We start from the raw sequence: 57,671 nt of genomic DNA on the forward strand, positions 1-57,671 counted from the left end.
AACAGATGAGCGTTTTGCAGTAATCTGAGGCCTTGAGCCGTAAGGATTTTCGGACATAAAAAAGGGACTTCACCCCAACTTGGAGAAGTTTTCAAGTGACCAAACCCAAAAACCTCAAGGATGGAGGAAGTCACTTTGTATATTCTCCAAGAATGTCTGTTTTCCTTCGAAGAACTTTTAAAAATTCAACCCAAGGAGAGATTGCCGATCTTCTTCAGCTCTCTCGATCTGAGACCGTATGCCAAGGAACTGAGAAGCCGTTCACCCCGAGGCGCTGAGGGATACTGCAGACAAGGTATTCTACGAGCACTCTTGGCTGCGCCGCTTGAAGGAATAAGTACCTTTTCAGGGTTGCATAAGCGTTTGGATACGGATCTCCGGTTTCGTTATCAGTGTGGTCTTCCGCTGGATCGAGAAGCTCCTTCCATATCCACATTAAGCCGAGTTTTCTCAGAACTGACGAGAAAGGACTTGGCAAAACGGCTTTTTGAGGATTTGGTCACACGCTGTCAGCAGGAAGGTATCATAGAAGGCAGTAACGTCGCCATAGACAGCGCCGCTCTCCGCGCTTACGAGAAAAAGCAGCCCAAACGCAAAAGCGAGCAAACGGGTAATGCGAACTGGGGCGCAAAAATTGATTCCTTCGGCAATAAAATCACATGGTTTGGTTACAAAATTCATCTGGCGGTCGATACGAAAAGTGAATTGCCGATCGCCTTGGAAGTAACGCCGGCGCATGTCAATGATGGAGAAATGGCGCCGGGCCTGATCGAGAAAACAGCGTCCAGGACGAGCACACGATTTTTCATACTCGATGCGGGCTACGACCAAATGAAAGTTTATGAGGCCGCCCGCAACGTCAAGGCACAAGCCATCATTCCCCTTAATCTTCGGGGGGAGAAGGAACCGCCTGCTGGCATGACCTCGAACGGAACACCGTGCTGTTCCATGGGTTATGCGATGACATACTGGGGAGTTGACGGCGATATGCATAAATTTCGCTGCCCGCATGCCACGGGTAAAGTCGACTGTCCGCTTGGCATGGCTGCCTGCTCGTCTTCAAACTATGGAATGGTCGTCAAAGTAAATGCGAAGGATGATCTCCGGCGATACAGCATCCCTCATCGGGATACAAAGCGTTGGAAGGAACTTTACAATGAACGAACCAGCGTAGAACGCTGCAACTCCCGATTGAAAACCTATTTGACGGCAGACGCCGCACATGTCCGGGGCATTCAGAAAGTCACAACTCACCAGTATTTGAATGCCATTGTTCTGCTTGCATCTGCGCTCGCCGTTTCTCATCATTCAAAACGGGCTGCCGCTTAAAAAACGAGCTGTTCTAAAATTCTGCAAGTCTGCCCTTTTCTTCATCCATATAATACCATTTTCGAAAATTACCCCTTAACGACAGTGAATATGCTATCGCTTCTTCTCTGAAACGGAATTATGCAAAACACTCAGATAATAGATCCATCGAAGAAACGGAAATATCGAATAATAATCATCGGAAATTTCGATAAGAGAAGAGTGAAGGAGGAAACCAAAATGGAATCCCGGCATTTGCTTACCTTTTTGACCGTAGTGGAAGCGGGCAGCTTTACCAAAGCAGCGCTTAAGCTCGGCTACGCCCAGTCCAGCATTACTTCTCAGATTCAGGCGCTGGAGACGGAGCTTGAGGTCCCTCTGTTTGACCGGATCGGCAAAAAAATCAAAGTGACTGACGCGGGACGGCGTCTGCTTCCTTACGCGCAGGAAATTTCCAAAATGCACACTTTGGCCAAAGATGCGCTGCGCTCCCAGGAAGAAATCAGCGGCACCTTAACCATCGGGTCTCCCGAATCGTTGGCGGCTTTCCGGCTGCCCGGCATCATTCGCGAATACAGGCAAAACTTCCCTCAGGTTAAAATTATGCTGAAACCCGGCCTGTGCTGGGAAATGACCTCTATGGTACAGAACGGCGAGCTTGATCTGGCGTTTCTGCTCCAGCCTGCCGAGGAAAATAAAGATCTGGAGCTCGAAATCCTTGTTCAGGAACAGATGGCGCTGGTCGCCCCTGCCGGCCATCCGCTGGCAGATCATGGGCTTGTTGCACCGTCCGACTTAAAGCACGAAACGCTGCTTTATACGGAACCGGGCTGCACCTACCGGACCTTGTTTGAACGCCAGTTGAACAACCAGGGCGTCTTCCCGGAGCAGAAGCTGGAATTTTGGAGTATTGAAGCGATCAAGCAATGCGTGATGGCAGGGCTTGGTCTCTCCCTGCTCCCCCAAATCAGTGTCCATCAAGAGCTGGCAGAGGGGAAGCTTGTCAAGCTCAAATGGGATGACCGCCCACTGCGGCTGTCTACGCAAATGGTGGTTCACAAGAAGAAATGGAAATCGCCGGCGCTGGAGGCCTTCCTCGGGATCGCCAAACGGCACGGCGCCGCTTGGCGTGAAGAAGAAACGTATTTGGATTAGGGTACGACCTCAACCCGAACCTGCAAGAGAACTTGGCGGAAACCGTTTAGGAGACCCTGGAATTTGCCGCCGGGACGGCAAACAGGAGCCGGAATTTCTTCCGGCTCCTGTTTGTCCGCTTGTCTCTTATCGTTCATATAGGTTGACTATTCCCTGATCCACACCAGCATTTCCCCCGGCTTCCGGTTGCCCCAAAGCGTATAAGGAACGGCGGTCAGCTTTTGCGGCTTGACCGCGGCCGGAGTGGAACGGTACAGACTGTCTTCATCTTTGTTCACGTTGTTTATCCGGTCGTTTTTCTCGTAATCTTCCTCACCCTTGTTCTCGGTCCAATCCCCGTCCTCAAGCCGCAAGCCGTCCACCTCGAGCAGAACGGCACCTTCCAGGACATCCCCAGTTCCCGCCGCTTCACGGATCTCCGCATCTCTTGGCAGGCTGAGGGCAGGCAGTAAAGCCCCGTTGTCTGTCTCTTCCAAGCAGTAGACCAGCGGTCCCCTTTGCAGGGCAACTTTTCCGGCATCCGCTCTCACTAACGGATTTGCATAGATGCGCTGCGGCCGCATATCGAGCGAAACAGCGAATTGGTCCCCTTCCTGCCACTCCCGCTCCAAATAAGCGTAACCGTCACGAATCTCCGGGATAACCGGCTTGCCGTTTAACGTAAATACCGTGGTATGGGACCAGGACGGTACCCGCAGCGCCAAGGTGAATCGTCCGCTGCCTTCCCGGTCGCTGACAGTCAGCTTGGCCTCTCCCTGCCAGGGCAGGCTGCTGTCCAGCTTAATGACAGCCTTGGCGGCGGCTTGATCATCCCCGCCGAACGCTACCCGCGTTTCGCTGCCGATGTACAGATGCACGTACAATGTGTCTTTGCCCGCCGTAAATACATACTGGCCAAGGGAGGACAGGAGACGGGTGATGTTGGGCGGGCAGCAGGCGCAGCCGTACCATTGCTGCCGGACTGGTTTGACATGGTGTCTGCCCGGATTCTGTTCGCTGGCTTCCGGCCATACCTCCATTGGGTTAACATAGAAATAATGTTTGCCGTCCCTCGCAATCCCCGCTGTTACCGTATTATATAAAGCCCGCTCCAACACATCGGCGTATTCGCCGTTCATCTCCAGCCGCAGCATACGACTTGCAAAAAAGATCAGACCGATCGAAGCGCAGGTTTCGGAATAGTTTGTGTCGTTGGGCAAGTCATAATCAAACGTAAAAGCTTCGCCGTGATGCGTTGAACCAATGCTTCCGTTGATATACATCTGCTTGCGGACCGTATTACGCCATAACCGGCGGCAGGCCTCCAGCAGGCCTTCGTCTCCGGTGTACACAGCCAGGTCGGCCATCGCCGTATACATGTAAACGGCCCTGACGGCATGACCCGCAGTGGACTCCTGCTCCCGGACCTGCTTATGCGCCTGGAAGTAGGAGAGATCCGGAGGATTCAGCTGGACGGTACCCGGGGACCAATGCGAGGTTCGGCCCCGCCGCTCCCATTCCTTATGGAAGAAACTCGGCTGCTGTCCTCTTTCATTAATAAAATACAAACTCAGATTTAAATATCGCTTTTCCCCTGTTGCTTCATAGAGCTTCACAAGCGCAAGCTCAATTTCCTGATGGCCGTCGTAGCCGCGAATTTGTCCTTCGCCGGTTCCAAATACGCTTGAAATGTAATCAGCCATCCGTTTTGCCACGTCCAGCAGCCTGGTTTTGCCGGTGCCCCGGTAATACGCAACAGCAGCTTCAATCATATGGCCCGCGCAGTAAAGCTCATGGCATTCAGTCAGATTGGTCCATCTTGCACCCGGCTCGGCCACCGTAAAATACGTATTGAGATACCCGTCCTCTTGTTGAGCGGAGGCAATAAGGTCAATGAGTTCATCAGCTTCGCGCTCTAGATCCTCGTCCGGTTTGACGGCCAGCGAATAACCGACGGCTTCCAGCCATTTGTACAGATCGCTGTCCTGGAAAACCATTCCCCCGAATTCGCCTTCCGCTAACCCGGCTGCAATCCGGAAATTGGCGACCGCATAACTCGGTTCGGCTCCCGGGATCCGGTCATTAAGCGCTTCCAATTGATAAGGGATTACGGTATCCCTTACCAGATCCAGATAAGGAGTCCAGTAGGGATCGTTAATTTTGACGGACTGCAGCTCCAAAGGACGGCTAGAGTGGGCGGCAGCGGCGGCGGTTACACGTTTGAATTCGTTGTTCATGACATCACGCTCCATCGTTCGGATTGGACAGGAACCGGTCACGCGGCAAAGCGGAGACAATCCGGCTAAATCCGGTCATGCTGGATCAGAAGCTGTTCCATCGCAGTTAAACTTCCCGGCAAGGTTCCTTATATGTCCATACTAATGAAAAAAAGCGTACTTGTCGGTAGAGGTTCCTGTATAATAAGTGTCAAAAAATGACCTTCTATCTGCAGCGAAGGAGGATTATCATGTTTCCTTTATATTGGGGAAAACCTTATCAGTTCCGCATGGGCGGACAATTCATATCCGATGGGCATTGGTCGCATATGGACAGGACCATTGAGGATTATGAGCTGATTATCGGCGTATCCGGCGTTGTTTTTCTCGAAGCGGACGGGCTTATGTACGAGGTAAAAGCTGGAGATATGCTCCTTCTGGAGCCCGGAGTAAGACACCGCGGCTACAGGCTTTCACTGCCGGGGGTTTCTTTCTATTGGTTTCATTTTCTGATTCCGAATGAGGCCAAGTCAGCCAGCGGGAGCCCGGATAGTCAGATCCCGCAATATGCGAGCTGCCCGAATCCCGGACGAATCCATATCCTGGCCCGGCAGCTGCTGCACTCGGCTAATGGAGGCAACCAGATCCGTGCGGCCGGGGACTATTTTCTGACCTCGCTGCTGATTGAGCTAGCTGAACAGCTGCAGAATTCCAGCGGCCTCGAGGCCCTTGATCCCCAGCTGCCGAAGCTGCTGGAATGGACTCGGATTCATGCGCTTGAGCCCGATATTTCCGTTGAGCGGATTGCCGTGCAAATGGGCTATAACAAGGACTACCTGTCGCGGATGTTCAAGCGGAGGTTTGGCTCCGGCCTGCTCCGGCATATTCACCAGCTGAAGCTTGAAGCAGCCAAAGAACTGCTGACCGGCACCCCCTTGCACGTCAAAGAGGTAGCCGCAAAGGTCGGCATACCGGACGACAAGCAGTTTGCCAAATGGTTCAAACGGCTTGAGGGCGTAACGCCAACCGAATACCGGAAAGCTTTTACACAGACCCGTCTGAATAACAGCTGAACCTTGGAAGTCCGAACTGAGATAAGCCCATTCACGATCGCCAGCGGTTTTGTTGCCTCTCCCTATGAGAACGAGCTGGGGAGGCTGAAGCTGACGGATTCAAAGCTCTCGAGCCAAATCGAAGGCCGAAATGACGGACCAATCGGATGACATTTTTGACAAGCATCTGCACACTTCCCGCGATAAAAAACCATCTTCCCATCTCCATTGCCGCTGGAAAAAAACAAGTTCACGGAACCGGATATAAACCAAAGGGAGATCAAAATTTCATTTAGGATACGGATCAGCAGAAGTCTATTCCGAATAAGGCTCCCCTCCCACTTACTGTAACTTTCAGAAAAAAATCCATTCCTTCTTTATTACCCATGTCCCAGGAAAAAAAATAAAAAATCCCTTGGACGGGGCCCCAGCAAAAAATGGAAGCCGTTCGTCCAGAGGGATGAGTGCGCTTAGATGCGCGGTGTGCAGCTTTTTCTTTTATTTGTCCGTTCCCGGGTTTAGATTACATTCCGTCAAAGGGATAACCTTGGTTTGTTGCGTCCATTTGTAGCCCAGCCATAAAACCAGAACAAGCGGAATACTTAAATACGAAGCCACCAGTCCCAGCCAATCCACGCGGCCGTCCGAAATGACGGACATGCTTTGCCCGACGATGACAACGGCGCAAATCAGGAAAGCAATAACGGGACCAAACGGGAACCATTTTGCCCTGTAGGGAAGGTCTTTTAGACTGCGTCCTTGCGCTAGATAAGCTTTGCGGAAACGGTAATGACAGATCGCGATGCCGAGCCAGGTAATGAATCCGCACATCCCGGAGGCGTTCAGCAGCCAGGTATATACGACGCCGTCCCCGAAGAAAGAGGCCAGAAAAGCCAGCATGCCAACGGCTGCGGTAAGCAGCACGGCATAAATCGGAATGCCCCGGCGGTTCAGCCTGGCGAACAGCTTAGGCGCTTTTCCCTCTTTGGCAAGGCCATACAGGACCCGGGAGGAAGCATACATGCCCGAGTTGCCTGCTGACAGCACCGAAGTGAGAATAACGGCGTTCATGACCGACGCGGCAAATACGAGGCCGGCTTTCTTGAAGACCAGCGTGAACGGACTGGTGCCCACGCTGCCGATATCTCCTTTAAGCAAATCCGGATTGGTATAAGGGATCAGCATGCCGATGACGAAAATCGCCAGGATGTAAAAGATCAGAATCCGCCAGAAAATTTGCCGCACCGCCTTCGGCACGTTGTGCGCCGGATTGTCGCTTTCACCTGCGGCGACGCCGATCAGCTCCGTGCCTTGGAAGGAGAAACCCGCGGCCATAAACACACCAAGCAAAGCCAGGAAACCGCCGTTAAACGGCGCATCACCCGTGGTGAAATTGTCAAAGCCGGAGGATTTGCCGCCCAAAATGCCAAAGATCATTAAGACACCAATGGCGAGGAACACAATGACCGTAACGACTTTAATAATGGCGAACCAATACTCGGATTCTCCATAACCTTTTACGGACAAGACATTCAGGCCCAGGATCAAGGCCAGGAACAGCAGACTCCACAGGAAGGATGAGCTTCCCGGGAACCAGTATTTAATAATCAAAGTGGCGGCCGACAGCTCGGCGGCGATGGTAATGGCCCAGTTGTACCAATAATTCCAGCCGAGCGCAAAACCCAGTGCCGGATCAACAAACCGGCTCGCATAAGTGCCAAATGAACCTGATTCGGGCATGTAGGAAGCCAGCTCGGCCAAGCTGGTCATCAGGAAGTAAACCATCAAACCGATAGCTGCATAAGCGACAATGGCACCTCCGGGTCCGGCGGAAGAAATGGCGCCTCCGCTGGCAAGAAACAGCCCGGTGCCAATCGAGCCGCCCAAGGCAATCATCGTCATATGCCGGGCTTTCAGACCGGCTTTTAATCCGGTGGAAGGGTTCTGACTTTTGTTCACAACAATACACTCCTTTAGGTTGTTCAGAGATACCCCTAAAATCATGCAGGAAGAACCAGAAAAAAGACCGCAGCTATTTCGCGCGGTCTTCGGATCATTAGAAATCATCTGCCTCAAACCTTCATGAAGATAGCACAACACGGCATTTATGGCGACAAATGGCCGTGACAGTTCTGCCCCTTTCGGGAACAGCCCCAGCATCGCCCCCTTTGAAGCTTGGGAGCCACACTTCGGCGGTTTGCCCTTTCCTTCCGGGATCCTCAGCTGCTTCTAACTTACCCCGGCGGTACTCTTCCAAACCGCGACCTCTACCTCATCAGTTCAGATGAGGCTTGCTATTAAATTGTTAAGGGAAATACGAGCTTTAATTATAGATCATTAACCTGACATACACAATGACATAATTTTGGAAAAAGATAAAAGAAAGGATATTTGCCCGGCGAGTCCCGCGGGCCAAATATCCTAATCTTTTCGTTATTTAGATTATTTAGGTTAAGCCGTGTGTTTTATTTGGGTTGGTGCTGGCGCCTGAGGCTGCACTTCGTTTCTTTCCCGTTTGAACAGACGGCGCAGGTAAGGCATAACCCAGTAGTCCAGACCGATTTTACCAGCATTGGCGGCAGCGACTACGATGAAGATTTCAAGAATCAGCATTTGCGCATTGGTGCTTACCGTACCCGAGAAGAGGAACGCGGTATTCATCACAACCGCCATCAGAGCGGCGAAGGTGGTGAAGGTACCAAGGATCAGCCCAAGGCCTACCAGAAATTCACCAAGCGGGATCAGAACGTTGAAGAAGTTTACGCCCGGCAGAGCGGCGTGTTCCAGGAATGCGGCCCACCAGCCTTGGACAGCCGGATTCTCGCCGGTGCTTTTGGCGATGGCCCCTTGCAGGAAACCTCCGGCGTCGAAGCCGCCTGTCAATTTCTCAAAGCCGTGTGTCATCCATTGGTATCCCAGGTAAATCCGGACTACGGTCAGCAGCCACATGGCCACTTTATTGGTTCTCAGCCAGTTGTTAAACATATCAATCTCTCCTTTTGGTTTCTCTCCATTTGTGATTTTGTTTATTGCTTTTTGTTTTTGTTTGATGATCATCTCTTATGGCTTTATTATAAGTGAAATATTTCACAATAGGTGTGATAAAAGTCACACTTATCAGATTTATTTTAAATTTTATTTGTTTGGTGTGTTCATATAACGGAATCGACAAAAAACACCGGCCAAACCCGTGACGGAACCACCCTAATTACTAAAGAAACCAATACGCAGGGATAATTCCGAACAACGGCTGCCGGTGTTTTTTCATAAATATTCGTGATCTTATTCTATGCTGCTTGTCATCCGCTTAAATGCTTCATAGCTTCCATACCGCTTCTCTGCAATCCAGGCTTTCTCCGCCATTGCACGCAGCGGCTCGTAAATGCCCTCTGCCACCTGCTGCTCGGTTTGCGCGTCCGGCGTATCGCTCCAGATCGCAAAGGAACAACCGATCAGACTGGACGGATACGGCTCCGGATACTCCTGCTTCTCGATATCGCTGATCTTGGGCAGCAGACCAGGGTGCCAGTCTTCGTAGATTTTGTCACCTGTTGGGTATTTATAGCCGGCGTTTTCCCCCAGCACATAGTAGAAGTAAGCATCGTTATAATTGATAAGCTCGTAGCCCAGATCCAGGAAGGTTTGAGCCGTTGCCATGTTGCGGTGCCATTTCGTCCAGTACGTAATCTGAATGGAGGCTTTGGGATGGACGCGCTGTGTCTGGTCCTGGCGGTACAAGCCATCATTCCAGGCCCGGACAATAAAGCCCTTCTCTTCGAGATGCACCGCTATTTGGTTGATATAGTCGATGTATGTATCTACGCCTTGTCCTTCCGGAATCCCAAGCTTCTCTTGGGCATATTTCTCCAATTGCGGGTACAGGGCAAACTGCTCAAAATCGATAAATTCATCCCCGCCGAGATGGAAATAAGGACTTTCTTGAAAAAGCTCCGCATATTCATCGATCAGATCAAGGACAAATCTCTTGGCCGCCTCATTTGTAATATCCAGAGCTCCTTTGGCAGGCGCGCCTGACGAATCCTGAAGCAGCCATTCCGGATGATCCTTCAGCGCATAACCGAGATGCCCGGGGGAATCCAGCGACGGAATAACCGTTACATGATACCTTTTGGCCGTCTGCAGAATTTCCTTAAGGTCCTCTTTGGTTAAATACTGCGGCGACATGACTTCCGGATGGCTGTCACATTGGAGGGTAAACCCTTCATTTTCCGAAAAATGCAGCTGCAATACGTTTAACTTGAGCCAGGACAGCTCTTTAATGCGATTTAGGATCCAATCCTTGCTGAAAAATTTCCGGCCGATATCCACGTGCATCGCTCTTTCCTGAACGGCAGGATAATCGACTACGGTTCCATAAGCCAGGCAGCCTTGTGCCAGAAGCTGCTGCAGGAGGGTGCGAAAGGCATAGAGAAGCCCCCGTTCAGTGGCCGACTTCAGGTGCACGAAGCTGCCGATCTCAAGCGTGTAGGCTTCGCTGCCTTGACTTGCAGACGGCGCGTTATGCTCGCCGCGGACCAGAGATTGAATGTGATTTCGAAGAAGCTCCATATCCATGAGCTCTACCACCAAATCACCGGCACCGGCAGTGCTGATCGTTCCTGTCTGGACAGGAATCCGGCCTATCCGGTCTTCGTTCGTAAGCTGTCTGGCCGCGAATTCGGACTGGACTAGCGAAACCATGTCAGCCAATACCGGATTACCGGATGAGTTTGCATTTTCGATGATGATGATCTTGGACTCACCGCTTACTCGCCACTGTTCATCCGATTGCCGATCAAACTGCCGTACGCTTGGAAGTGCAAGAAAAGCGGGACTGGATAAATTTTGTTCCTTAGATGTTTTGTGCTGTTCCATGTTTGTTATCACCTCTTAGCAAGCATATCGGATGCCGGAGAGGGTGACAAGGGGAAGGAAGGCAATGCAGCTATGATTCATTGGTTTGGAAGTGTGGCTGACTTTATATTTAAATTCACTACTGCCAGAGAATTGATTGAGAAAAAACATAAGCTTTTGTTCCAACCAAAGCTGCGTTTTCAATCACATAAAGAGAAGCGCGAGAAGGATTTTGAGCTATAAATTTCAGAACATGCTGTTCAGTTCGGCGACGATGAATTTTAATCTCCGAAAAATAAAGTTTCAAAAAAGAGGCCTCCCGTTTATGCCGCTCCCTGAGCTTCCCGACCCTCTGCGTTGTTGCGATGAAAAAGACCCGTCCCGATCGAATTCGACCGGAGAACGGGTCCTTCTCTATGGCAGCCAACCACTGCCCTGATTATAAAATCTATTATTGATTTAGCATTAACCTGCATCACGGCGGTGTCCGGCTGGCTGGCCTCGACAGGGAGCTGAATCGCCGGTAATGAAGCCGGCTGTTCCCTGTTACTGCTTATTCACGCCGGAATGCTGAGAGGTATGCTTTTGCAGGATGTTAAGCAGTCCTTCGTTGAGGCTGCAATTCCGGAAAGCAAAAGACTGCATCGTTTTGTCGATCGCCTCTTCCGATAAACCCTGGAACAGCTTGGCGTAAGCAGGCTGGATTAAGGCGCCCGCATACACGGTCAGAATGGATTGCGAAATCCCCGCCACATTGTAGCTGTGGTTGATGCCCGGATCGCCGATCGCTTCCTCAAGGTGGGAGGCCAGTTCTCCGGCGAGCTGTCTCGCTTTATGGCCGGGCAGCCAGATCATCCAGTCGTCCGTGTTGAGCTCATGTTTCATTCTAATAATAGAGGCGATGCGCTGCATATATTCGGATTCGGGGTCCAAGGTGACCAGCCCCATAACGCCTACGTCTTTATAGGTCCAGGTTGTCCAGTGCGCCCCATACTGCTCAAAAATGCCGATCTGATCGTCCATCGCCTTCAACCGGTCCTGGACTTCCCCCGCAGGTCCGTTATAAACGGAGCCAAACTCGCCGACCCAAAGGGGAACCTGATGCTGCTGGGTATAGCGGGTCCCTTGATGGTTCAAGAATTCTTCCTCCTGCACCTTGGCGTCCCAGTATTTGCCCCGGTCCATGTTGGCATTGCGCGCATCCACGATTCCCGGGTAAGGGCCGGGGCCAAAACCGGCTGCCGTATAATTATGGCTGCTGTACACCAGGTTATCGGCGAAAGGAGCTTCCAAACCTTCAAACAGCTTCGAATACATATCCCCTTCCAGAAAAATAATCGTCGCCGGATCAATCTTGCGGATCGCCCCGACTATTCTTTGGTAGACGGCATTCATCCGGTCCCAATCCGGTTTGTAGTTCCCGAAGAACGTATGCGGATAGTCGCCGTGAGGCGAATTGACGCAAGGCTCGTTCATTACGTTATAGCCGGCGATTACCGTTTTGCCCCGGTAACGGCGGGCGAATTCCTCCCACAAAGCCACAAAGCGGTCCTGATAGGTCCGGTCATGCCAGAAAAAGCTGTGCCTTACATCATTATCCGAATGCCAATGCGTGTTCTGGTAGCCTTGTACCGCGTGCAGGTCCAAAATCACATACAGGCCATACTGCTCGCAGAGGTTCACGATTTTGTCCAATTGCTGAAAACCGGATTCTTTGTAAGTAAAAGGAGCCTCGTCGTCTTCGAAATGTCTGTAATTCAAAGGGATCCGCACGGTGTTGGCGCCCCAGCTTTTGATGAACCGAATATCATCTTCGCCGAAAAAGTAATGCTGGAGCCGTTCAAACAGAAATTCCGCCTTGCTTGCGCCGAGGATTTCGGATACGGTATACCGCAAAGCATGCTCCGTCCCTGTGAACCCATTAATAAAATCCTCCATGTTCATCCAGCCGCCAATGCAGGTGCCTCTTAGTTGAACGGGGTTTCCTTGCGAATCGGTAATCTTGTTTTTGTTAACCGTAAGTCTGTCCATCTGCTTTCTCTTCCTTTCTTTTGTTTACTGGGCTGCCAAAAGGCAGCTGCTTATTGACGTGCTTCCAGCTCAGCAACCACTCGTTTATGTTCCTTCTCATCTAGATTATAGAAATAGATGGCAATAAGCTCGATGATGATAAAGACCGCCGGAATGATGGTCGTAGTCAGCAAAATGCCGTGGAGCGCTGTCAGCGTTTGAGCCTGATTGGCCACATAGCCGAACCGGTCCAAGATCAGTCCAGGAACGATCCCGCCAAGCGCCATCCCAAATTTATAGAAAAATCCGATGATCGCATAAATTAAACCACCCATCCGTTTGCCTGTTTTATATTCCCCATAGTCGATCGTTTCAGGAACCAAAGCCCAGCATAGACCGCCGGCCGTAACGGTTCCGATCGCAGAGATGATCCGGGCAGTCAGCACCAAAGGAACCATGGAAGGCGGGATAACCCACAAGGCCAGCAAGCCCACCATTTTGAAGGTCAACGTGGTGAAGAGCAGTGTTCTTTTGCCCATCCATTTATAAAGGAAAGGCATCAGCGGCATACAAACCAAGGCCGGCAGAACGCCCAGCAGGCCATACCATTTCACCAGATCGGGCCTGTCCACATTATACGTAATGTAATAAACACCCACCGAGTTGATAATCGAGTTGACACCAAAGTTGATAATAAAGAACAGGCAGATCAGAACAAGCGGTCGGTTCACCCGAAATTGCTCGAAGGCGTCCTTCAGGTTGATTTTTTCAGCAGCATGATCCGGGACTTTAACTCTTTCTTTGGTGTTGAAAAAGCAGTAAAAGAGCAGTAAACATCCGAGAACCCCCATAATCGTCATAGTCAATTGCCAGCTGCTGCTTGTCTTCATGTTTGCGGCTGCAAAAACCCCGACCAGCAGAGGCACCCCATAAGTAACGATCATCCCGCCGATATTGGAGAAAAACACGCGTACAGACGTCAAGCTGACGACTTCCTTGTTGTCCTGTGTGATAACCGAAGTCAAAGCTCCATAAGGAACGTTGATCGTAGTATAGGTGACGGACAATAAGATGTAGGTAATGTAGGCATAAACTAATTTCCCTGTATCCGAGAACCCAGGCGTTGTGAAACAGAGGACGGACATGATCGCAAAAGGAATTGCGCCATAAAGCAGATACGGCCGAAAACGCCCGTATTTGGAATTGGTGCGGTCTACCACCGTGCCGATCAGCGGATCGACCACCGCATCAAATATCCTTACGATCAGAAACATCAAGCCGGCTGCGGCCGACGAGATGCCGAACACATCGGTATAGAAAAACAGCAGATAGCTGCTGACCGTCTGATAAATCAGGTTAAATGCCAGGTCCCCTGTCGCATAACCTACTTTTTCCCGGCTGCTGATTCTGTGGACTGTTGGTTTCATAACTGTTTTTTTTCACGGCCATCAAACCCATTTCAAAACCTCCCTTTGGTTATTTCTTGTTTAATTGGAATGCCCGGATGGCCTTCTCGCCGGCATGTGCCGTCAGCTCACCCACCTGATCCATAGCTTCCTGAAGCGATAAAGGCCGGTTAATAATATCGATGACCAGATCAATGCCGTGGTCGTATACGTCCTGGATCGCCTCGCCTTCGCTGCCTACGATGGCAATGACCGGCAGGCCGAATTTTTTGGCCAGCTTCGCTACGCCGACCGGCGCTTTCCCCTGCGTAGACTGGAAATCCATACGGCCTTCGCCGGTAATAACCAGATCCGCGTCCTTCAGGTTCTCTTCGAGTCCGATCAGCTTCAAGACTGTCTCGATTCCCGAGCTTATTTCGGCTTGACAGAACGCCATTAATCCGGCTCCAAGACCTCCAGCCGCTCCTGCCCCGGGTACGTCCATAATGCTGACGCCTAATTGCTGTTCGATCTTCTCGGCGAATAACCGCAGCAGCCAGTCCAGCTTTACCAGGTCACCAGGAGAAGCTCCCTTTTGCGGCCCGTAAACGTAAGAAGCACCATTGTCTCCGCATAAAGGGTTGGTGACATCCGAAAGCACCAGCACTTCCGTGTCCTTCAGCCTAACGTCCAATCCAGAAATATCGATGGTGTCCAGCTGTTCCAGCGCTTTGGCGCCAAAGCCGATTTCACGGCCGAACTTGTCTTTAAAAGAAACCCCAAGCGCTTGGGCCATCCCCAAACCGCCGTCATTGGTGGCGCTGCCGCCGATTCCGACGTAAATCGTTTTGACGCCTTCATTCAGTGCGGCTTTAATCAATTGGCCGGTGCCGAAGGTAGTCGTGATAAAAGGATTCCGCTCCTCTTCCTTGATCAAGGGAAGCCCGGAGGCCGCCGCCATTTCCACAACAGCCGTATCGCCGGGAAGCAGCCCGAATTTGGCGTTCACCTTGCTGCCTAAAGGCCCTGTTACTTCCTGCTCGATATAACGCCCGCCGCAGGCAGAGACTAACGCATCTACCGTTCCTTCTCCTCCGTCAGCCAGCGGTATTTTCAGTATGGCGGCATCCGGGTGCACCCGGCGGATGCCTTGCTCGATATAACCTGCGACTTCAAATGTAGTGGCACTTCCCTTGTAGGAGTCGGCCGCAATCACGATTTTCAATTCCCCACACCCTTTATCTATCTTTATAAGACTTTCGGAAAGCGCTTCCTTTACTAGTCATTTTAGATAAAGCGGTTACATTTGAATATGGAACCCATACTAAATAACCCCTAATGATTAGGGGTTAGATTTGGTATCCGTAATAAAAGAGCACTCCTGATTTCCTTAATGTTTCTTTTTTGAACGTTAATTCCAGCCAATTGGACTAGCTCATCGGTTCCAACATGCATTTAAAGCGTCAAGCGGTCCGTCTTGCATTTAACAGAAAAGCCAGCTTAAGCACGGCAAAATCCCCGTACCGCCTCATGTCGTACCCCGTTAAGGTTTTGAGCCGGTTCAGCTTATACTGGAGCGTGTTTTTGTGAATATAAAGGGCCTCGGAAATTTGGGTGATGGACCCGTTATATTTTTCAAACAGCTTAAAGATCCGGCTGTATTCCTGGGCGTCCTTATCTTCCAACTCCGCAAAAACCTTCCGGATGTATTCGGCGGCGATATCAGCGGACACTTTCTCCGCTATAATTTCAATATCCATCTGGTTATAATACTGGACTGCCTTGTCGTCCGAGAACAATGCCCAATCCAAGGCCGTTTGCGCTTTTTCATAGGAGGCTTTAAGGCCGGTCAACTCGTCCTCCACCGTCCCGATTCCGGATTTCACCGGGAACCCGTACCGGGCTTGAAGCTCCCTGGCCAGGTCTCTTAGTAAGGCGTCAAGCGAAGTTTCTGGAAGCTTCTGCAGCACCATGATCATTTTATTTTTGTTCTGCATAAGCAGAGGGTCGGCGTACGTGGTTAAGCGGTCTGAATACAGCTTGAACAGGTTATCATTCTCCTCGATCAGCCGGTTGTCGTCCCCCAGGATTTCCGATACCACAACAACTCTTTCCACATGCGGACGAATATTGAACACCTTTAATTTATTCAGGATGCTTTGTTCGTCGGTGGATGGACTGCGAAACAGCAGTTCCTCGATAATCATCCGCTGATTTTCTCTCTCCTGGCTTCTCAATTGGTTGAGATAAGCATCCTTGATTAACAATTCCGTAAACCGCTTAATAATTTTTCCGTATTTTTCGATTTCCTCGTATTCTCCGGTGATCCCAATGACTCCCGCGATCGAATTTTCAAAGGTTACGGGCAGATTGAGGCCTTTGCGTGCGCCGGCATATTCCCCGTCCTCTTGAATCACAACCTCCCTGCGGGTGTCGACCACTCTTTTGCCTCCGCCATGAAACGTGCCGATTCGGCTTAAATCCGTGCTTGCGATGATTATGCCGTCCGTATCAATGTAGTTGATCTCCTGATTGACGATTTCCTTCATATCGACCACGATCGTTTGCGCCAGTTTGGTGGAAATATTCAAGTCTCTTTTTCCCTTCCTTAGAACTTTACTTTATTTTAACGGATTTTGGACGGGTTAAGAGGATAAAAAATATGGCAGTCCGTTTCTGAAAGAGTTCCTAACAGCGGATTTCCTCGTGATTATTAGATGCTTAGAATTTGAAAATACCTTTACAATATGCCGTCTATAATCTCGTTCTCATTCATTTTTAAATATTCAATATCATCCAGATAAAGCTGCAGATGGTCCTCTTCTATATGCAATTGGAAAACCTGGTTCCCCTCGCGAGCTTCTTTTCGCATATATTCAGTCAAGCTTTCTAAACGTTTGATTAATACAGCAACAAAAGATTCCTTATCTTGAGGGGATGCTCCAACCGTATCCAGAAACAGTTTCGTCTTTCTTATTTGCTCCTTCAAATTCCCACTGGAGCCTGGGCTTTTCGGATTATGGAACGGGACCCATCTGTAAACAGCATAACCAATACCCCACATTCTCGGCCCTGGATGTAAAGTATCAAAATCTATGATCCCTGACGCTTCATCGCCTACTATAGTGACATTGTAGGGCGCAAAATCTCCATGACACATGACCTCGATCGGGAGAACGGCAGGCAGCATCCACTGCTCATGGTTTGTTAATTTGGAAATATATCGTTCGCTGGATTGATGAAATTTCATTAATAACCGGGCAGCAGACACAAGCATGGAGTCGCTCAGCATTGGATCCGGTAAAGGATAATGAAAAACCTCACCCGGCATAAAAGATAAGATCTCTTCCTGCCGATCATTTATCCCATACGGTTTGGGCACAAAAACTGCCCCCTCTTCATGAAGAAAGTTTAGAAACTTATGTACGTGCGGAGTCCAAGCATTCGCAGGACGAATAACCGTCTCTTCAACTTTATGAATTTGTCCGGTTCTTCCGCCGGTGAGTTCTTCTTTATGGTTCATTTTTGATTCCTTTCAGAAGTTGGTGTTGGTGTTGCCTGGTAGATTTAATACGGACCAAATGAAGTACGGGCAAGAAAAGGCAAGTTCAAATTGTAAGAAATGGTTGAGGGTGGTTTTTAGGGATTAACGCTAGAGAAAAATTTGAAAATTGCAGTTTGGGTCTAGGCGGGTTAAAACTTGGTGCTTCATAGGTAATTACACGCTTATGGGGAGGGAGACAAGGTAGCAGTGGCGACTTGGACCGTCGAAGAGCAATTTCAGTCCACACACTCACATGGAGTGCGACTGTTTTATCCGTTTATTGTGGTTATGGACTTTCTCATTTCAATCCACGCACTCACATGGAGTGCGACTCCGGACGCCGGACCCGGTTGCAATTTTTAGTTTGATTTCAATCCACGCACTCACATGGAGTGCGACAGCGCATGATGCCGTCACAGGTGCCGAAGAGTGAATTTCAATCCACGCACTCACATGGAGTGCGACCGTAGTGGGCGCGATAGAGATGCTTGCTGGCGAGTTATTTCAATCCACGCACTCACATGGAGTGCGACGCCGAGAAGCTAAATCCGCAGCATTCCCGAGCAGGTATTTCAATCCACGCACTCACATGGAGTGCGACTATCGTAGGTAACATGGCTCTTATTGATGACGGTATTTCAATCCACGCACTCACATGGAGTGCGACCCGTCGAAGTGTTCGGCACATTCTCAATTGATTTATTTCAATCCACGCACTCACATGGAGTGCGACGCCAAAGGCTCCTATAATCGTTTACGATCAAAACATATTTCAATCCACGCACTCACATGGAGTGCGACAATACAGGATAACCTGGGACATTGGGTTCTAAAAATTTCAATCCACGCACTCACATGGAGTGCGACGACTTGTTGACCGGAAATGTGATAGTTGATACCGGAATTTCAATCCACGCACTCACATGGAGTGCGACAGACAAAACAGAGGAATTAAGAGACTTCCTAGACATTTCAATCCACGCACTCACATGGAGTGCGACGCTTGGATGGTTTAATAAACTTGATCCAGGCATATTTCAATCCACGCACTCACATGGAGTGCGACTGTAGTTGATGTTCAGTTCAGAAAACAAGTCTTATTTCAATCCACGCACTCACATGGAGTGCGACCAGCACCCGGCCATTCTAAAGTTTTGGATTCCGGAAATTTCAATCCACGCACTCACATGGAGTGCGACATTGATGATCTACACAAAATGCTCTCAGAAACGATTTCAATCCACGCACTCACATGGAGTGCGACTACAACCGCTTGGTAGGCCATTTCTGCACCAGATATTTCAATCCACGCACTCACATGGAGTGCGACGCGTAACTGGCGGCCAAAAATACCCATACGTTGGAATTTCAATCCACGCACTCACATGGAGTGCGACTGCCGTTAAACTCGTCTAATTCCTCGTACCAAAGATTTCAATCCACGCACTCACATGGAGTGCGACTTCCCATCGTTCGCTGTAGGAGTGGGCCACAATATTTCAATCCACGCACTCACATGGAGTGCGACATTTGTTCTGGATAATGTCGCGCTGTTCGTCGCTCAATTTCAATCCACGCACTCACATGGAGTGCGACTTGACCTCGATGAATACGTCGCAATCTGATACGTGGATTTCAATCCACGCACTCACATGGAGTGCGACGGCTTAATGCTTGGTAAGGGGATGGGATCATGGTCATTTCAATCCACGCACTCACATGGAGTGCGACTTTATTTCCTCAAGCATACCGTTGTATTTGGTTGTATTTCAATCCACGCACTCACATGGAGTGCGACCGAAGGATTGCCAGCTCCTGCAAGCGCACAACCGTATTTCAATCCACGCACTCACATGGAGTGCGACTATCTCAATCCACGTTTCGTTATCGTCTTCTAAACATTTCAATCCACGCACTCACATGGAGTGCGACTTGATGCGTAAGCGTTATTTCCCAAGTTGTAAGATTTCAATCCACGCACTCACATGGAGTGCGACTACCAACATGTTGGCGTTCGTTTACTTAGCGAAGATATTTCAATCCACGCACTCACATGGAGTGCGACGACAAATCTTTGCCAAAGTGGATCTAGGCCGTCATATTTCAATCCACGCACTCACATGGAGTGCGACATTGATCCTATTTATAAGGTCCTCACTGGAGATATTTCAATCCACGCACTCACATGGAGTGCGACAATGACATTCCTGTGAAAGATTCAATGAAATTATAATTTCAATCCACGCACTCACATGGAGTGCGACCGGCCATCCGCCATGATGATGGGCTTCGGTGGCTTCGATTTCAATCCACGCACTCACATGGAGTGCGACACGAGAGAAGAATGGGATGCTATTTGCTTGGGGTTATTTCAATCCACGCACTCACATGGAGTGCGACGATAATACTATTGCATCTATGCGTAAATTGCAAATTTCAATCCACGCACTCACATGGAGTGCGACGCGGATATAGCGCCGATTGACTCCATCAATGACATTTCAATCCACGCACTCACATGGAGTGCGACTTTCTTGACAAACTACGGGCGATAAAGTAACCTAAAATTTCAATCCACGCACTCACATGGAGTGCGACCTTCACGTGTCATTTGGTTACCTCGCTTTCGTACCATTTCAATCCACGCACTCACATGGAGTGCGACGTGTTATAACGTAAGCTTGGAGATTCCAACTCGTCCTATTTCAATCCACGCACTCACATGGAGTGCGACATTCATAGCGCTTAATACCGCCATAAGTTACAGCATTTCAATCCACGCACTCACATGGAGTGCGACAGCGAAAATACCTCTATTCCATCTCCTAACAAGATGAATTCGAGTCATTTCCATTATATCTCATTACTCAACTAGATCAATCAACTCTCAGCTAATGTTCTGAGGTACGATTCAGCGTCTTTTTCGACAAAATCTGAGGTGCGAATCCCCCGGAGATTTTATGGGAGCTTTAGGTTCGCACCAAATGGCCAAGTGGCCACTTTGCTTACTTACTTAGAAATCCCGGCTATTTTTAACTGAACATGAGCTTAGCTGCTTGCAAATTTCTTCAAAGCATTCGTAAATGCAATAAAATCTGCAAGATGCTTATTCAGTATAGCTTTTAAAATCTCTAGCTGCACAGCTTGGTAATCATGTGCCGCTATATTGCGGAACCCTACCATGGCTTTCATATTGCCAGCCAGCTTTTCGTCAATGATTCCTTGACTAAGTAAAATATCAAAGGCATCACGACTCGTTTGAGGAACCCCGACCTGAAGCTCAGAAACAGCATGCATGGCAAGGTCAATACTGGCTTCGCAGCATCTTTGCAGATTGAGAATGATGGAATCCTGCTTTGTGAAATTCTGCAGATTTCGATCGTCATTCGCGTATTCCTCTTCAATCCGGGACAGGCACCTACGAATCACTTCTATCTTGTTCAATACGATGTCAGGGTTCATAACGGCTCCTCCCGCATCCGGCTTTCGATAATTTCCCGTCGCTCCTCATTAAGCATGGCGTATTCTTTGAGAGAACGCATAAACAGCAATTGCCTCTTCAAGGAATCAGGTTCATAAAGCAGCAAACCGCTGTCTATGATTTGGGCTCGCAGCACCGGACTAGCCTGTTCAAAATCAATCAGATCCACTTCACGCCCCGTCTTATCTGCAATAAGAGCAGCGATTCGAAATCGTTCGTAGGCATCTGGCTTTTGTTGATCGGGAATGTAGGCCAAATCCATGTCACTATCTGGTCTAGATTTCTTCTTAGCAAAAGAGCCAAACAAGATAATAGAAGCTGGATTCACATGTTCGACCAGGATATTCACGATCTCCTCCAACTGGGATGAGGTTAACCCCTGCTCAATCAGTAGATGATCGGGTTGATCACTGAGCTTTTTCAAAATTCCACGCACCCTCCTTCAGGGACTGCGACCATTTAGCTTTCTTAGTTAATATATTTATTATATTAAATTAATGCAACAAGGTATGCTATTAGAAAAGAGAGCTCCTTCATAATTAGACTACGAAATACGAAATCACTTGAAGCGGTGTCAAGAGAACTTTAATTGCCACTCCCGTTCATAGAAGGATTATTCCCTTCCCTCGATTTTTCCAATCATGCTATGATTAAGGTTAGCTACCACAGATCGAAGGGATGAGTTCGCTCATGCAGCTGTTAAGTTTGCTTTTATATCTGATTTGGGGATTTAATTTCGTGATTATGAAGCTTGGGAACGGTTTGTTCCCGCCCGTTTTATTTGCCGCTTTTCGTTTCCTGATCGGTTCAGGGGCCTTGTTCCTGATTATATTTTATAAAAGAATTTCCTTTCCCAAGAAAAAGCATTTCAAATGGTATCTGGTTTGCGGCCTCTTGCAAACGACTTATTTTAATATAGCCATCCAGGTTTCGCTGAACTCTATCAGTGCCGGGTTGACCTCGGTGTTAACGTACAGCATGCCTTTATTTTTATCTATCATGGCCCATTACTGGATTCCCGGCGACAAGCTTACCCCACGCAAGACGGCCGGCATCGCCATAGGCATTATCGGGTTGATTCTTGCCATGAACATTCATCTCTCAGGCAGTCCATGGATGCTTCTGCTGGCCTTGTCCTCAGCTATTACCTGGGCCATGTCTAACCTCATCATCAAACAAAAACTTCAAGACAGCGATAAAGTGCAGTTCACAACCTGGCAAATGACTTTCGGAACGCTAGGCTTGTTTATTTATTCCCTGCTTTTCGAGCATGGCGCCTCCCAATGGAATCTTGAGGCTGTCGGATACTTGTTGTTCTCCGGCCTCTTAGCTTCGGCCCTTGCCTTCGTTCTATGGACGTATATCTTGTCGAAAATTGAAGCCAGCAGAGCCTCCGTTACGTTATTAACCGTTCCAGTTATCGGAGTCATTTCGGGTTGGCTTTTCCTGCACGAAGAGCTGAGGGCGACTACGCTTGCCGGAATTGCCTTTGTGTTATTGGGCATATGTATAGTGAACATAAAAGGAAAATCCCGCAAAATGCCTTCGATTTAAAAACAGGTGAGTCCCATCAAACTAGGATTCACCTGTTTATTTTTAGCCCTATTTGCTCCAAATCCGATAAAGAATCACTGCTGCTTCAGCCCGGGTAAGGGAATCCAGAGGTGCGATCCTGCTGCCGCCCTTGCCTTGAACGAAGCCGGAGCCCACCATAGCCGAGACGCTAGCTTTCGCATAATCGGAAATGCTTGCTTGGTCGGCAAAAACCTCGAGAGAGCTGCGGTCTTCGGTTGTTCGGCCTGCTGTCTTAAGCGCACGCGAGGCCATGACCATCGCATCCTGCCGGGAAATTGGCTGATTAGGCAGGAAAAGTTGGTCCTCATTCCCCGTGACAATCCCTAATTCCTTCGCAGCGGCCAGTTCCCCAAAATATTCTGCTGTGTTTTGAACATCATAGAACACCGCTGCGCTGCTGCCCGTGCCTTTCAGTTCAAGCGTATTCATGAGGAGCGAGATAAAAGCTGCTCTCGTGATGCGGCTCGAAGGCGAGAAGCGGTCGGCTGCCGTTCCTTCGGCAATGCCGCGAGCATACAAGGCTCCGATTGCCTGCTGAGCCCAAGGAACGTTTTGCAAATCTCCGAAGGTGTTTGGAACTGCTGCAACCCCGAAGATACTGAAATGAGTTGTCTTAAACTCGAGCCCTTGGTCAGCCGCATCATATCGGCTGCTTGGAACAGGCGTTGCCTTTCCGTGTTCATCAACATTCAGCACGACAAGCTGATCTGGATGATTAAGCTCTTCAGGGGCCGGCGTGTAAGGAATGTTTACCGTTATTGGCGTTAGCGGATTATTCCACGGCACCACACGGCCATCCAAGGCAAAGCTGAGATCGATCAACGGACGATTTCCAATCTGCTTGTGGGCAGCTTCATTTAAATTGTCCGGTGAAGCTTTAGTTATACGGACGGAAGCTTGTTCTGCATTCTCGGCCGCACTTCCCAGCATGCTGCTTGGAAGCGTAAAGGCTGCAAATTCCGTCTTCAGCAAGAGTTTGTAGTTATCCTGCCCCTGCAGACCTTGAACAGGCCATTGGATTTCGTAAGATTGGGCGCCGGTTTGTTTCGGGATTTCGAAGACGATTGTTTTCACGCCGTCTGCAGCAGAAGCCGTTTGCTCCAATTTCTGTTTCAGAAGATCAGCGGTGAGAGCAGCTTTGGCGAGACCGCCTTCGAGAGTCACTTGCAGTGGAGTCGTGTCTGCACCGTTATCGGGAACGGCCGGCTGGTTGTTAGCCGAGTTTCCTCCACTTCCGCCTGTGCTTCCTCCGCCGCTATGGCCACCATTGCCGCTACCGTTATCGCCCCCGCCGTTTCCACCGCCTGCCGGTTTGCCCATGAGCGACAGAATCCCGTATACGGATGTGTCCTGATAACCTTGGCCGGTCAGGTCATTCCATGCGGCCGTGCTTTGACGGGCACCATCCTTCGCGTCATTGATCTGTACATCGAAACCAAGCTTCATATCATTAGCCGGTGTTACGTGCTTCAGCGGGATCTTCACTTCAACCGTGTAATTCGTCCCACTCATTTGAGCCGCCGATTGAAAATCCTTGCCGATGTTTTCCGGATTAAAGGAAGTTTCGTTCGCATAGTTGACCCGGTATTGCCCGTCATCCTCTTGATAAGAGGTTGTTTTGGCATTGTTCTGGTCCAAGAACACTTCAATGGAGTCCTGCTCCCAGGCGTTTGCGCTGGTTCTGTCCAGCTGCGTGTCCGCAACCTGGATCAATACATAAAGATTTTGATCATCCCAAAGGGCTTTAGCCACGCCGGAAGCTCCCTGCCAAGCCGACTGGAACCTGTTAACCGGGATTTCGGCGGCCTGATTCCAGACGTCGTCTACGATGCCGTCGATTTGCGGCGTGCCATAAGAGGCAGTTGCCTCACGAGCCTCCTCCGTCTCCGGCGTGTATTCGGTCATGTATTTGTCCGGATCGGCTACGCCGTAATAAGCCTTTTTGGCCTGCAGATTCTGGTCGAACAGCAAAGGATTCTGTGAAGCTCTCCAGCTTGAAGAGTCATTTAATCCCCACCAGGTGACGCGGGAGATATGCTCGGCATGCTCCTTAAAAATATTCATAAGCTGGGCGTATAAATAACCTTGCGCATTCGCTTGCTTATCGGTCAGCTTGCTGTCGCTTCCCGCCGTCACGTCAAGCTCGGAAATGCTCACTTCTACGCCAAGCTGGATGAATTTCTCCAGCGACGCCTCCACATTTTCAGACCTCGTGTTGAGATTGTAATGCCCTTGCATGCCAATGCCGTCGATGAGCAGCTTGCCGTCATGTTCGGATGCGTATTTGTTGTTAAGCTCTTGAACCATGCTGGCAATGGCTGTAGCTTTATTCTGATTGTCCTCATTGTAATCGTTGTAATATAGCTTGATGTCCCAATCCGGATGGCTGTCCAGCACTTCCCGCGCTATAAGGAACGCCTGCTCTACGTAGTCATCCCCGATCGCGGCTTTCCAAGGCGAGCTGCGAAGCGCCGCTTTCCAATTCGTCGGATCGGAAGGATTATCGTTCATCGCTTCATTAACAACATCCCAGGAGATAACTTTATTCCCAAAATGCTCAATTACGGTCTCGATATGACTGCGTATATTCGCCAGGGCTTGCTCCCGGGTCAGCGGCTTGCCATCCTCTCCCGTATTCAGCCACTCCGGTGTCTGCTGGTGCCACACCAGCACATGGCCGTGCAGCTTAAGACCAGCAGCTGTAATTTGACTAACCAGCGCGTCTGCCGCAGTGAAGTCAATTTGTTTGTTTGTATTGTAAACCTGCTCCGGCTTCATGGCGTTCTCTGCCGTTACGACGTTGAAATGCTTCTTGAGCAGCTCCAGTCTTTGCCCTTCAAAGTCGGTGGAGGACACGGCATTGCCTATTAAGAAATCGTCTTTGTATACCTCCTGCAGGCTTGGAATGTCCTGCTGAACCGGAGGCGGAGCATTGACCGGACCCAAATAAGTTAGCTGAAAATCATCCAGATAAAAGGTTCGGTCGCCGCCGTCATTATCAGCAGTTTCAATATAGGCGTTGAGCACAGTCGGGGTAACGGCAAGCGTATATTTCCCCGTTAGCTGCACCCAATCGCTGTCTGTGACGGTGGCATTTTGCGAAACGTTGGTAAACGTGCTGTCCCCGGATTGCACGCTGATCCGCAGTCTTGTCGGGCTTTGTCCAGGCGCCATCTTCACCCAGGCAGACAGTTCATATTGGTTGTTCTTGGTCATCTTGCCGGCTGCATTCACCAATGCGCCGTCATATTGGCCCTTCGTGGTTACCTTCAAGCTTTGTCCGCCCTCAGGCGTGTGGTTATCCTCCGTAGTAAGTTCTACCGTTTCATGTCCGTTTCGAGCAACAAAATTCTGCGTGTCGGTCTCAAAATCAGCTGTAATCCCCGTTTGATCCACTTCCCCCGGATCGGATTGCCCGGACGTGACATCCGTGATCACCACTTCATCGATGTAAATATCGGATGTTAACGTGTTCTCCGACGGTTCCACCCAAATGATCACTTCTTTAGTATCCGCCGGAATTTCATAGGCTTTGGCTGCAAATGTTGTCCAGTCGGTATCCGTTACGGTTTGATTGCCGACGATCCAAGGATACTGGTTCGTGAGCAGCGTCGAATCTATTTTGGACCCTAAATGAAATTGTCCGCTGCCGGAACCGAGTCTTACTTTTAAGGAAATATCATACTGGTGTTCAGATTTTAAAATATCGGTTAAAACGAGAGCAGGGATCGCCTTCTCATCTGCCCGATTCGAGAATTTCAAAGACTTGCTGCCTTCGGCTGCAAGGTCCGACACAACGGAAGTTTCACCATTAGATCCCCAGGACAGCTTAGCCCAGCCCCCGGTTTGCCCATCCTCAAAGCCTTGGTTAAGCACGACCGTTCCGGCAGGGGTTGAAGGTTCGGAACCCTCAGGCTCATCTGAATCCGCAGGGGCCGGTCCTCCGATAGTGCTGGCGAAGGTGCTGAGGGTATCCCCATTTTTGATGAGAATTCGTCCCATCGCATAAGGGCCTTCGTCTCCAGGACCGGCTTTGAATCCAACCTGGATGCCGCTGTCCTTCAGCGCGTCCTTGGCCTCCTGGTTATAGGCGCCGTATGGGTAGGCGAACAATACCGAGGGTTTGCCCGTAATATCCTGCAGGAAGGTGCTTGCGGCCGCTACTTCATCCAGTGCCTGGTCTTTGGTGATTTGGTTCGTCCAGACTCCGCCTTGGGAAATATCGTTGTTGTGGGTTTTGGAATGGTTCTCCAGGCTGACGCTTGATTCATTGGCAAGCTCCTGCAGCTGCGCTTTCGTCATGCTGTACCCGCCGCCAATCCAATCACTGACAACAAATTGAACAGAGTTGAAGTCATATTTTTTTAATATAGGAAGCGCATTTGAAATAAAGTCAGGTGTGGCATCGTCAAAAGTAAGTAAAATCGGATGGTCGGGGGCAGCTTGACCGTCTGCAACGATATCCACATACTGATCCGCCGTTAACGTCGTATAGCCGTTGTCATGCAGATACTTCATTTGCTGCTCGAACTGATCCGTGCTGAACTGGTACTCCCCTTGCGGATTGTCGCTGATCACATGGTATAAAAGGACGGGGATGTCTGGAGCTTCGGCAGCTTGGGTAAGCGGCGCACGCCATCCCAGCGGGACAAGCAGCGCAGCTGCGAGAACAAGGGAGATCCCCTTTTTGAACCCTATACGCATTGTTTGTTGTCACTCTCCTCCAAATCGTAGTGTTAAACCGAGCAACGTAAATCCTATGAGGAAAAACCTCAAAGGGAAACGCTTACATTTTTGTCTTCCCTCCTTCCCCAAGCTCCATTATAGGGGGCTGCAAAATTAGCGGTACCCGAGGAACTAAAGAACTTACTGAGATTTTTAAAGATAGTGGGAGGTTAGCTGTCAGAAATGTTCACAAAAAAATCCGCGGAAACCGCGGATTCAAAAGTGCTTTTATCCTGAACTTTTAATCTATTTTAACCAGCCGCTGCTACTCCAGCCTCTCCTCCAGCGTAACCGTCACCTTAAACAAATCGCCGTCAATATCGAGGTCCAGCTCTCCCCCATGAAGGTCGACAATCGATTTGGCGATAGCCAGACCAAGGCCGGAACCTTCCGTATGGCGTGAAGTGTCCCCACGTTTAAAACGTTCGAACAACTCGTCGATATTTTCACTCAGCTCATATTTGGTTACGTTCTTGAACGTAATGACCGTTCGTCCGGGTTTGGCTTCTACGGCTATATAAACCCGCGTATGTTCAAGCGCATATTTGACGCAGTTGCCGATCAGATTATCGAATACCCGCCACAGCTTTTGACCGTCCACCCATACATAAACCGGATTGTCTGGCGTGGTCACCCGGAGCTGAAGACCGGACTGCTTGATGGCCTCATTGTATTCGGCAAGTGCCTGTTCCAGCAGCTGCACGATGTCCACTCGCTCCTGTGCAAGCTCAACCTGTCCGCTGGCGATTCTACTGGCCTCGAACAAATCGTCAATCAGCACCTTCAGCCGCTGTGATTTGCGGTCAAGAATGTCCACAAAAGCCTGCCGGTCTTCTGCGGAAAGCTCCTTGTTTTTAAGCAGTTCCGTATACGTAATGATCGAAGTCAGCGGCGTCCGTAAATCATGGCTGACGTTCGTGATCAGCTCCGTCTTGAGTCTTTCGCTTTTGGCCTGTTCCCTGCGTGAGGTTTTCACGCCGTTTCTCAGCAAATTAATGTTCGCTGCCAGTGAAGCCAGTGGAGATTCGCCTTCAACAGTCAGATTTTGCTCCAAATTGCCGCTGACCAGCAGGGCCGTATGGGTGGCGATTCGGTTGAAATAACTGATCCGTTTCAAGGTCAGCCAAAGAGCAGGAAGCACAAAAAGCATTAAAAGAATCGCGTAAATCACGATCGCTTCATTTTGAATACATACTATAACAAATCCGATGCCCGCCCCGAAAGCCACCGCCAAAACGAACAACGCCTGGAACATCAGCGACTTAATTAACGCCGCTTCTCTAAGACGCTGATAAATCCAGAAAATGACGGTTCTGCGCAGGGCTTCTTTAAAGGCTTGCTCATTCCGGTATTCTTTGATGAGCATTCCCAATTGCAAGACCAGCAGCAGCACCAACAAGGTATTCACCAATACATACGTCAGCGAATGATAAATCATATCTCCAAGGCTAAAGCCATACCCCAAGGCATTTTGTGCCCATTGCAAATGTACCAACGCCGTGAGCCCTGTAATGAGCAGCAGGACGGCTCTTAAGTCGAGTGGAATCAGGTTGTAATAAGGAGCCACCAGAGCAGTGGAACCAAACAGCTTTTCCGTCCGATACCGGCGAGTCATCCAAATCAAGCCCGCAAAGGCCAACAAACCCAGACCGGTATAAATCAAAAACGTGATCTGTTTATTCTCATAAATATGAAATTCCGCCATGATCGGAGAGTTCTCCGGTGCGGATTTAGGGACGCCAATCTGTCCTTCATAGGTTCCATATTTGAAGTCAATCGCACTTTGATCCACCTGAGAGTTGGTATAGACGGCTTGATTGGATGCCGTTAACGAACGGTAGGTATGAAGGAACCTCATCCCGGAGCTTTTCAGCCTGGTATCCGCGCTGCCTCCGTCACTGGAAGCCACATTCGTAAAGACTTTGCCTGTTTCTGTTTCTACTAGTCGGTAGACGAACGAGGCTTGAAAGCTTGTATAATGGGAACGAAATCTCTCCAGCTCTTGAACATACTCGTCGATCTCCTGTTCCTTCTCCTCCACGATTTTGCTTTTGATCGTATCATCACTTGTGTAATCAGCCGTTATATCGGCAATTTTGCTGTTCATTTCTTTGGTGAAAAAGGTCACGAGCTCCTCATTACCGGAAGCCCGCGCTTCCTGAATTTGTGGTTCATATTGATTCTTGATCCCTGTTATCTGGCCAGTCAAGCTGCCTAACCGGCTGCGGTAGTTTTCAATTTCCGTCTGAGTGACGATGATTTTGGGTTTGTCCTGATCGGACGGAAGCTCGTTAAAATCCATTTGATTCACGTAATTGATCAGCTGCTGTACCTGGTTGGCATACTCCGCCGTATAAAAATAATTTTTCTTAAAATATGTGCTGCGGGTCTGAGCCACCTGAAACAATGTGCTGGCACTCAGCGTGATCAGGACTACCCAAACCAGCATCAGCAGGCTATTTTTCCATTTTGTATCCAATTCCCCAGACCACCTTTAAAAAACTCGGATTTTTAGGATCGATCTCGATCTTCTCTCGAATGTTACGGATATGTACCGCGACGGTATTGTCGGCGTTGAAACCCGGCTCCTTCCAAACCCGCTCGTAAATCTCGTTGATCGAAAATACACGGCCGGCATGGAGCATAAGCAGTTCCACGATTTTATATTCGATCGGCGTCAGCTTCACCGGCTCGCCATGAACCGTTACCTCTTTGGCCGATGAATCCAGCACCAATCCCCTGAGGTCCACCGCCTTGCTTTTGCCTTCATAGTGACCTAACGACACATACCTGCGCAGGTGCGACTTGATGCGGGCAATCAGTTCCAGCGGATTAAACGGTTTGGTGACATAATCATCGGCTCCGACCTGCAGTCCCCAAATTTTGTCCATATCCTCGCTTTTGGCGCTCAGCATGATGATCGGGATATTTTTCTGATCCCTAATTTTAAAGGTCGTGGTGATTCCATCCTGGCGCGGCATCATAATATCCAGGACAATCAAATGGATCTCCTGCTCGTTCAGCACTTCAATGGCTTCAACCCCGTCCTGAGCCTGGACAACCGAAATACCTTCGTTCTTCAGGTAAATTTCGATCGCCCGCCGGATCTCCTGATCGTCATCCACAACCAGAACGCGGTAATGACTGGTATTCAAAGCTCTTGCCCCCTCTCTCTTTCGTTCTATCTTATTGGGTAGTTCTATTGTAATTTCCGATTCTTAATAATGAGTCAGGGAAATTCTTAAGGAATTCTGAAGAATGATTAAAGGGAAGAAAAAAAAGATGACCCCGTACAACCAGGAATCATCTTCTGCCGGCAGTTTAAACTTTATTAGTGTCCTTGTCTGTGGCAAAGCTGACTATTGCTCCAGCCGCGGTATAGCTATTCCAAAGAAGAGAGCTTCTAATCATTTTAAATTCCCACGCTCCGCCAGCCTTTTTAATCAATAAGCAAAGATATCTTGCACATCGTTTTTTTCGATTTTTCTGAGAATGGTTCGATCAGTCTCGAGTACAGGTAAATCCTTGAATATATCCTCTACGTTCATCATAGGACCTCCGATTTTAGCTTTCATCACTTTATGATCCATTTGGCAAGTCCACTCGAAAAGCAAGTCCAACCGAAAATAAAGTTATTTTTCCGGATATCCTTCATAACCATTTAGTACCTTCGACTCAGAACCTTCGCGGTGAACCGAGGAAATGCCCCATACGGGAGAAAATGAGTTGAAGAATTTATAATAAAATGGTCAACAGAAATCACCAGGCTGGCAGGAGATCAAATATGATTAGAATGGGCTTAGATTCACTCATATTATTAACTATTCCTTGGATGGTTTACCGCGTTACTGTTCTGGTAGTTAAACAACAACTCTCCTTAAAAATCGAACTGATTAAAGCGCTTTTCTATTTCTCAGTCATTTTTATCTACTCCTTAACCCTCTTTCCTTTCCCTTTTTCTACACATATGGTAAAAGGAAACCCGTTGCAGCTCATGAACCTGACTCCCTTTGCGACCATACTTAGTAACCTAACTCAACTTGATTTTGATTATATGGATTCATTAAGGAATTTAGCTGGCAACATTCTGTTATTTATGCCTTTAGGTTTTTCTATTCCACTAAGGTTTAAATTGAACAGGCCGGGGAAAGTAATCCTTCTAGGATTTCTTACTTCATTTTTAGTTGAAGTTATACAGTTTTTCACTTTTATACGTTCCTTTGATGTTGATGATCTTATGCTGAATACTTTAGGTGCAAGTCTAGGTTTCGTTCTTTATCGACTATTTCATAAATTTAGGACTCGACTGAAGTGACCCCTTAGAATGGGCATTGGAAAAAAACTGGTTATTCCGAAGAACGGTGACTCGAATTGTTCCAATCTTTCACAAAATTCATTTGGTCCTTTGTAAATTTGTACCCGCGACTTTCGTAGAAGCGATGTGCGTTTTTTCGACTCGGATGGGATAACACCTTCACCCCGGAATATCCGTTTTCTTTCCCCCATTCTTCAAGACATTCTATTAACCTGCTGCCAATACCAAGGTTTCTGAATCTTTCTTTAACCACAAAACCTAATACATTGATAAGCGAGTCGGAAAATAGTAATTCATAGGGACTGCCGTGAATATATCCTATTACCTCGTTATTTTGTTCATAGACAAAAATGATATCTTTCGTTTTATTACTGATGATCTCAATTTTCTCTTTTACTCTCTCTTCCGAAAATACATGCAAATTTGGATTGAAATCTTGATTCAACAAATAAATATCGTGATAATCGGTTACAGAAATTTCCCTAATCCTGCCTTCTAGCATCTAATTCAACCTCATTTCTGGCCTTCCTCGATAATTCTCTGCAGACCCAAGGCCGGCAATCTGCTTTCCACTTATTTAGCTTTCCACTCATTAGCTTTAAGTCCATAAATCATTCTATCGAGATATTTTCCATTAATGTATTCATAATCTCTAATTGTACCTTCATGTTTGAATCCTAATTTCTCTGGAATCGCACGGCTTCGTAAGTTTTGAACGGCCATCCCAATTTCAATTTTATTTAATCCGAGATCCTTAAAGGCATACTCTATTAAAACTTTTATAGTTTTGGAGATTAATCCATGTCCTTCGTATTCCTTGTCGATCCAATAACCGATTTCTGTTTTTTTATTATCAAAATCAAAAAATAAGAATCCAATTGAACCAATTAGTTTCTCTTCCAACCATATCCCTAACCAGTATCCTTCGTTCCTTGCGTATCTCATTCTTACCATTTCAATAAAGTTTCTTGAATCCTCTACCTTCAAAGTAACATTGGGAAATTTTAACCACTCGCCTATATGACTCCTGTTCCGATCAATTAAGTTGAACAGGCTTTCTGCATCTCCGGTTTCCAGCAATGATATAAATAATGAATGATCTATTGCGTATTTGAACATTTTTTTACTCCTTTAGACGTAAGAGGCGTATGGATTTCATCTAACGTTTATAGCGTTGAAATTAATTCCGAATCCTTCACTTGGAAAATGCATTCTTTATACACTCGTTCTCTTCCGCCTTGACTATCGTACCAAGCATTAACCTTCTTAGTTTGTTCAGGATTTCTAACATTCCGTTCAATTTCTTCATATTGCTCTTTACTGTCATATTCCCAAATGGCAAGAAGATGTGCTGGAAACAGAAGTCTTACAAGCGGTTAATGTTAGAACGGTCGTACTGAGGATAAGGAATTTATTAATCAAATTCAAAGCCTTATCACCTCCGATTCGGAAGCTGTGTTACCGGATGATCATGACTTGTTCGCGTTACTCTCATAATATGTTTGGTATATCCCTGCCTCTCCAAGAAAATCATTTCTTGTAAGGCCTTCTTCCCCCAGCAGCCATCGATAATTTGTTATTGTTCCGTCATGAGAAATGATGTAAGCTCTTGTACTATTCGATATACACCATTCTAATAATTGCATGCCATAATACTTAAAAAGATCTTGATCCATCCGATTAATTCCCTCTCCCCAATCTTTCAAACCAAAATCCAATATTCTTTCTTCCCCCATTATTTCATTAATTTCTTTCCTACTATAGATCTGATCACAACCAAAGAACGGTGAGTCTGGGTTTTGAGGGTACATTCGAGGGCCTACAAATGGCGATACAAAATATGGTTTTTCTTTTTCTCCAATAAGCTGTTCAGCTGTTTGAATGGTTCTCTTCGTTGGACTAACAATAACTAAATCATCAGGGAGAATTGAAATTTGATTTTTAAGTTGATAAAGTTGATGAATACCATATTCAGTCAATCCAGGATGGAGTGAATTTAATCGGTTAGGATAATCCAGGAGATGTTCTCCATGGCCATGTCTTATAAAGATTAGCTCCATTGAGTTGCCCCCTAAGTTCGTTCCTTCAGATAATAAATCTCTTAATAAAGTCTCTTTTCGTAACTCTCTTGTAGTCCTTTCTTTATTATTTCTGTCGTAAATTCAGTGGAATTAACATGATCTGATAGGATAACTGGAATCGAGGGCATTGCATCCTTATCCTCCCACGAATCAGTTTCCCAAACTTTTGAACGCTTGAATGCCTTAGCACAGTGAATAAAACATTCCTCGACCTCCACTCCAATTCCTAAGAGCGGCTTCTTTTCTTTAGCTTTCATCAGAATCCAACCGCTTTAGCGATTGATTGCATGCATTCATCGCTTAAATGGTCTGCATTCAATACAACTCCAGCTGGATTGCCCTTATTTGCAACAGATGTAAACGCATCATAATGCAATACTTTTTGTTTTTTCATCTATTTACCTACCTTCAATATACATTTAGCCAATTTTCACCCTACAAAGTCGGATGTATCTGCTGAAATGCATCCTATAATTCATCCAGCAGACCATAAGCTGTTGGGACAATCCCCGATTCGCTTACACTTTATTGTATTGACTTTACGTACTTTTCAATTTGTTTTTTATGATGTTTATCGTGGGGAATAAATCCTCTTAAATATCCCCTAATCGAAAACTTCTTTCCGTCTCCATCTTTATATTCCTTTATATAATCCTCCTCTGGTAATCCGGTGATATCATCAATGATCTTGTTTCTGTATTCAAAGAATTGGTTCATGATAGAATCTCTTGTTTGAGTCTTTGCATACTCCCTTGCATTAGCGTTGAATTCATCAAAGTTCAAATGCCTTACAGTCACGGATTGACCAAGCTTGATCTTCTCTATGCCTTCCTCATAAAAATATATATCCCAAAGCATGATATGACATATAACATCTTTCAATGACCATTTCCCTTCTGAAATGGGACTATTCCAATGTTCCTCCTCTATCATCTTTAACTCTTGTACAAAATCAATGAAGGTTTTGAATTCTTCTACCATTTCCACAGAGGCCTTCGCCATGTACATTACTCCTTTATGTTGTTTTTTTAGCCTTTGCCCCAATTCTTATAACGTTGTTGTGTTCACGAACCCTCACCTGCTTAGGCAGCGTCAGCAGCTGGTTCCGACGGACTTAGCCAGTACAGGGTTGTCCGCTTAATTTGCTTCTCTGTCAACCAAAGGCCGTCAGGCCCGCTGCGTGAATACGTTGTTATGCGATTCTTCCGACTTCATCGAATTTGCTTAACATGGATCTGATCTTCATTGCTTACTTTTGATCTCTTCTGCCTTTGACTAGATTAGCTTTTGACATTTGATCTATAACACGTTAATTATCAAATAACCCTCTGCCAATCAAATTTGCAGTAACCGGCTTCTTACCAATTTCTCGTGACCATATAGATAATTGACCGATGTGGTGGATCTCGTGAGCGATCACATGCCGCATCACTTCTCCGAATTTATGGGGCTCCCTTTCCCCTTCATCCGTAATATCAATCATAATGCGGTCTTCTAGACTGTCATTCCAATCATAAACAAACGGAGCTAGTTCCTCGTGGCAACGATCGGATAAATCTTTTATCTTCTGTAAGCTTGCCACTTCCTTGAACTGTGGGATATTAATCGCTTTTTCTTGTATTCCACCGCATATCCAACCATACTCAACTGCCACTACGTGATACAACGTAGGGAGAATGGACCCCATACCGCCGGTGCGTTGTTTCAGCAATTCTTCTTCACTTACAGTTTCACACCAATCAAACCAATCTCTGCGAACTTGCCAGTTATACTCGAATAGTTTTAACATCCGGTAGCCTCCTAAAAAGACGTCGTTGATACTCGTTCCATTGCGAGATAATTGTGTTCTCCTGTTCTTTAGTTTAGCTCTCAAACCTAAATCAGAATGTTAATTGTATACTGCTCCTCTGAGATTGCATTCACATCAGCTCTTCGAAGTTTCGCAATCACGAAACCGAGAGGTCTTAAGCTGCCAAGGCGATCAAACAAAGGGATCACCAGCTCAGGTCGAAGACTTAGCCTCACAGGTGTTCTCTTGAATCCGCTTCCCACAAATGTCTCCTGCGGACCGATGGAGCGACGGCGCCCGATGTGTGAATGCGATGTTATATGAAGTAGCAAGACTTTTTGGAATACTCTAATAAATCAATTCGCAATCGTGATGTTCCCAAACATCAAATAGATTACCGTCAGGGTCTTCTAATACAAAGAATTTTCCAAATTGGCCCTCATCACTAATGTTCCCAACTTTCAAATCTTCGGATTTTAAATATGAATGTAAAGATTCAATATCATTTGTAAAAAAGGTTATAATCCATCTTTTCTTATCGTTAATTTCGAATACTGCTCTTGTGTCATTATCACTTTGAATTAAATCAAGTATTGGCCGATTTCCCCTAAACAAACTCAAGTATCCATTCCTTTGATTTCTGATATTGAATCCAAAATGTTTAACATACCATTTTGCTGAACGTTCTATGTCGGCAACTGGAATAACATTATAGGCAATTCCTAAGATTCTTCCTCTCTCCATAAAGATAGCCTCCAAAATGTTTTAATATGTTTCATGCTCTCATGCTATTTCGTATAACGTTCTTGTATTCACGACGTTCAATCGGCTTAAAGCCCGTTAGGGCTGGCCGCGATGCGGTTAATCGGTGCGGATGTGTCACGGCATCTACTTCCTCGCTCTCCACTTCCGGGACCGAGGGGCGTCAGCCCCGATGTGTGAATGCGGTGTTAGGTGAGGTCTTGACTTCTTTGCAAATGCTAAAAAATTTTGATGTTACCATTGTACAACCATTCAGGTAGTTTATAGTCTCTAACTGCTGGATGATTGGCAAACAAAAGTCTAATCATCCTTACTGCAACATAGCACTCATGAATGATATTATTTTGTTCTTTGAATATAGACCTATCATAATTATTAATATTTATTGCATGCGCTGGTTTCTGCCGTAATTTCCGTATCTTCTTGAAGGGCTTAATAACCAATCCATAGTCTCTTTCATCCTTCAATTTAATCGACTTTCTAAGCCATTCATCAAGTAGTTGAACTGTACCTTTCTGGTTAATTAATATCTTTCCATCTTCTCGTTCAGTTTCAACCTCAAGGTCCACCTTTCCTTTAAAAAAATCCTTATTTATATTTTCTGACATCATTTTATCCAATGTCAGTATAAAACTATTGAAGTTTTCTTTAGTTGGTAGGAAAATAGTTCGGAATTCACTTGGTCTATTCTCCTTAAAATCATTACGAAATAGTTTATCTTCAAACATTAATAAAGACATCTTGTTTATATGATATATTTCTTCAACAAAAGCATCATATATTGAAGCGTTGTCAGCCCACTCACCAGCAATTGTATTTTGATAATATTCATATGCAATCCTGCAATTTCCATCAGTAATCAAATAAGTTTTCCATCTTTGCTGATGTTCTGGGGTAAGATCATTTAAATATCTTAGATATACTGCCACTACTCGATCATTATTAGTGTCGTAACCTATCCCAAATGTATCTAGAAGAATCTGATCACTTTCTCTTAATTCATTTTCTGAGGAGTAATGAATTGAACCAGAATAGTCCGAAGAGTGAATATTATATCGAGGATCTGAGAAATACTGTTCCAAAACGCTAATTTCAAAAAAAAGAGGCTCAAGTTGTGGTTTCCCAAAATAAAGCATTCTTGTAAAGGGCTTATCAACATGACTTTCTGGCAATGTTTCTAGTAATACAGATTCTGTTGGGTATAGACATACATTTGAAGTCTTATTCTTTATAGCATTGATCTGCTTATCAAGAGGGAAATCTTCAAATTGTTTAATATGTGGATTCAATGTAAAATTCGCAGAGACTTTCTTTTCCTCTATTAATTCCATGAGGATATCTACGAGCATATCTTGCGAATATTTTTCTGCTAAATTCCAGTAAGGAATTCCATTAAAGTCTGATGACTTTGTATAGAATTCTATAACTTCATTCAATATTGATTGCTTCATTGTATCCTCCTGAATTCAAGATTTCACCTAACGTTCCCGTATTCACGACGCCCAGCGAATGCTTGGTGTGTCCGGTTGTTTCTGCTTCCCTGAAATCCTTCTGCCGGACCGGGGGCGTATGCCCGATGCGTGAATATTATGTTAGACAAGGTTAACGCTTCTTTGCGCTGCTCACAAACGATTGGATATTCTTTCAACATTCTCTTATTGCGCCTTAATTCGTTTTAATTCGATTTTCAATTTCAGTTTTTTATCGCCCTTTATTATGCTATTCAATATTCTTTGACAACTTTTTCTGTTCACTTCTTTTTCCAATTATGTTATCATACCTATAAAGAAGCCGAGTGCGGCAAACACTCGGCGAACAATTGGCTTGGATGGGGTTATCCCTTCTAGAGTCTAGACGAATAAGAACCCACCTTCGGCGGTCAACCTTGGGGTGGGTTCTTATTTTCTCTTGTTGTTAGAGTTGATGTATGTTAATAGTGCAAGGATAAACGATCCAAACAGAAACATGATCGTTAGAGCATCCTTAACCTCCATGGCCTCACCTCCTTTCGAAGGGAAACCATGCCCACCCAAGATTCAATTGTCTTTCCCTATTGTACCATCATCTCCCAATAAGGTGAAGAACAAATGTTCGATACTTTAATTATTCTTGTACCCGTTAATTTCGTCTAACGTTAATGTGTTCACGACGCCCTACAAATGTCGGATGTGTCTGCAGCCTACACATCTTCGGATTATCTTCAGCAGACCGAGGGCAAACGCCCGAAGCGTGAACACTGTGTTATTTGAAGTTCTATCTCTTCAATGAAAATACTCAAAAATTCTTACAAAAAAAGCCTGCAATCCTTATAGCAGACTCCGTAGTTCTAGTTGGTTCAAATTAATAATAAACTTCCCTGTTAATAATACATCCAATCCTAGTAAGCCATTAATACTACCATACGGAAACGATGTAAAATCTATGGAAGGATCTTCAAGTTTGTACTCCCCTAATTCAATTGAATCCACTTTCTTAACAAATGCATGTTCTTTACCGCCAATTCCATAGCTAGTGATAATCTCATCTTCCATGGATACTCTAATTCCAATATCATCGACTTCATCCTGGGAAATTAAAGTATGACTTGCTCCCGTGTCTATTACTATATTTTCAATCTGTTTCTCTCTTCCTTTAAATCTTATCTTAATAGAAGTAAATAATAATCCATCTCTATATTCAATTTGCATCAGATGGTTCTCCTTAACCCTATTGCTTTACGTATCTTCACCACGATTTGATCCTTTGAAGTGTGATAAATTAACGTATTATTCTTACTATTTAATAACTCCTCCGTTGCATCTTCTTCCTTAATTGGTCCTATGACAGCTACATCGTCAATGATCTGTTCGTTATTCCGTTCTTCCGAATGTAAAATTTCAAATTTCACAAATTGATTCGGGTAGATTTCTCGTACTTCTTTCCACTTCACGTTTGATTCCCCCAAACGTATTGAATTTGCTTTAATTGTATCATATTTCGGTCTTTATATTAGCACTTGATAGAATTTCACATAACGTTCTTGTATTCACAAACCTGAGAACCTTAAGGCTCCGGAGGAGCCGGTCGCAGCGCGGTTAGGTTCGCAGGGTTGTCCGCCTGGCTTTCACTTCTTCGAAAATGCTTCGGGCGGACCGAGCAGCCACCAGGCTGCGATGCGTGAATACAGTGTTATTGGAAGTCAGCGACTTCTTTGAATAACATTCACTAGATTATATTTCTCAAGAACTTGGGAGAATTTCATCTATTTCATTGTTTACTATCTTGTCTCTCAATCCTCTTTCAAACTCAATATCCCTTGACTTTTTTTGAGCTCTTCAATTTTGGATTCAATTAAGGGCAATATAATATTGTCACGGTATTCTTTTGCTTCTTCTTTGGTTTTGAAATTCTTATATTTTGTTTCATCTGAGATATTAGTATGAACCTTGTATCCATAAATCCGTTTCCCATTCTTTACTTTACTGTATTGCGGATAGATCAAATGCATATCATCATCTTTGTATTTACTTCTGATGTTAGTAACGTTTAGCTTACTATTATAAATCCGAAGGTTAGATAGTCTATTGTCCATTGGATTGTTATTTTCGTGATCGATAGTATTTCCCCAGTAATCTAGTTTGGAGTATTCATTCTCAATTATCATTCTAGGAAGTCTATGAGAATGTTTATCTATACTGGTTTTAACTTGAATATAATTATCCTTTTTTATCGCAGTCCAATGATGTTTGTGAAGATATTCTACCCATGTTTTTACATCAACAAGAACCTCGACTTCACACTTTCCGCCAGTAATAAATTTGATGATCTTTTTCCCATCAATAGATGTCTCGAAGAACCTATTTTTTGCGTCTAATGCGAGCATAAATATAGCATCTCCTGTTTCTTGTGTTCTTTGCGCTGATTTCTTATAACGTTCCCGCATCTATGACGTGACCTGGCCTTAGATAACTCTAATCTTAGGTCGGGTCGTGTGTTGTCTGAGTTAACGTCTATGAGCTTGCTTCTGACAACCAAGGGGCAAATGCCCCGCAGCATAGATGCATTGTTAAGTGATGTTACTGCCTTCTTTGTATTTACATTCTCATATAAGTTATACAGATTTATATTGTTTCCTATGTATTCTAGTTATTTATAGTATTTTTATGATATTTCATCATGTCTTATATGTTATAATTTTCTGGTACAATATGCGGCTTGAAGGACGGTCGGCTAGTCTCCCGGAAGGGAGGTGATGCCTGTGGAGGTTAAAGATGTTCTCACCTTAATGCTCATGTTTGGCATGTTCATTTTGGCGCTTCTTACCTACATGAAAAAGAAATAGACCGCCCTCCCTAAGGTAACGGTCTATTTCGACCACCACTTAGCGGCCGACTGCTCTTTATGCAGTTATTGTGCTTAGGAGCCGTGTTCGCGCACGGCTCCTTACTTATTCTTACCTCATTATAACTGATTTTATAACGGTTTTATAGATTTTCTTGTTAAGTTTATTTATATTTGGTCTGTGATTTTTTATCGCAGTAATTTCACTTAACGTTCCTGTATTCACGAACCCGAGAGGCTTAAAGGAGCAGCGCGACTGGGTCCGGCAGGACTTAGCCTCGCAGTGGTTGTCGCCTGATTCCGCTTCCCTGCTACCGAATTCACTTCTATGAACCCGCTTCTTCTACTTCTAGGCGACCTAGGAACCTTCAGGTTCCGCAGCGTGAATACGTTGTTATGAGATGTCCTTGCCTTCCCTGATTCACCCCCAAAATATTCCTCTATTATCTTCATCTACTATCTTTAATTGTCTTTCAAATTCTTCATTCGGTTCTATTTCTTCTACATAATGCCATTTTCCTTTACTGTCCTTCCAATATACTTTCCATTGGTTTTGATTCTGGCGGAATTGTGCTACATCATGTTGAACCCATTGATCACTCTTGAATGCAGGACGCTCTTCTATTAAAGTCACGTTATTCCCTCTGATCTTATAATTCATTCTGATCCGATCTTGTAAGTGTTGTGGTATTCTGTTCTTCGTATACTTGTCCATAATTCTTTCTATTCGTTTCTTTGTGAAGTCATCCACAGTCTTTAACTCCTCTTGGTGGTATCAGATGCACACACTCGATTTTAGGTTTTGGTCTTTAGATTTTATTCATCTTTATATCTCTGTTGCAAGGATTTCTCATAACGTCCTTGTGTTCACGACCCCGAGAGGCTTAAGGCGACCAACGGGAGCCGGGTCGAAGACTTAGCCTCGCAGGGTTGTCTGGTTGCATCCACTTCCCCGCCTACTCTTCTGCCAGACCTAGGGAGTTAGTCCGATGCGTGAACACGGTGTTAGATGAAGTTACATTGAACTACTCACAAAATCCCTCATGCCCTCTCTTAGTATGCTAACCCCTTCTTCGACACTCTTCATATTCTCATCGTCATTCATATTATTCCTTGCATGTAATAATGCCGGTCTTAATGATTCTACTGAATTTCCAAATTGGTACATCCATTCATATCTAGGAACCATCCATAAATGAAAGTGATGTGTTGTATCTTCATTATAAAAATAATAGACCTTTTCAATTCCCAATCGTTTTCTTTGTTCACTTCTGAGCTTATGGATTAACGAAATAAATTCTAATCGCTCTTCATCTGTTAATTCATCCATGCAGTAAAAATGCCTCTTTGAAGCCAATATAACTAACCCTTTAATTGGGTAAGCAATATCCTGATGGACATGAAAGTTGCTTGATTCAAAAATTACTCCACCTGTTGAAGAAATCAAACCACTTGTCAATGCGCAGCTTACACATTCAACTTCTACTGATCTTCCATCAGCCAATGTAATTAGTCTTGGCATTATGCACCTCATAGTTTTTGATTTTGATAAGAACTTGCATCGTAATTTCATCTAACGTTTGTGTATCCACGACGTCCCACCGACTTAAGACTCCGTCAGAGCCGGCTGCGCTTGCGTAGTTAGTCGGTGGGGATGTGTCCGCTGAATATGCTCACCCTGCCGATTGCTTCTCGCGGACCGAGGAGCCGACAGCTCCGATGCGTGGATATGATGTTATAAGATGTCCCCGCCTTCTATGATATGCTTACACTATTCAAGGTTGGCGTTAAAAATTCGCTTGTTAAGGGCTCTCACTAAACCTTCATCAAACGCTTTAAACAGGTAAACCACTTTGAGCTATAAATAAAAAACTAATCCCATCAATGTCGCCAGATGGAATTAGTCAAATTCACTAATGCTAGTTTTTAACTTATAATGAAAAAGCAACTGTTTTAAATATTCAAATGAATCCTTAGCTTCTTTGTCATAAGGATTGACATTTAGAATAAAGTTCGCCGTCCCTAAAAGGTGATATAAATACTTTATTTTATTATCAATTTCTAGTTTACTTATATGATCTTCAAAGCCATATTTTTTAATGTAGTGCATTTTTTGCCTTAGGTTTTTTCTATATTTTTTTGAGGCTTGTAATTTTTCATTAACTACAATTCCAGTTACCTCTTGTTGCTGATTTTGTTTACGTACTCTAGTTTTTTTTTCGTTAATACAAAAACCCTCAGAATTTAATATCCGTTTAACACAATTTATTACGAATCCCTCATCAAAATCCCCAGATAGGGTTAGATCATCTGCATAGCGTGTATATCGAAGGTTATGTTTAGCAGAGAAACTTGCTATTCTTTTATCTATTTGTTGTGTAACTAAATTAGAAAGCATTGGGCTTGTTGGGGCTCCTTGGGGCAATCCATTATCTAGAATACAAAGCTTTGAAAGGACTAGCGCTACCTGCTTGGAGTAACCAAGCGATTTAAAAAACATAAAAACCTTGTCGTTACTAATGGAATTAAAATAGTCTTTAATATCCATATTAAGAACTAATTTTTGCTTCCTATGATACTTTGCATTATCTTTAATTGAGTAACCAATTCTGAATGCTTTAGAGAATGGGCTTGGATTTAATTTGTGTAATATTTCATCAAGAATCCATCTTTGAATAACTTTCAAGTTTGGAAGCGGCTCACTGATCTCTCTATATTCGTCCTTGTTCTTTTTAGGAATTAGAAATTCTCGATAAAAAGGTGATTGTGAATTAGCCACCTTCATTATATAAGATTCTTTATAGCCCACTAAATACGAGAAATGAGTAACATCATAGATAACTGGTAAGTTTTTAGAGAATAACTTTTCTGCATAATTAATGCAATCATTAATATAATTATCATCTTTATTATGAAATTTAGCAAAATAATAGAATTTATTTTTATATTCATTCCAATTCATTAGTTTCACCTTACTATTTATTGGTAGACCCTATTACCAATCTTCTTTTCATCTTCACACTTGATTGGAATTAAAGTTGCCTTTAGAGATACTTCCTATACAGCCTCTTACTTTAATTTCAAACAAGTGTCAACGTAGGCGAAGCCGGAGTTGTGATAATAACTTTTTCTGGAGACTCTGGCGGAAGGGAAAGTTATTGTCACTAAGGCTAGTAAATAAGGTTCTTCTTAGCTTGACGACTCGTCAAACCTGTGGATAAACCACATAAAGTCTAATAGGGCTACCTCAAGTTTTTAATGCTTGCTGGTAAATAAATATCATATTTACCTATTTTATTTATTATATATTCAGTCTGTGGACTAATCATTGCTTCAGAGTTTTTTCTTCTAAGATTTTTATTAGAAATTTTCAGAGCTTCCTCACCTTCGTCCGTAAGGCTCAATCCCTCCTCTGTATAGTAAGCTAAATTCTTCTCAAATACAATGTTAATAAGCGCAGCAATTTGGGAATACTGATATCCTCTATTATGAAGAGACTCAATATTACCGTTTCGTTTTACTAATTGAAGTAAAAGAATTAAATCTTCGTCAGTTATCAAAAGTTTTTCCTCGGAAATGGAGCAACCCTTCCCTTCTTTTCTTTCCAAAATACCGGAAAGGTGTTGTTAGGCGTTCTAATCATGCTTACAAGAGCCTCTGATTGACCATATCCTAATTTCTCATTTTCATGAACTTTAATCTTCCTTTCAATTTCATCCATAAGAGTTAATTTGCCCACCCTGTCTTCTAAAGAATAATGTTCACTTATCCCCTTAAAAAATGTAAGTGATGAAACAACTTGTACTCCAAGTTCTGAAATTTTGGTTATTCCCTGATTTAAAGCCACAATAGATGCTACAATCATCTTATCCCTAGATATTTTCTTATCATGTAATAAATAATTAAGAGCAGAACAAGCAGTGTCACCTGATCCTATAAAGTCATCAACAACAAGCAAAAGACTGCTGTCATTATTTATATTCGAGCTATCAGCATTTAGGCCAGTAACAAAAGAAATGTTCTTATTTGAAAAATACATATTATATGCTAATTGTTCTGGAAAAGCATATTGAACCATTAATGAACTCTTTACTTTTCCTAGCTTTAAATCTTCTGGTGAGATCAAGGGAGCAATAAAAATATTGCTTATCTGTGCTAAATTAAATCTTGGATCTTGGGCTAATTGATCAACTATTTGTTTAATATGATAACTATACTGATTAGAAGAAATCCTTGTAAACCTTTCTGTAAGTTCTAGTATAAGAGATTGTTCGGATTCTGTTAAATCTGACAATAGTGAACAATAACGATTAAAAAGACTTGGTTGTTCAGGATTATCATTTTCAATTTCCCAAGACTTACTATTGAATATCTGAGAAAGACGGGTCAATATTTCGATACTGAGACTTCGGTTACTTTTTTCGCTTCTTCTGTTCATTGATAATATTCCTTTTTCAAAGTACGTTAATCAAAATAAACTGTTATTTATTAATACGACAAAATAATATAAAACTCCTCTTTTTCAATCAAATTTCGTTTTTTTCTCATCAAAGCGCTTTAGTCTATCTTTTAACAAAAAAATATGCTAAATACGAAATGATCATCGTAAAGACTAAGATATTACGTTTGTCTTCTCTAAAGAAACCACTTTCTAATATTATTTTAAATACATGCGGGGATTTCTTATAACGTTCCCGCATCTATGACGTGACCTGGCCTTAGATAACTCTAATCTTAGGTCGGGTCGTGTGTTGTCTGAGTTAACTTCTATGAGCTTGCTTCTGACAACCAAGGGGCATGCCCCGCAGCATAGATGCATTGTTAAGTGATGTTACTGCCTTCTTTGTATTTACATTCTCATATAAGTTATACAGATTTATATTGTTTCCTATGTATTCTAGTTATTTATAGTATTTTTATGGTATTTCATCATGTCTTATATGTTATAATTTTCTGGTACAATATGCGGCTTGAAGGACGGTCGGCTAGTCTCCCGGAAGGGAGGTGATGCCTGTGGAGGTTAAAGATGTTCTCACCTTAATGCTCATGTTTGGCATGTTCATTTTGGCGCTTCTTACCTACATGAAAAAGAAATAGACCGCCCTCCCTAAGGTAACGGTCTATTTCGACCACCACTTAGCGGCCGACTGCTCTTTATGCAGTTATTGTGCTTAGGAGCCGTGTTCGCGCACGGCTCCTTACTTATTCTTACCTCATTATAACTGATTTTATAACGGTTTTATAGATTTTCTTGTTAAGTTTATTTATATTTGGTCTGTGATTTTTTATCGCAGTAATTTCACTTAACGTTCCCGCATCTATGACGTGACCTGGCCTTAGATAACTCTAATCTTAGGTCGGGTCGTGTGTTGTCTGAGTTAACGTCTATGAGCTTGCTTCTGACAACCAAGGGGCAAATGCCCCGCAGCATAGATGCATTGTTAAGTGATGTTACTGCCTTCTTTGTATTTACATTCTCATATAAGTTATACAGATTTATATTGTTTCCTATGTATTCTAGTTATTTATAGTATTTTTATGATATTTCATCATGTCTTATATGTTATAATTTTCTGGTACAATATGCGGCTTGAAGGACGGTCGGCTAGTCTCCCGGAAGGGAGGTGATGCCTGTGGAGGTTAAAGATGTTCTCACCTTAATGCTCATGTTTGGCATGTTCATTTTGGCGCTTCTTACCTACATGAAAAAGAAATAGACCGCCCTCCCTAAGGTAACGGTCTATTTCGACCACCACTTAGCGGCCGACTGCTCTTTATGCAGTTATTGTGCTTAGGAGCCGTGTTCGCGCACGGCTCCTTACTTAGGGCTTGCTGAATAATCAAAAAATCCTTATCTCACAAGGGTTTAGAGGCACTTTTGTCGAATTCATCTGCAAAGAAAACACGGAAAATCGGTAAAAAACCTTGCAGATGGAGTGAGCGAAAGTGTTCGTGCTGAATCGAGATATGGCAGACTTGTTGGAAAACTTCTATTTGCCCTTTGGCGGAAAATTAAATCCAACCAATCGGTGGGTGCAGCTTGCGGCGATCATCCCTTGGGACAAAGTAGAAGAGAAATATGTGAGCTCGTTCAAGTCCCCAGCCATCGGCCAAAAGGCGTACTCGGCACGTATCGCCCTCGGCTCGCTCATCATCAAAGAGCGCCTTGGTTTAAGTGACCGCGAGACCACCTTACAAATCCAGGAAAATCCATATTTGCAGTTCTTCTTGGGCTACACCGCGTATGTCGATAAAGTGCCGTTTCATCACTCCCTGCTCACGCATTTTCGGGAACGGCTCGGCTTGGAAATCCTAGCTGAAGTCAACGACTGGATCGCCCAAGCCGCGCTGCAAGCAGAGCGAGAGGTCGAGGCGAAACCGAAATCGTCCAAGCGAGATCGCGATGACGACGACAACGACGCGGGCGGCTCGCAGCTCACCATGGAGGTAGGGGACGCTTTCTCTATTCCCGAGGAGCCCCCTGTTGTGGCGAAGAAACCCCGCAACATGGCGAAAAAGCTACACGTCCTGCCATCTACAGCCGCACCGACAGCGGAAGTCATGAACAAGGGCACCCTCATGCTGGATGCGACATGCGCGCCTGCGGACATCAAGTATCCGACTGACTTGGGGCTGCTGAATCACGCCCGTGAAATCCTGGAAGACATCATCGACGTGCTGCACCGTCCCCATGTCGGAGCGATGGAGAAGCCGCGCACGTACCGCGAGAAAGCCAGAAAATCGTACCTGAGTGTTTCCAAGCAACGCAAGGCATCGGGCAAGGTGATCCGCAAAGCGATCAAAAAGCAACTTGGCTACGTGGGACGGAATCTGCGGATTATTGAAGCCCTCGTGAAGTATACGCCTCTCACGGAACTGAGCAAAAGACACTATCGCCAGCTTCTGATCATCTCGGAGCTCTACCGTCAGCAGCGCGAAATGCTAGAGAAGAATACGCATGTCGTCGCCGATCGCATCGTGAGTATCGAACAGCCGCATGTACGTCCGATGGTTCGAGGCAAAGCTGGAGCGAACGTGGAGTTCGGCGCCAAAATCGCCGCCAGTCTGGTGGACGGTTACGCTTGGATCGAAACGGCACAATGGGACAGCTTCAACGAGGCAACCACGCTGCAAGCATCGGTGGAAGCGTACAAACAGCGATTCGGGTATTATCCCGCCGTCATTCTAGCCGATAAAATCTACCGCAATCGAGACAACCTGAACTATTGCAAAACGCTAGGGATTCGCCTTAGTGGCCCGAAGCTCGGCAGACCCTCGAAAGAGCAAAGTGAAGTCGCCGATCGTCGGCAAGAGCGCCAGGACGCTGTACAGCGTAATGCGATCGAAGGAAAATTTGGAGAAGGCAAGCGCAAATTGGGCCTAGGTCGCATTCGGGCGCGTGGCGCCGAAACCAGTTTGACCGTCATCGCCCTTCAGTTTCTGGTCATGAATCTGGAGCGGCGACTGCGTGTTCTCTTTTTGCATTTTTTCAGACTGCTTGGGTTTAGAGACTTGCGTTGGGTGTAGATGGAACGAATCTTGTTCAGCAAGCCCTACTTATTCTTACCTCATTATAACTGATTTTATAACGGTTTTATAGATTTTCTTGTTAAGTTTATTTATATTTGGTCTGTGATTTTTTATCGCAGTAATTTCACTTAACGTTCTTGTGTTCACGACGCCGAGAGGCTAACTGCGCTTGCGCAGTTAGCCTCGCAGGTGTGTCCGCCTGAATCCACTTCCCCGAAATGCATCTTGCGGACCGAGGGCCGAATGGCCCGATGCGTGAACATGGTGTTAGGCGAAGTCCGCAACACATTCAAAAACTTGGAATAATAATTCTTTCATTGTGTTTGACTTCCCAACCTCCATGTAGATTTATTTGTTGAAGTTCACCATTATGGTTATATACAACATCAGCTTGTTTATCCCATTTAAGTTTGATTACTTCTCTGTAAAAACCATTAGCAAGTTGAATTACATTTTTATGAACTATTTGATCCTCGGGAAGAATAAGTTTATATTCTGAAAGTCGATAAGGAAATTTCGTACCCTTTACATTTCCATTTATATCCAACTCATAATAGGATTTTTGTCCATGCAAATCTAGAATTTCCACATAAATTAATCCTGCTTTAAACATGAAGGAATACTCAAGTCCATTTGGAAATTTTTGGAAATATTGTTTCCCTTCAATTAATTGAGATTCATTTCCAAATGCATCTCTAATTGTCCATCCATCGAAATTTTCTTGTTTAGGGTTAGTTTCATTTTGTTTTTCTTGAACTAAGTTATTTAATAATTCTAAAATTTTATTAGAGGTTTCTTTACTTTCTTGGATATGGTTTTTTTCTGTAATTATTTTATTTAATCTAAAATCCTTCATCATAGAATCAAATAATTTGCTAGTGAAAAAAAACAGTGCTTCTTGGTCTACTTCTTTTGCTCCATCGAAACCTTTTGAAGAAAGTGCTGTAGCTAATTCGAAATTGTTTCCATAGAACATGCTCTTTACAATTGTTTCTATATTTGATTGCCTCGCTAGAAAACTAGAATCAGGCTCACCAAATTGATCTCCGTACTTTAAAAAAAACTGCTTACTTGCTTCTTCAATAGTTGAATGAATTCTTCCAATTAAATCTTCATCTCTGTCGATTAAGGAATCCTTTAGAGACGATTTAATCAGGTCATAAATTGTATTACCGAATATACCTAAGAGAATTTCGCCTATCATGTTTTGCCTCCTCGAATTGTTGTGGATTTCGCCTAACGTTCAGGCATTCACGAACCGTCACTGCCTTAAGCGACCAACGGGAGCGGCCGCGATGCGGTTAGGCAGTGCAGGGTTGTCCGCCTGGTTCCGCTTCCTCGAAATTCCTCGGGCGGACCAAGGGGCGCGTCAGCGACCCGCAGCGTGAATGCTGTGTTATCCGATGGACTTGCCTTCTTGATTACACTCTCAAAAAAATGTTTTTATTTAATGTAATCAATTACCTTATCAAGGTATGTATCTAATGGTTGTGATGAGTCAACTATTAAATACTCAACATTCGATGGTGGCCTCTGACTATTATTAATAGTCGCTTCAAAGGATTCTTGAGTTGTACTTTCAATTTGGCTTATCAACCTATCTCTTGCTTTAAGTCTACGATTTATTTCCGTGTGGTTGTTTAAGTAACACTCAACATACTTGTATTCTGCCTTATGTTTACTTGATAAATCTAAACCGTTCTTAATCATTTCTGGATAAAGACACGGACTCTCAAAAATGACACTCTTCCCCTGCGATAAATAAAAGTCTATTAATTCCCAATCCACAGTGTATGAGAATTTCCCCAAAACCCATAGCTCAATATCATGTCCTTCTGCGGCTTTTAATAACGCAGTCTTTGAGGTGTCATGATCAACAATAATTGCACCGGTTATTTGTGCAACTCTTCGAGAAAGAGTTGTTTTCCCTGAACCAGGAAATCCCGACATTTGAAGAAAAAACATCAGTGCACCTCACTACTATTTTCTTTGCAAGTCTTTCGGATAACGTTCCCGTATTCACGACGTCCCACCGACTTAAGGCTGCGTCAGCAGCCGGCCGCGATGCGGTTAGTCGGTGCGGATGTGTCCGGCTGATTCCGCTTCCCTGCTGACTGTCATATACCTCACTGAATCCGCTTCTGACTGCTTCGGCCGGACCAAGGATCGGCGCCAGTCGATCCGCAGCGTGAATATAATGTTAGGTGATGTTAATGCCCCACAGATATAGCGTTCACAATCTATTTCTATATCTCTTAATGACTTTAATTATCGTAAAAACAATGCCTTGAATAACTCCAAAGAAAACCGCTTCTAATATAACTAATACTACTAGATTATTATCAAATGGGTAAAAATAAACTCCGGTTACATGCATTTTGTAATGAACCAATACACCTGATACAGTTCCAGCGACTATTGGAAATGATACTACATGAGTGAATTTCCTTTGGAAGAGCACGGGTAACAGTGCAGGAATTAAATAGTACCATAGACTTGAATATTTATAATCTAAGAACATAGCTAGGAAAATCAAAGGGGAACAAATTAGAGTCATTACTATAAAAAATAGATGGCTTCTAATAATCTATCACTTCCTTAATTTGCACTTTAATTATCTGCATTAATGTCACCTAACGTTCCCGTATTCACGAACCCGAGAACCTTAAGGCAGCTTCAGTTGCCGGCCGCGACCGCGGTTAGGTTCGCAGGGTTGTCCGGCTGATTCCGCTTCCTTGCTGACTGCAAATGCCTCTTCGAAACCACATCTGATAACTTCGGCCGGACCAAGGGGCGGTTTCAGCCGACCCGCCGCGTGAATATTATGTTATATGATGGATCTGCCCCGCTTCTTCGAATAAAGACAGGACGTCGACCCACAGCCCTTGATACTCTTTAAATCTCTTTTAGTTTTTTTAAATCCTTTGATGTCTTTGTATAGATCTTTGCAATTTTTGACCTTTATCGTTTTTAAAATTCGGTCTTTAATTCCTATCGGACTTTAAATGTCTTTTGAATCGCGGGCACTCTGTGCTTTATTCTTGGATAGCCTATCGACGCGGACTTTATTGTTCTTTTTTCTGTTCGCGGGCACGTACTGCTTTTATCTTGGATAGCCCTCGGCGCGGATAAGGGTAACAATATTCTTTGATCATAAGTCAAAGATACTCCATTACCATTAAAAATCCAATTCCTTTAACTACTACAGCAACAGGACGTTGCGGACGAACCTACTTACAAATCGTCTTTCGGGGCAGATCTGTCATATAACGTTCCCAGTATTCACGAACCCGAGAGGCTTAAGGCGCTACAGCGCCGGGTCCGTTAGGACTTAGCCTCGCAGTGGTTGTCGCCTGAGTTTACTTCCCTGCTACTGACTTCGCTTCGTTGTTGAATACGCTTCCTCTATCCCAAGGCGACCCAGGAACCGGCAGGTTCCGCAGCGTGAATACATTGTTATGTGATGTTACCGTCTCCTTCGAGTCACTACCATTAAAAATATACTCATCCTTTATCCAGCACTATGTCCAACAATATCAATTTAAAAATTTCAGCCACCCCATATAAGGAATTAATCTCTTCCACAAAATAACAATAAACACTTCTAAGTCTGCTATCCACATTTGTATTATCTATTAAAATTGCTTTTTTTATCTCATTTCCTATGCTTTCGTATGGTTTGTGCATTCCATCATTTCTAATTGGTCTTATATGTTCATCAATAAAGTCAATAATTAAATAATTATCCTTACTAAATTTGAAAATTATATCGTCTATGAAATTGATCATTTTATAAAATTCAGACTTCTTCGAGAGTCTGTTGGCCATTTTATATTTTTTGTACTCTTTTTCTTTATTCATTTCCTTAATGATTAATTGCGTACTAGTTTCAATAAATGAATACACATTAGAATACTCTTCTATTAATGTTCTATTTAATAGTTCTCCAAATGAAGAAAAATAGCCCTCAAACTCTTTTAAATCTGTTTCATTATCTGCAATGAAGTATGTATTCAGTACTGTTCTGCTTACCAAATCGATTTCAACTTCACCTGGAATAACATCTAAAATAGAGTCTAGCTCAGTGTTAATATTATTGGCTTTATTCTGGACATTATTTAAGAGCAACTTATAGTTCTCTTCAATTTTCCTCATTTTTTATCCTCCATGGGTTTATAATCTTTGTAATGGTATTTTCTTTACGGTAATTTCAGCTAACGTCATTTATACGACCTTCATATAAATACCACATATCGGTAATTATCCGAACTTCTTCTAGTATAATCCATAAAGAGGTATAGGCGAAGTGAATTTTAATCTGCGCCTACTCCTGCTCCTCCAGATCCATCCGATCGAGCGGACTCTGGATACGTTGTATGTTTTTTGTGCTGACATGGGTATAACACTGGGTTGTCCGGGCACTCTGGTGACCAAGCAGCTCCTGGATATACCGGAGGTCGGTTCCGCCCTCCAGCAAATGAGTCGCAAAAGAGTGGCGCAGCGAGTGAATACTTACTTTTTTGAGGATACCCGCCCGTCTTCTCGCCTCTTCAAACACTTTCTGGATAGTACGCTCGGTTACGTGTCGTCCGGGATTCTGTCCTGGAAACAACCATTCCTCAGGCTGAAACTGAGCAATATAGGATTGCACCATGTTCGTAGCCGCTCGAGATAAGAGAGTATTCCGATCTTTTCTCCCTTTCCCTTGCCGGACTCGCAAGGTCTGCCTTTCCGTATCCAGATCGGCCATCCGCAGCCGTACCACCTCGCATACTCTTAGCCCGGAAGAATAGGTCAGATAGAGAACAGCTTTATGTTTGGAATTCGTTATCGACGTTAAAAGCTTTTTCACTTCGTTTTCCGACAAAACATTAGGCAAGGTATGCTGCTTTTTAGGACGGATATACTGAATTTCATTCACCGGGTTGTTTAACACGTATTTGGCATAGAAGCGGATCGCACTGATCGTCTGATTCACGCTGGAATGGGAGATGTGATTAGCCAGTAGAGCCAGACAGTATTTCTGGACAGCTTCGCTGCTGATCTCGGGCACATCCGGCGGAAGGGTCTGCACAAAACGCTGTACCTGGCTGCAATAGGCCTTGATCGTCTTGCTGCTGTAACCGCACTTCTTTAACTCTTCGATCAAGACAGCACGGTTAAAACGGCTTTTGTTCCTGTCCTCCTTTTCAAACGCACCTATCCATTCGCACTCCTTCAGCAGCGTGGGTTCAAACGAAAGAAGCTTTCTTGGTAACATCTCAAGCAGCTGTAAAATGGCAGATTTCTTATACGGAACGATCCATAGTTTCTGCCCGGCATCCCAACGTCTCCCCTGAATTCTGCGGATGGACACGATATGCTCCGGATGGTAAGGCAGCTTGATGCCCAGTGAATCAGCGTTCAATTTTACAACCTCTATCATGTTCATGACCTCTCCTTTTCGATAAAAAGTTACCGAAGACCGTCTCCGTCTAGTTTCCTTCAAACGCGGATAACAAAAAAGGCCGCTTTCTCCCCTTATGGAAAAGAAAACCGCCTTCCGATGCTTTCGGAATCTATTAAACCCCTATGAAATGAATCTCCTTTCATCATTCTATACGAAGCAGATGAATCCCATCAATAGCAAGCAGCCCAAGCAGCCAGCCATTCACCCCCACTTTGTTCATTCCATTCCAACGGCGGAAATCCCCGCCTTGTAGACAACCCTACAGAAGTCACGCCTACCGTCAGTTCCCCCTGCAGAAGAGCACCTTTTCATCCAAGGTTCAACACTCCTTGGTTCCTGCCAAGGTTTAAACTCCTTAACAGGGTTTAACGCCTCTAAACAGGGTTTAGCGCCCCTTACAAGGTTTAACACCCCCTAATAGGTGTAATAATAAAGAAATACCATTTACGGGAAGGTGATTACAATCATGAATACGACCTCTCAAAACCAGCAAGCGGTTGAGCAAGTTCGTGAGCTGATCAAAGGCATAGAAACGGCCATGCTGACCACGGTATCGGAAGAAGGGCTGGTCTCTCGCCCCATGAAAACCCAGGAGGTAGAGTTTGATGGCGACCTCTGGTTTCTGACCAAAAAAGACACGGACAAATTCCATGAGCTGCTCCATAACCGCCAAGTGAATGTGGCTTATGCAGGCAAATCCTTCGTTTCGATTCGAGGCGAAGCGGAGCTTGTGGACGCCCCCGGGAAGCTGAAGCAATTCTGGAGCCCGGCATACGAGAAAGTTCTAGACACGACCCCTGACGACCCGAACCTTATCCTAATCAAGGTAAAAGCAGACGCCGCCGAATATTGGGATGCGGGCAACAAGTTTAAAATGGGGAAATTTTTGTTCCGCAGACTGCTTGGCAAAAATACCGAAGATACCGATATCAACCGGACTATCGAATTAAATTAAGAGTCTAAGCGCTTTTCTTGGTTTAGCCTCTACTCCCCCATAAGATCCCATCCAGCATGATCAACAACGCCCATCCGGCTTTCGGATGGGCGTTTAATCCATGTTTCTACTCTTTTTTCGAATGTCTCCTGCCCTTAGTTACTTCCCCTTCCCCTTCTCCTTCTCCTTCTCCTGAATCACCTGCTCAATCCCGAGCAGAATCAGCTTCAAACCAAACTCAAAAGCACTGTCAGTCCCCATAAGCTCGAACAGCCCATTGGTGAACATTCTGCGGAACAGCCCGGCTTCCGAATCGCTCATGGAGTCAAGAAGACGAAACATCTCCTCACTCGGAAGCGTTATCTTGTCCTTAACGATAGCGGCGACATTGCGCTCATGCTGATAGGCATCCAGCACGAAATAGAAGACATAGTTCACAAGCGTGGTGACGACTTGCATTTTCTGCTCTTGCTCCAGCGGCGTCTCTTCCACGCACAGTAACATCCGGTTGGTAAACCGGATAATATCCGGTTCGTGAGGCAGCGTCATCATCATAAGCTGCGTGGAGCAGGGATACCGGCTGAGCACGCTTCGTACCGTGACGGCCAGTCCCGTTAGCTGCTCCTTCCAGTCTCCTTCGGAGTGGAACTCTTCCAGAATGATCTTCGATACCTGGTTGGCCAGACGCTGGTAAAGATCCTGCTTGCTTTTAAAGTACCAGTACAGAGAGGGGGCCTGGATTCCCAGCCGGTCGGCGAGCCGCCTCAAGCTGAATTTCTCAATTCCCTCTTCCCCTAGAAGCCCCCATGAGGCCTCCAAAATCTTATCCTCCGAAATCTGAGGCTGCTGCTTTTTCATATCAACCGTCCTTTTATCTAACAGTGTAAGTTTATTATTTACAGGTTTATAAATTCATGATATCATCTAACACTGTAAGGTTCAAACTAACACTGTTAGATTGGAACAAAATCTATCAAAATCTATAAAGAAAGCAGTGATCCACATGGATGCAGAAAACCTCCATTACTTTGAGAAAGCGCCAATTGCCAAAGCCGTAGCTCACTTCGCCGTCCCGATGATGCTGGGCACGTCAATGAGTGTCATCTATTCCATCTTGAATGCCTATTTCCTGGGCACCCTAAACAATACTGCCGTGTTAACCGCACTTGCCTTAACTTTGCCGTTGTTCGCCGTCATTATGGCATTAGGCAATTTAATTGGCATGGGCGGCGGGACTTTCATTTCGCGTTTGCTTGGGGAGAAGAAATACGAGGACGTCAAACACGTGTCTTCCTTCGCTTTTTACAGCAGCCTGGCTCTTGGTCTTCTCGTCATTGCCGTCGGCCTCCCGCTGATTGATCCGATCGTTCATGGCCTGGGCGCATCACCGGACTCCTTCGGCATTACGAAGGACTATGTCACGGTGATGCTGATGGGTTCACCATTTGTTGTCTTATTTTTCACGCTGGAAAATATCGTTCGCTCCGAAGGGGCGGCCATCACCTCGATGATCGGGATGATCCTGAGCGTTATCGTAAATATTATCCTGGATGCGCTGGTCATCTATGTTTTCCACTGGGGCATCATCGGCGTTGCCTCGGCGACGGTCATTTCCAACATGGTCGCAAGTGCCTTTTTCGCCTTCCATATAGGATCTGCAAGCCAATTCCTAACGATATCTCCAAAATGGTTCCGGGCTACCAAGGACATTCTCGGCAATGTGTTCAAAATTGGGGTTCCCGTGTTTATTATGAGCATTTTCCTCGGGGCTATGTCGCTGATCTTTAACCGCTTCCTGGTTGAATACGGGGATCAGGCCGTTGCGGCTTACGGTATTTCTTCCCGTTTACTGCAATTTCCGGAGTTTATTCTGATGGGCTTGTGCGAGGGAGTTGTGCCTCTTATTGCCTTCTCTTTTACAGCAAATAAATTACGGATGAAACATACGATTGGGTTTACGATCAAGACGATCGTGGCTTTAGCCGTCCTGTTCGGCGTCGTCGTTTACCTCATTTCTGACCACTTGATCGGATTATTTACGAATGACCCGCAGTTAATTCAAATGGGCAGCTACATTCTGCACGTCACGTTCTTATCCTTGTTTATTACTGGCATGACCACGCTGTTTACAGGGATCTTCCAAGCCACAGCGCAAGGAACCGCCGCGTTCATTATGTCCATTATTCAGGGAATTACGCTGATTCCCGTGCTGTTTATCGCCGATCGGTTGAACGGCTTCCACGGGGTGGTCTGGTCCCTCGTCATTGCGGATGCCGCCGCGTTCCTGGTTGGAGCCGTCATGCTGTATATTCTGCGCAATAAATTGCAGCCGGATTTGGAGCAGCTGGTCCAATAGGCAGTTGGTATATTATAGGGGCTACAGCAAGCAGTTAATCCCGTTAAATTATAAAAGGACAGCCGGTCAATACGACCTGCTGTCCTTATTATTTTTACCAATTTAAGCTCGTTAACCCAAACGTTAACATCTTACATGCTTGCGTTTAAAGCCAAGTTTCCCTCTGTCCACCATCTTTTGAATATTTTCCACAGCGTTTAAAATCTTGGTCTTCCCTTTATTGTCTTTGACTTCTACCAGATGTACCGCTTTCGCGACTGCCACGGCTTTATCATGAAGCGGCAAATAGGAAGTAGCCACTGTATACAGGAAATTATTCATCGCATATTTCGTCCGTTCAGGAGCATCGTGAACCGATTGTTCCACTTGTACAAGCATCTGGCTCAGTTTGCTCTCTGAAAATTCATTATCCGGACGGCTGCCGAGCAGCCAGCAATAACAGTTCCAGCCAGCTGACATTCTTAGATCTTCGCCGCTTGCCATCCATTTATCCGCAACATCCTGGGCTATATCCGCTTCCGCCAAAGTCACCGCCACTACAAAATCGGAAAGCATGTAGAAATAGGCTGCATCCATCCAGCGGTCATAGTCCGACTCGGTCATGGCGTTTGGTTCCGCAATCATGCCGGCAAAATACATCGCATCATAATTTCCCGTCGCATAAAGCTGCTCCGCCAAAGCTTGGTCCAGCTTCGTTTGCCTGAAAATGGGCTTCATTTCACCAGTAGCCACGCCAAACAGCGGCTCCCTCGCCCCGTTGGACAAATACATTTTCTTGAGTCTTTCCTTGCCGAGAGCCTCAAGCTCCTGCATAACCGTTTCAAAATCCATCGTTCTACACTCCCTCCTCC

General features: G+C 45.2%; 53 protein-coding genes, 1 CRISPR repeat array and 1 riboswitch. Of the genes, 13 read left to right on the forward strand and 40 right to left on the reverse strand.

Going from position 1 to position 57,671, the window contains the following annotated elements; translation table 11 throughout:
• Positions 1-135 precede the first annotated feature (135 nt).
• Positions 136-1,329: a transposase gene (locus AWM70_RS12110; protein WP_016311143.1), complete on the forward strand. Its 1,194-nt coding sequence runs from the start codon at positions 136-138 to the stop codon at positions 1,327-1,329.
• A 219-nt stretch (positions 1,330-1,548) separates the two neighbouring features.
• Entirely contained in the window at positions 1,549-2,463 is a 915-nt protein-coding gene (locus tag AWM70_RS12115; protein ID WP_068696717.1) for a LysR family transcriptional regulator, read from the forward strand.
• Here AWM70_RS12115 and AWM70_RS23470 read toward each other — a convergent pair.
• Both AWM70_RS23470 and AWM70_RS12120 read right to left on the reverse strand, forming a co-directional pair.
• Positions 2,460-2,600 carry a hypothetical protein gene (locus AWM70_RS23470; RefSeq protein ID WP_169823434.1) on the reverse strand — a complete coding sequence of 47 codons (141 nt, stop codon included), beginning with the start codon at positions 2,598-2,600 and terminating at the stop codon, positions 2,460-2,462. The genes AWM70_RS12115 and AWM70_RS23470 overlap by 4 nt on opposite strands.
• Positions 2,601-2,609: 9 nt before the next feature.
• Positions 2,610-4,679, reverse strand: coding sequence for a glycoside hydrolase family 127 protein (locus tag AWM70_RS12120; protein ID WP_083180265.1), 2,070 nt, complete (start codon positions 4,677-4,679; stop codon positions 2,610-2,612).
• Between the two features lie 230 nt (positions 4,680-4,909).
• On the opposite strand from AWM70_RS12120, the gene AWM70_RS12125 reads away from it, so the two are divergent.
• The gene (locus AWM70_RS12125; RefSeq protein ID WP_068696719.1) at positions 4,910-5,731 is read left to right on the forward strand and encodes a helix-turn-helix domain-containing protein; all 822 of its coding nucleotides are present in this window, start codon (positions 4,910-4,912) and stop codon (positions 5,729-5,731) included.
• Between the two features lie 3 nt (positions 5,732-5,734).
• Positions 5,735-5,881 carry a hypothetical protein gene (locus AWM70_RS23860; protein WP_237167701.1) on the forward strand — a complete coding sequence of 49 codons (147 nt, stop codon included), beginning with the start codon at positions 5,735-5,737 and terminating at the stop codon, positions 5,879-5,881.
• A 327-nt stretch (positions 5,882-6,208) separates the two neighbouring features.
• On the opposite strand, the gene AWM70_RS12130 is transcribed toward AWM70_RS23860, so the two are convergent.
• The 11 genes from AWM70_RS12130 to mntA all read right to left on the reverse strand — a co-directional run bounded on the left by AWM70_RS12130 (position 6,209) and on the right by mntA (position 21,408).
• Positions 6,209-7,612, reverse strand: a complete 1,404-nt coding sequence (locus AWM70_RS12130; protein ID WP_237167916.1) for an amino acid permease — start codon at positions 7,610-7,612, stop codon at positions 6,209-6,211.
• Between the two features lie 179 nt (positions 7,613-7,791).
• A riboswitch (Lysine riboswitch) is annotated at positions 7,792-7,988 on the reverse strand.
• Between the two features lie 173 nt (positions 7,989-8,161).
• Positions 8,162-8,695, reverse strand: coding sequence for a DoxX family protein (locus tag AWM70_RS12135; RefSeq protein WP_068696721.1), 534 nt, complete (start codon positions 8,693-8,695; stop codon positions 8,162-8,164).
• A 297-nt stretch (positions 8,696-8,992) separates the two neighbouring features.
• Positions 8,993-10,585 (reverse strand): beta-N-acetylhexosaminidase, encoded by a 1,593-nt coding sequence (locus tag AWM70_RS12140; RefSeq protein ID WP_068696723.1) that lies wholly within the window; start codon positions 10,583-10,585, stop codon positions 8,993-8,995.
• A gap of 118 nt (positions 10,586-10,703) precedes the next feature.
• Complete coding sequence (locus AWM70_RS23475; protein ID WP_169823436.1) at positions 10,704-10,871, reverse strand: hypothetical protein; 168 nt, start codon at positions 10,869-10,871, stop codon at positions 10,704-10,706.
• A 239-nt stretch (positions 10,872-11,110) separates the two neighbouring features.
• Entirely contained in the window at positions 11,111-12,595 is a 1,485-nt protein-coding gene (locus tag AWM70_RS12145; protein ID WP_068696725.1) for a glycoside hydrolase family 5 protein, read from the reverse strand.
• A gap of 50 nt (positions 12,596-12,645) precedes the next feature.
• Positions 12,646-14,001, reverse strand: a complete 1,356-nt coding sequence (locus AWM70_RS12150) for a glycoside-pentoside-hexuronide (GPH):cation symporter (protein WP_068696727.1) — start codon at positions 13,999-14,001, stop codon at positions 12,646-12,648.
• A gap of 49 nt (positions 14,002-14,050) precedes the next feature.
• Positions 14,051-15,184: a glycerate kinase gene (locus AWM70_RS12155; RefSeq protein WP_068696729.1), complete on the reverse strand. Its 1,134-nt coding sequence runs from the start codon at positions 15,182-15,184 to the stop codon at positions 14,051-14,053.
• A 238-nt stretch (positions 15,185-15,422) separates the two neighbouring features.
• Positions 15,423-16,550: a CdaR family transcriptional regulator gene (locus tag AWM70_RS12160; protein WP_068696731.1), complete on the reverse strand. Its 1,128-nt coding sequence runs from the start codon at positions 16,548-16,550 to the stop codon at positions 15,423-15,425.
• Positions 16,551-16,699: 149 nt separating this feature from the next.
• Positions 16,700-17,482 (reverse strand): aminoglycoside phosphotransferase family protein, encoded by a 783-nt coding sequence (locus tag AWM70_RS12165; protein ID WP_068696732.1) that lies wholly within the window; start codon positions 17,480-17,482, stop codon positions 16,700-16,702.
• Positions 17,483-17,736: 254 nt separating this feature from the next.
• Positions 17,737-20,303: a CRISPR direct-repeat array (repeat unit 32 nt; unit sequence ATTTCAATCCACGCACTCACATGGAGTGCGAC).
• Between the two features lie 248 nt (positions 20,304-20,551).
• The gene (gene hepT / locus AWM70_RS12170) at positions 20,552-20,965 is read right to left on the reverse strand and encodes a type VII toxin-antitoxin system HepT family RNase toxin (protein WP_068696734.1); all 414 of its coding nucleotides are present in this window, start codon (positions 20,963-20,965) and stop codon (positions 20,552-20,554) included.
• On the reverse strand, positions 20,962-21,408 hold the full coding sequence (gene mntA, locus AWM70_RS12175; RefSeq protein ID WP_169823437.1) for a type VII toxin-antitoxin system MntA family adenylyltransferase antitoxin: 447 nt from the start codon (positions 21,406-21,408) through the stop codon (positions 20,962-20,964). Before mntA ends, hepT begins: the two co-directional genes overlap by 4 nt.
• Positions 21,409-21,674: 266 nt before the next feature.
• Between mntA and AWM70_RS12180 the strand changes: the two genes are divergently transcribed.
• Complete coding sequence (locus AWM70_RS12180) at positions 21,675-22,538, forward strand: DMT family transporter (protein ID WP_068696736.1); 864 nt, start codon at positions 21,675-21,677, stop codon at positions 22,536-22,538.
• 48 nt (positions 22,539-22,586) lie between these two features.
• On the opposite strand, the gene AWM70_RS12185 is transcribed toward AWM70_RS12180, so the two are convergent.
• The 3 genes from AWM70_RS12185 to AWM70_RS12195 all read right to left on the reverse strand — a co-directional run bounded on the left by AWM70_RS12185 (position 22,587) and on the right by AWM70_RS12195 (position 30,439).
• A complete protein-coding gene (locus AWM70_RS12185) occupies positions 22,587-27,263 on the reverse strand; it encodes an endo-1,4-beta-xylanase (protein ID WP_068696738.1) in 4,677 nt (1,558 codons plus the stop codon).
• 286 nt (positions 27,264-27,549) lie between these two features.
• Entirely contained in the window at positions 27,550-29,763 is a 2,214-nt protein-coding gene (locus tag AWM70_RS12190) for a sensor histidine kinase (RefSeq protein WP_068696740.1), read from the reverse strand.
• Complete coding sequence (locus AWM70_RS12195; protein WP_068696742.1) at positions 29,741-30,439, reverse strand: response regulator transcription factor; 699 nt, start codon at positions 30,437-30,439, stop codon at positions 29,741-29,743. Before AWM70_RS12195 ends, AWM70_RS12190 begins: the two co-directional genes overlap by 23 nt.
• A gap of 103 nt (positions 30,440-30,542) precedes the next feature.
• On the opposite strand from AWM70_RS12195, the gene AWM70_RS23260 reads away from it, so the two are divergent.
• Positions 30,543-30,734: a hypothetical protein gene (locus AWM70_RS23260; RefSeq protein ID WP_151208746.1), complete on the forward strand. Its 192-nt coding sequence runs from the start codon at positions 30,543-30,545 to the stop codon at positions 30,732-30,734.
• Between the two features lie 334 nt (positions 30,735-31,068).
• Positions 31,069-31,599: a VanZ family protein gene (locus AWM70_RS12200; protein WP_068696744.1), complete on the forward strand. Its 531-nt coding sequence runs from the start codon at positions 31,069-31,071 to the stop codon at positions 31,597-31,599.
• Positions 31,600-31,630: 31 nt separating this feature from the next.
• Here the strand turns inward: AWM70_RS12200 and AWM70_RS12205 are convergent, their stop codons facing one another.
• From AWM70_RS12205 to AWM70_RS12255, 13 genes are all read right to left on the reverse strand, one after another.
• Positions 31,631-32,101 (reverse strand): GNAT family N-acetyltransferase, encoded by a 471-nt coding sequence (locus tag AWM70_RS12205; protein WP_068696746.1) that lies wholly within the window; start codon positions 32,099-32,101, stop codon positions 31,631-31,633.
• Between the two features lie 71 nt (positions 32,102-32,172).
• Positions 32,173-32,718, reverse strand: coding sequence for a GNAT family N-acetyltransferase (locus AWM70_RS12210; protein WP_068696748.1), 546 nt, complete (start codon positions 32,716-32,718; stop codon positions 32,173-32,175).
• A gap of 350 nt (positions 32,719-33,068) precedes the next feature.
• Complete coding sequence (locus tag AWM70_RS12215; protein WP_068696750.1) at positions 33,069-33,659, reverse strand: phosphoglycerate mutase family protein; 591 nt, start codon at positions 33,657-33,659, stop codon at positions 33,069-33,071.
• A 41-nt stretch (positions 33,660-33,700) separates the two neighbouring features.
• A complete protein-coding gene (locus AWM70_RS12220; protein WP_068696752.1) occupies positions 33,701-33,937 on the reverse strand; it encodes a hypothetical protein in 237 nt (78 codons plus the stop codon).
• Positions 33,937-34,074 (reverse strand): PhzF family phenazine biosynthesis protein, encoded by a 138-nt coding sequence (locus tag AWM70_RS22775; protein ID WP_083180270.1) that lies wholly within the window; start codon positions 34,072-34,074, stop codon positions 33,937-33,939. Before AWM70_RS22775 ends, AWM70_RS12220 begins: the two co-directional genes overlap by 1 nt.
• Before the next feature lie 131 nt (positions 34,075-34,205).
• On the reverse strand, positions 34,206-34,682 hold the full coding sequence (locus AWM70_RS12225) for a DinB family protein (protein ID WP_068696754.1): 477 nt from the start codon (positions 34,680-34,682) through the stop codon (positions 34,206-34,208).
• A 307-nt stretch (positions 34,683-34,989) separates the two neighbouring features.
• Positions 34,990-35,469: a DinB family protein gene (locus tag AWM70_RS12230; RefSeq protein WP_068696756.1), complete on the reverse strand. Its 480-nt coding sequence runs from the start codon at positions 35,467-35,469 to the stop codon at positions 34,990-34,992.
• A 348-nt stretch (positions 35,470-35,817) separates the two neighbouring features.
• Positions 35,818-36,213, reverse strand: coding sequence for a VOC family protein (locus AWM70_RS12235; protein ID WP_068696758.1), 396 nt, complete (start codon positions 36,211-36,213; stop codon positions 35,818-35,820).
• A gap of 236 nt (positions 36,214-36,449) precedes the next feature.
• Positions 36,450-37,682, reverse strand: a complete 1,233-nt coding sequence (locus AWM70_RS12240; protein WP_068696760.1) for a hypothetical protein — start codon at positions 37,680-37,682, stop codon at positions 36,450-36,452.
• A gap of 447 nt (positions 37,683-38,129) precedes the next feature.
• The gene (gene comI / locus AWM70_RS23865; RefSeq protein WP_219930283.1) at positions 38,130-38,225 is read right to left on the reverse strand and encodes a competence inhibitor ComI; all 96 of its coding nucleotides are present in this window, start codon (positions 38,223-38,225) and stop codon (positions 38,130-38,132) included.
• Between the two features lie 312 nt (positions 38,226-38,537).
• Complete coding sequence (locus AWM70_RS12245; protein WP_068696762.1) at positions 38,538-38,918, reverse strand: retropepsin-like aspartic protease; 381 nt, start codon at positions 38,916-38,918, stop codon at positions 38,538-38,540.
• Complete coding sequence (locus tag AWM70_RS12250) at positions 38,918-39,160, reverse strand: hypothetical protein (protein ID WP_068696764.1); 243 nt, start codon at positions 39,158-39,160, stop codon at positions 38,918-38,920. The genes AWM70_RS12245 and AWM70_RS12250 overlap by 1 nt, the downstream gene beginning before the upstream one ends.
• A 339-nt stretch (positions 39,161-39,499) precedes the next feature.
• Complete coding sequence (locus tag AWM70_RS12255) at positions 39,500-40,153, reverse strand: hypothetical protein (RefSeq protein WP_151208747.1); 654 nt, start codon at positions 40,151-40,153, stop codon at positions 39,500-39,502.
• Between the two features lie 348 nt (positions 40,154-40,501).
• Between AWM70_RS12255 and AWM70_RS24305 the strand changes: the two genes are divergently transcribed.
• Positions 40,502-40,552, forward strand: a complete 51-nt coding sequence (locus AWM70_RS24305) for a putative holin-like toxin (protein WP_229716897.1) — start codon at positions 40,502-40,504, stop codon at positions 40,550-40,552.
• Positions 40,553-40,972: 420 nt separating this feature from the next.
• On the opposite strand, the gene AWM70_RS12260 is transcribed toward AWM70_RS24305, so the two are convergent.
• The 5 genes from AWM70_RS12260 to AWM70_RS12280 all read right to left on the reverse strand — a co-directional run bounded on the left by AWM70_RS12260 (position 40,973) and on the right by AWM70_RS12280 (position 44,989).
• Entirely contained in the window at positions 40,973-41,302 is a 330-nt protein-coding gene (locus tag AWM70_RS12260; protein WP_068696768.1) for a DUF3024 domain-containing protein, read from the reverse strand.
• Between the two features lie 264 nt (positions 41,303-41,566).
• Positions 41,567-42,073: an HIT family protein gene (locus AWM70_RS12265; RefSeq protein ID WP_068696770.1), complete on the reverse strand. Its 507-nt coding sequence runs from the start codon at positions 42,071-42,073 to the stop codon at positions 41,567-41,569.
• Positions 42,074-42,451: 378 nt separating this feature from the next.
• Positions 42,452-43,513 (reverse strand): retron St85 family RNA-directed DNA polymerase, encoded by a 1,062-nt coding sequence (locus AWM70_RS12270; protein ID WP_068696772.1) that lies wholly within the window; start codon positions 43,511-43,513, stop codon positions 42,452-42,454.
• 280 nt (positions 43,514-43,793) lie between these two features.
• The gene (locus tag AWM70_RS12275) at positions 43,794-44,111 is read right to left on the reverse strand and encodes a hypothetical protein (protein ID WP_068696774.1); all 318 of its coding nucleotides are present in this window, start codon (positions 44,109-44,111) and stop codon (positions 43,794-43,796) included.
• Positions 44,108-44,989 (reverse strand): phosphoribosyltransferase-like protein, encoded by an 882-nt coding sequence (locus AWM70_RS12280; RefSeq protein WP_068696776.1) that lies wholly within the window; start codon positions 44,987-44,989, stop codon positions 44,108-44,110. Before AWM70_RS12280 ends, AWM70_RS12275 begins: the two co-directional genes overlap by 4 nt.
• A gap of 569 nt (positions 44,990-45,558) precedes the next feature.
• On the opposite strand from AWM70_RS12280, the gene AWM70_RS24125 reads away from it, so the two are divergent.
• The 3 genes from AWM70_RS24125 (at position 45,559) to AWM70_RS12285 (ending at position 48,078) form a co-directional block, all read left to right on the forward strand.
• Positions 45,559-45,648 (forward strand): putative holin-like toxin, encoded by a 90-nt coding sequence (locus tag AWM70_RS24125; RefSeq protein WP_257784530.1) that lies wholly within the window; start codon positions 45,559-45,561, stop codon positions 45,646-45,648.
• Between the two features lie 569 nt (positions 45,649-46,217).
• Positions 46,218-46,268 carry a putative holin-like toxin gene (locus AWM70_RS24310; protein WP_229716897.1) on the forward strand — a complete coding sequence of 17 codons (51 nt, stop codon included), beginning with the start codon at positions 46,218-46,220 and terminating at the stop codon, positions 46,266-46,268.
• 250 nt (positions 46,269-46,518) lie between these two features.
• The gene (locus AWM70_RS12285; protein ID WP_068700626.1) at positions 46,519-48,078 is read left to right on the forward strand and encodes an IS5 family transposase; all 1,560 of its coding nucleotides are present in this window, start codon (positions 46,519-46,521) and stop codon (positions 48,076-48,078) included.
• Positions 48,079-48,370: 292 nt separating this feature from the next.
• Here the strand turns inward: AWM70_RS12285 and AWM70_RS12290 are convergent, their stop codons facing one another.
• The 4 genes from AWM70_RS12290 to AWM70_RS12305 form a co-directional block, all read right to left on the reverse strand.
• Positions 48,371-49,285: a hypothetical protein gene (locus AWM70_RS12290; protein WP_068696778.1), complete on the reverse strand. Its 915-nt coding sequence runs from the start codon at positions 49,283-49,285 to the stop codon at positions 48,371-48,373.
• A 239-nt stretch (positions 49,286-49,524) separates the two neighbouring features.
• Complete coding sequence (locus AWM70_RS12295) at positions 49,525-50,046, reverse strand: P-loop nucleotide/nucleoside kinase family protein (protein ID WP_068696780.1); 522 nt, start codon at positions 50,044-50,046, stop codon at positions 49,525-49,527.
• Positions 50,047-51,585: 1,539 nt separating this feature from the next.
• The gene (locus tag AWM70_RS12300; RefSeq protein ID WP_068696782.1) at positions 51,586-52,236 is read right to left on the reverse strand and encodes a hypothetical protein; all 651 of its coding nucleotides are present in this window, start codon (positions 52,234-52,236) and stop codon (positions 51,586-51,588) included.
• A gap of 169 nt (positions 52,237-52,405) precedes the next feature.
• Entirely contained in the window at positions 52,406-53,506 is a 1,101-nt protein-coding gene (locus AWM70_RS12305) for a tyrosine-type recombinase/integrase (protein ID WP_068696784.1), read from the reverse strand.
• Positions 53,507-53,996: 490 nt separating this feature from the next.
• Between AWM70_RS12305 and AWM70_RS12310 the strand changes: the two genes are divergently transcribed.
• A complete protein-coding gene (locus AWM70_RS12310) occupies positions 53,997-54,485 on the forward strand; it encodes a pyridoxamine 5'-phosphate oxidase family protein (RefSeq protein WP_068696787.1) in 489 nt (162 codons plus the stop codon).
• A 138-nt stretch (positions 54,486-54,623) separates the two neighbouring features.
• On the opposite strand, the gene AWM70_RS12315 is transcribed toward AWM70_RS12310, so the two are convergent.
• Positions 54,624-55,322 (reverse strand): TetR/AcrR family transcriptional regulator, encoded by a 699-nt coding sequence (locus AWM70_RS12315; protein ID WP_068696789.1) that lies wholly within the window; start codon positions 55,320-55,322, stop codon positions 54,624-54,626.
• A 145-nt stretch (positions 55,323-55,467) separates the two neighbouring features.
• Between AWM70_RS12315 and AWM70_RS12320 the strand changes: the two genes are divergently transcribed.
• A complete protein-coding gene (locus tag AWM70_RS12320) occupies positions 55,468-56,820 on the forward strand; it encodes an MATE family efflux transporter (RefSeq protein ID WP_068696791.1) in 1,353 nt (450 codons plus the stop codon).
• A gap of 123 nt (positions 56,821-56,943) precedes the next feature.
• Here the strand turns inward: AWM70_RS12320 and AWM70_RS12325 are convergent, their stop codons facing one another.
• Positions 56,944-57,651 (reverse strand): DNA alkylation repair protein, encoded by a 708-nt coding sequence (locus AWM70_RS12325; RefSeq protein ID WP_068696793.1) that lies wholly within the window; start codon positions 57,649-57,651, stop codon positions 56,944-56,946.
• Between the last annotated feature and the right edge of the window lie 20 nt (positions 57,652-57,671).

Source organism: Paenibacillus yonginensis, from assembly GCF_001685395.1.
Lineage (GTDB): Bacteria > Bacillota > Bacilli > Paenibacillales > Paenibacillaceae > Fontibacillus > Fontibacillus yonginensis.

What these genes read in the sequence shown, in the direction of transcription:
- AWM70_RS12115 (WP_068696717.1), top strand. Translation starts at nt 1,549, where the DNA reads ATGGAATCCCGGCATTTGCTTACCTTTTTGACCGTAGTGGAAGCGGGC.
- AWM70_RS23470 (WP_169823434.1), bottom strand. Translation starts at nt 2,600, where the DNA reads ATGAACGATAAGAGACAAGCGGACAAACAGGAGCCGGAAGAAATTCCG.
- AWM70_RS12120 (WP_083180265.1), bottom strand. Translation starts at nt 4,679, where the DNA reads ATGAACAACGAATTCAAACGTGTAACCGCCGCCGCTGCCGCCCACTCT.
- AWM70_RS12125 (WP_068696719.1), top strand. Translation starts at nt 4,910, where the DNA reads ATGTTTCCTTTATATTGGGGAAAACCTTATCAGTTCCGCATGGGCGGA.
- AWM70_RS12130 (WP_237167916.1), bottom strand. Translation starts at nt 7,612, where the DNA reads ATGACGATGATTGCCTTGGGCGGCTCGATTGGCACCGGGCTGTTTCTT.
- AWM70_RS12135 (WP_068696721.1), bottom strand. Translation starts at nt 8,695, where the DNA reads ATGTTTAACAACTGGCTGAGAACCAATAAAGTGGCCATGTGGCTGCTG.
- AWM70_RS12140 (WP_068696723.1), bottom strand. Translation starts at nt 10,585, where the DNA reads ATGGAACAGCACAAAACATCTAAGGAACAAAATTTATCCAGTCCCGCT.
- AWM70_RS12145 (WP_068696725.1), bottom strand. Translation starts at nt 12,595, where the DNA reads ATGGACAGACTTACGGTTAACAAAAACAAGATTACCGATTCGCAAGGA.
- AWM70_RS12150 (WP_068696727.1), bottom strand. Translation starts at nt 14,001, where the DNA reads ATGAAACCAACAGTCCACAGAATCAGCAGCCGGGAAAAAGTAGGTTAT.
- AWM70_RS12165 (WP_068696732.1), bottom strand. Translation starts at nt 17,482, where the DNA reads ATGAACCATAAAGAAGAACTCACCGGCGGAAGAACCGGACAAATTCAT.
- hepT (WP_068696734.1), bottom strand. Translation starts at nt 20,965, where the DNA reads ATGAACCCTGACATCGTATTGAACAAGATAGAAGTGATTCGTAGGTGC.
- AWM70_RS12180 (WP_068696736.1), top strand. Translation starts at nt 21,675, where the DNA reads ATGCAGCTGTTAAGTTTGCTTTTATATCTGATTTGGGGATTTAATTTC.
- AWM70_RS12185 (WP_068696738.1), bottom strand. Translation starts at nt 27,263, where the DNA reads ATGCGTATAGGGTTCAAAAAGGGGATCTCCCTTGTTCTCGCAGCTGCG.
- AWM70_RS23260 (WP_151208746.1), top strand. Translation starts at nt 30,543, where the DNA reads ATGATTAAAGGGAAGAAAAAAAAGATGACCCCGTACAACCAGGAATCA.
- AWM70_RS12200 (WP_068696744.1), top strand. Translation starts at nt 31,069, where the DNA reads ATGATTAGAATGGGCTTAGATTCACTCATATTATTAACTATTCCTTGG.
- AWM70_RS12205 (WP_068696746.1), bottom strand. Translation starts at nt 32,101, where the DNA reads ATGCTAGAAGGCAGGATTAGGGAAATTTCTGTAACCGATTATCACGAT.
- AWM70_RS12210 (WP_068696748.1), bottom strand. Translation starts at nt 32,718, where the DNA reads ATGTTCAAATACGCAATAGATCATTCATTATTTATATCATTGCTGGAA.
- AWM70_RS12215 (WP_068696750.1), bottom strand. Translation starts at nt 33,659, where the DNA reads ATGGAGCTAATCTTTATAAGACATGGCCATGGAGAACATCTCCTGGAT.
- AWM70_RS12220 (WP_068696752.1), bottom strand. Translation starts at nt 33,937, where the DNA reads ATGAAAGCTAAAGAAAAGAAGCCGCTCTTAGGAATTGGAGTGGAGGTC.
- AWM70_RS22775 (WP_083180270.1), bottom strand. Translation starts at nt 34,074, where the DNA reads ATGAAAAAACAAAAAGTATTGCATTATGATGCGTTTACATCTGTTGCA.
- AWM70_RS12225 (WP_068696754.1), bottom strand. Translation starts at nt 34,682, where the DNA reads ATGGCGAAGGCCTCTGTGGAAATGGTAGAAGAATTCAAAACCTTCATT.
- AWM70_RS12230 (WP_068696756.1), bottom strand. Translation starts at nt 35,469, where the DNA reads ATGTTAAAACTATTCGAGTATAACTGGCAAGTTCGCAGAGATTGGTTT.
- AWM70_RS12235 (WP_068696758.1), bottom strand. Translation starts at nt 36,213, where the DNA reads ATGGAGAGAGGAAGAATCTTAGGAATTGCCTATAATGTTATTCCAGTT.
- AWM70_RS12240 (WP_068696760.1), bottom strand. Translation starts at nt 37,682, where the DNA reads ATGAAGCAATCAATATTGAATGAAGTTATAGAATTCTATACAAAGTCA.
- comI (WP_219930283.1), bottom strand. Translation starts at nt 38,225, where the DNA reads ATGGAGGTTAAGGATGCTCTAACGATCATGTTTCTGTTTGGATCGTTT.
- AWM70_RS12245 (WP_068696762.1), bottom strand. Translation starts at nt 38,918, where the DNA reads ATGCAAATTGAATATAGAGATGGATTATTATTTACTTCTATTAAGATA.
- AWM70_RS12255 (WP_151208747.1), bottom strand. Translation starts at nt 40,153, where the DNA reads ATGCGGGAACGTTATAAGAAATCAGCGCAAAGAACACAAGAAACAGGA.
- AWM70_RS12265 (WP_068696770.1), bottom strand. Translation starts at nt 42,073, where the DNA reads ATGCCAAGACTAATTACATTGGCTGATGGAAGATCAGTAGAAGTTGAA.
- AWM70_RS12270 (WP_068696772.1), bottom strand. Translation starts at nt 43,513, where the DNA reads ATGAATTGGAATGAATATAAAAATAAATTCTATTATTTTGCTAAATTT.
- AWM70_RS12280 (WP_068696776.1), bottom strand. Translation starts at nt 44,989, where the DNA reads ATGAACAGAAGAAGCGAAAAAAGTAACCGAAGTCTCAGTATCGAAATA.
- AWM70_RS24125 (WP_257784530.1), top strand. Translation starts at nt 45,559, where the DNA reads ATGCCTGTGGAGGTTAAAGATGTTCTCACCTTAATGCTCATGTTTGGC.
- AWM70_RS12285 (WP_068700626.1), top strand. Translation starts at nt 46,519, where the DNA reads ATGGCAGACTTGTTGGAAAACTTCTATTTGCCCTTTGGCGGAAAATTA.
- AWM70_RS12290 (WP_068696778.1), bottom strand. Translation starts at nt 49,285, where the DNA reads ATGATAGGCGAAATTCTCTTAGGTATATTCGGTAATACAATTTATGAC.
- AWM70_RS12295 (WP_068696780.1), bottom strand. Translation starts at nt 50,046, where the DNA reads ATGTTTTTTCTTCAAATGTCGGGATTTCCTGGTTCAGGGAAAACAACT.
- AWM70_RS12300 (WP_068696782.1), bottom strand. Translation starts at nt 52,236, where the DNA reads ATGAGGAAAATTGAAGAGAACTATAAGTTGCTCTTAAATAATGTCCAG.
- AWM70_RS12305 (WP_068696784.1), bottom strand. Translation starts at nt 53,506, where the DNA reads ATGATAGAGGTTGTAAAATTGAACGCTGATTCACTGGGCATCAAGCTG.
- AWM70_RS12310 (WP_068696787.1), top strand. Translation starts at nt 53,997, where the DNA reads ATGAATACGACCTCTCAAAACCAGCAAGCGGTTGAGCAAGTTCGTGAG.
- AWM70_RS12315 (WP_068696789.1), bottom strand. Translation starts at nt 55,322, where the DNA reads ATGAAAAAGCAGCAGCCTCAGATTTCGGAGGATAAGATTTTGGAGGCC.
- AWM70_RS12320 (WP_068696791.1), top strand. Translation starts at nt 55,468, where the DNA reads ATGGATGCAGAAAACCTCCATTACTTTGAGAAAGCGCCAATTGCCAAA.
- AWM70_RS12325 (WP_068696793.1), bottom strand. Translation starts at nt 57,651, where the DNA reads ATGGATTTTGAAACGGTTATGCAGGAGCTTGAGGCTCTCGGCAAGGAA.